Below are 56439 nucleotides of genomic sequence, written 5' to 3' on the forward strand. Positions count from 1 at the left end.
GGCGCTGGGCGCACCGCGCGCCCCGCGAGGTCGAGACGGTCGCCGTGGTGGTCGCACCGCACATCCGGACCCTGACCCGGGTCGCCGACCTGGCCGAGGGCGCGCGGGTGGGCGTGCGGTACTCGACGGCGCACCAGGCCGAGCAGGTCCGGGACTGGTTCGTCGCGGCCGGGATCGCCGACGTCGTCGTCGTGCCCCGCTACGGGGACGTCGCGCGCGACCTCGCCGTGCTCGTCGTCCCGAGCGAGGACCCCGCACTCGGGGCGGGCGCGGGGCCGGACACCACGGTGGTCGAGTTCGGCAACGTGCTCGACGAGGGCTCCATCCGGATGGTTGCCGACGTCGTCGACCAGATACGCGCTTGACCTAGGACAAGTTCGGGCTCACGCTCGACGGCGTGTCGGACTTCAGCGAGCACCTCGTCCGCTACGGCGTCCCGTTCGCGCCGGACCTGATCGTGGGGGCCGCCGGCTCGCGCGTGACCACCCGCGACGGCGGCGAGGTCCTCGACTTCACCTCGGGCCAGATGAGCTCGGTGCTGGGCCACTCGCACCCCGAGGTCGTCGAGACCGTCAGCCGCGCCGCCGCGACGCTCGACCACCTGCACAGCGGCATGCTCAGTCCGCCGCTGCTGGACGTCGCGGCCGCGCTCGCCGGCACGCTGCCCGCGCCGCTGTCCAAGGTGATGCTCGTCAGCACCGGGGCGGAGTCCAACGAGGCCGCGCTGAAGATGGCCAAGCTCGCCACCGGGCGCTGGGAGGTCGTCTCGTTCGACCGCTCCTGGCACGGGATGACGTCGGGCGCCGCCGCGGCGACGTTCTCGGCGGGGCGCCGCGGGTACGGCCCGCCGATCCCCGGCAACCTCGCGCTGCCGACGCCCGACGCCTACCGCTCCCCCTTCCGGCACGCCGACGGCCGCCACGACTGGGAGAGCGAGCTGGACGTCGGCTTCGAGATGGTCGACCGGCAGTCGGCGGGCAGCCTCGCGGCCTGCCTCGTGGAGCCGATCCTGTCGTCCGGCGGGATCATCGAGCTCCCGCCCGGCTACCTGGCGCGGCTGCGCGAGAAGTGCGACGAGCGCGGCATGCTGCTGATCCTCGACGAGGCCCAGACCGGGGTCGGACGCACCGGCACGATGTACGCGTTCGAGCGCGACGGCGTCGCCCCGGACCTGCTGACGTTGTCGAAGACGCTGGGCGCGGGCCTGCCCGTCGCCGCCGTCGTCACCTCCCCCGAGATCGAGCAGACCTGCCACGAGCGGGGGTTCCTCTTCTACACGACCCACGTGTCCGACCCGCTCGCCGCGTCCGTCGCGCACACGGTGCTGCGGGTGGTCACGCGCGACGGGCTCGCCGAGCGGGCGCGCGTGCTGGGCGAGGAGATGAGCCGGCGGCTCGGGGAGCTCCGCGACCGCCACGAGCAGGTCGGCGACGTCCGCGGCCGCGGCCTGCTCCAGGGCGTCGAGCTCGTCACCGACAAGGCCAGCCGCACGCCCGACCTCGCCCTGAACCACGAGCTCACCGCCGAGTGCCTGCGCCGCGGCCTGCACGTCAACATCGTGCAACTGCCCGGGCTGGGCGGCGTGATCCGCATGGCGCCGCCGCTGACGATCAGCGAGGACGACCTGCGCCTCGGGCTCGACGTTTTGGGCGAGGCCCTGGACGTCACCACCTCGAACTGATCGGCCGGGACCGGACCCCGAGATCGCGGACTCCGGAGCGAACGCTCCGCGACGCGGGACGATCGCACCACGAATCCTGATCACGTTCCTGCGACGACCGGGACCCGGACGTGACCACCGCGGCCCGCCAGTTGCCGCGCACGTGCGCTCGCGTGTCGAGGTCATCGAACGCGCCGAACCGACCGCGCCGTGGGTTCTGACCGAGCGCCGTGGGTTCTGACCGAAGGGCACCGTCGGTCGGATAGATCGGCGAGGGGCACCCTTCGCCGGAACGACGAGCGCGAGCCCTCAGCACCGTCGGCACGTTTCGCATGATCATCGGGCCCGTGAGCTGCGGACCGCGCCGGTCGTGGCGCCGTCGCGGGTATCGCCAGTGTCGCTTCTGTCGCCGTTATGCGGTAGGATCGAACACATGAGCGAACCGTTGGGTGGTGCGGAGCGGGAGGTGTTCGACCGTGCCCGCGCCCACGTGATCGCTCAGCGGCGCGGCTACTACCAGCGGTTGCAGACCATCGCCGCGCTCGACGAGCTCGGTGCGGTCAGTTCCACGGGGTATCGCAGCCTGCCGAACCTGGTCGCCGATCTCGACAACGTGGATCATCCCGAGGCGAAGCGGCTGGTGGACGAGGCCGGTGACCTGTGCGCGCGGACCTCGATGTCGGGCGAGGTGCTGCCCGCCCGGTTGCCGGCCACCGCGGACGCGCTGGCCGCCGGGTTGGTGGACCCGGCGCACGTGCGGATCGTCCGGGACACGGTGCGCCACCTGGCCGGGTTGATGACCCCGCCACCGCCCGACGAGATCGCCGGGGTCGAGCAGACGCTGGCGGACAAGGCGCAGCTGCTGCCGCCGAAGATGCTGCGCCGGCTCGCGAAAGCGTTCGTGGACTTCTACGACCCCGACGGCGCGGCACCTTCTGACGGGGAGGACGCCGGCGACGAGATGCACATGCTGCGCCGCAAAGACGGGTCGCTGGTGTTCAAGGGCCGGCTGGGGGATCCGCTCGAGGCCGAGAAGATGGTCGAGGTGGTCGGGGTGCTCTCGGCCCGCGCGGGCAGCGAGGACCAACGATCCCTGGCCCGACGCCAGGCCGACGCCCTCAAAGACCTCATCGACGACGCCCGCGGCCCCCACGGCATCGCCACCGACACCCGCCGCGGGCAGGACGACACCACCGACCCCGCACGCACCGACACCGACACCGACGAACCGGCCGCCCACGAACCGGGCGCCGAGCCCGCCGAGGAGCCGGCCGCTGACGCCGAGCCCGACCCGGACGACGAGCACGTCGGCGGCGGCGAGCCGGGCCTCGCCGCGGACGACGAGCCGGACGACGCCTCGGATGACGCTTCGGACGACGCCGAGGGCCAGGCGCCGTGGGCGTTGATCCCCGAACCACGCCGCCCCGAGCCCGACGCGCCCTCACCGGCAGGCCGGGGCTGGACCGAACGGCCCGGGCGGGTCCTGCTCACCGTCACCATCGACCACCGCTGGCTCTGCGACGCCCTCCAAGACAAGGGCGGCAAGGCCGGCAAGGGCGGCTACGGGACGCTGGACTCCGGGCACCACGTCGACGCCGCCACCATCCGCCGCTGGGCCTGCGACGCCGAGATCATCCCCATGATCCTCGGCTCCAAGTCCGAACCCCTCGACGTCGGACGACGGCAACGCACCGCCCCCGACGCCATCCGCCGCGCCCTCAACCACCGCGACGGGGGCTGCGCCTTCCCCCGGCTGCGACCGCCGACCCCGCCGCTGCCAGGCCCACCACGTGCGCCACTGGTACCCCGACGGCGACACGGCCCTGGACAACATGTGCCTGCTCTGCCGCTACCACCACCAGCTCGTCCACCACGGGCACTGGACCATCGAAATGATCAACGGCCGGGCGTGGTTCACCCCGCCCTGGTACATCGACACCGACCGACAACCCCGGCTCGGAGGACGAGCCCGCATCGACGCCTGATCCGCACCCCACGAGGGGACGCGCGGACGGGCACACGCGTCCGCTCAGAGCCGCGCGTCGGGGATGGTCGGCTCGAAGAGCTCGACGGGGTTGCCCGACGGGTCCTCGACCAGGATCTGGCGACCGCCCACCCCGGTGACGATGTCGTTGCGGAACCGGGCGCCCGCGCCTCGCAGCTCGGTGACGAGGCGCTCGAGGTCGTCGACCTCCAGGGCGAAGCGATTCCATCCCCCCGGTCGCGGGCTGGTGCCGTCGGGCATCGCCTGACCACCCCCGCCCGGACCGCCCGGCGCCGAGAGCACGAGCCGGAGCTCACCGCGCGAGAGCATCGCGAACGTCGGGGCCGGGTGCATGTCCTCGTGGAACCCCAGCCGTCCGCAGTAGAACGAGATCGCGGCATCGACGTCGTCGACGATGTACCGCACGCTCACACCGGCCAGGATGGTCCTCCGGGGCCCGGGGTCGATCCAGGGGACGAACGCCCCAGGGACCCCGATCTCGCCACCGCTGGATCGTCCTTCTCCGGACGAGTACCTCCCCTGCCGACGTCGTCGTTACCACGTCGTTACTCCCGCGGGGGCAACCCGCTGGGGAACCGGTGCGAGCGTCCGAGGCTGCCGGCCGACCTGGGGCGAACGCTCCCGCGGCCCATCCGGTCGTGGGGACTGATCCGGGAGGTCTCCGCACATGAGCAGCCACAGCACCCCGAGCAAGCCCTGGATTCGGGGCCGCGGGCCCTGGATCGTCGCGACCGTCCTCCTGTTCTTCGCCGCCCTCGGGTCGTGCGGCTCGAACGCGACCCCGAACGTCGCGGCCGTCGCCCCGCCGCCGCCTGCGCCGACCACGATCATCAGCACCGTCTACCTCCCGCGGCCCGGGCCCTCGGCCACCACGAGCTCGAGGAGCAGTGGGACCGGCGCGGGGGTCGGTGCCGGGGCCGGCGTCGGCAGCGACGACGACGACAGCTCCTCCCGCCGCACGGGCTCCTCGAGCAGCGACGGCGGGAGCAGCAGCAGCGGCGGCAGGTACGCGTGCGGGCCGGGGGACCGTGACGGCGACGGCGACGGCCGGTGCAACGAGTAGCACGCCGAACAGCTGACCCCATCGGCGCACCGGCCGAAGCATCGAGGTTCAGCGCGCGTAGTCGATGATCGCCGGGAAGTCGAGGCCGCGCAGGGTGCCGTAGCCCGGCCCCCAGCCCGTGCCCAGGCGCGAACCGATGAACGCCTCCGCGACGACGGTCGGCGCCTCCTGTACCAGCAACGCCGCCTGCGTCGCGAGGGCGAGCTTGGTGACGAGGTAGCGCGCGGTGTCCTCCGGGGCCGTGACGAGCTCCTCGATCTCGGCGAGCGCGTCGGCGAGCAGCGGGTGCTCGGCCGCGGCGGGACGGAGCTCGTCGAGCACGGGCTCGATCGCCTTCGGCTCGCGGGTCAGGACGCGGCCGACGTCCATGACCATCATGTTCGAGGTGCCCTCCCAGATCGCGTTGAGCGGCGCCTCGCGGTAGTAGCGCGGGAGGTCGTGCTCCTCGATGTAGGCGTTGCCGCCGATCGACTGGATGACCTCCTCGGTCACGCCCGCGACGCGCCGACAGTTCCAGAACTTCGCGACGGGCGTGAGCAGGCGGCTCACGAGGCGCTCGGCGACGTCACCGTGCCCGTCCTCCGCCCGCGCCACCCGGAAGCCGAGGTGCGCGGCCCCGGCCCACTCGAGCACGAGGTCCGCCAGCACCGGCGCCTGGATCGGCAGCTGCGCGAGCGGCGCGCCGAACGCGGGGCGGTGGTCGTTGTGGTGCAGCGCCTGGGACAGCGCCGCGCGCATCAGGCCGGCCGAGCCGACCGCGAAGTCCAGTCGCGTGTACTCCGCCGACGACAGGATCGTGCGGACGCCCTGGCCCTCCTCGCCGACGAGGAAGGCCTCGGCGTCGTGGTACTCGATCTCCGAGGACGCGTTGGCCCGGTTGCCCAGCTTGTCCTTGAGCCGCTTGACCCGGAGCCCGTTCAGGCTCCCGTCTGGCCGGCGACGGGGGACGAAGAGGCAGGACACGCCGCCCTCGGTCTGCGCGACGGTGAGGTAGGCGTCGGACATCGGGACCGAGGCGAACCACTTGTGCCCGTTGACCAGGTAGGTCTCCCCCGGTCCGCGACGACCGACGGGGCGGGCGACGGTGACGTTGGCGCGCAGATCGGAGCCGCCGTGCTTCTCGGTCATGAAGTAGCCGATCGTCCCCGCCGACTTCTCGGTGATCGGTACGTCGGCGGGGTCGTAGCCCTCGGCCGCGATCGCCCGGGCCCACGGCGCGAGCTCGGGCTGACTGCGCAGGACCGGGATGCAGGCGTAGGCCATCCCGAGCGGGCAGGCGGTGGAGCCGTCGATCTGGTTCCACAGGTACGACAGCACCGCGCGCGCCGTGTGCGCGCCCGGTTCCCCGGCCGTCCACGCCAGCGAGTGCACGCCCGAGCCGAACCCGAGCGCCATGAGCTCGTGGTAGGCGGGGTGGAAGTCGACGTCCGACACCTCGCGGCCGAGCCGGTCGAGCGTGCGCAGCTCCGGGGTGTGGCGCTGCGCGTCGCGGGCGGCCTGCAGCACCCGCGGGTCCCAGACCTGCGCGCCCAACGCCGTCGCCCGCTCCTGCGCCCAGGGTGCCCACCGCGCGACGACCCCGGACGCCACCGCGTCGCCGGTGAACGCGTTCACGCCGGTGAGGTCCTCGACGAGGTTGTCGGGGACGGGGCGCGGCACGGCGAAGTCCTCGGCGGGAGTCATGGGCTCACCTTCCACGATCGGGCAGGCTGATCTCCATGGGTTCAACCACCACGAGCTCACCCGAGCCGCAGGCCGTCCTCACCCCGCTCACCGAGGCGTCCATCTTCCTGACGCTCGTCATCGAACCGGGCGGGGAGGACGCCGTCCGCGACGTGCTCTCCGACGTCTCCGGGCTCACGCGCTCCGTCGGCTTCCGGCTCCCCGAGGGCGAGCTGACCTGCGTGATCGGCATCGGCTCGCAGGCCTGGGACCGCCTCTTCCACGGCCCCCGCCCGCGCGGCCTGCACCCGTTCCGCGAGCTGCACGGCGCCCACCACGCGCCGTCGACGCCCGGCGACCTGCTGGTGCACCTGCGCGCTCACCGCCTCGACATGTGCTTCGAGCTGGCGCACCTGCTCTCGACGCGGCTGCGCCCGCACGCGCGGGTGGTGGACGAGGTGCACGGCTTCCGGTTCTTCGACGAGCGCGACCTGCTCGGGTTCGTCGACGGCACCGAGAACCCCGCGGGCAACGCGGCACGCACCGCCGTGCTCATCGGCGACGAGGACCCCGAGTTCGAGAACGGCAGCTACGTCGTCACCCAGAAGTACCTCCATGACATGGACGGCTGGAACGCGCTGTCCACCGAGGAGCAGGAGAACGCGATCGGGCGCACCAAGCTCCAGGACGTCGAGATGCCCGACGACCGCAAGCCGCCGAACTCGCACATCGCGCTCAACGTGATCGAGGACGAGAACGGCGAGGAGCAGGAGATCCTGCGCTTCAACATGCCGTTCGGGCACGTCGGCACCGACGAGTTCGGCACCTACTTCGTCGGCTACACCCGCGACCCCGCGGTGCTCGAGCAGATGCTGCACAACATGTTCGTGGGCAGCGCCGAGGGCCACCACGACCGGATCCTCGACTTCTCCACGGCGATCACCGGCAACCTCTGGTTCGTGCCGACCACCGACTTCCTGGACGACCCGCCCGGCGCCTGATCTCCGTCCACGGCCGCAGACCCGATCTCCGGGCGCGCCGCTCCTAGGGTGGCCGCGTGGCCACGTCCTCCTGGCGAGCGTTCGCCCGGGACCTCGTCCGGCTGCGCGAGGGCCGGTTCGACTGGTGGGACGCGGTCCGCGCCGGTGCCTGTGCGGGCGGGGTGGTGCTCGTCGGGTGGTCGCTCGGTGCCGTCTCCGCCGGCCTGACCGCGAGCATCGGCGCCTTCACCGCGCTCTACGGCAACGGCCGCCCCTACCGGTACCGCGCGCCGGAGCTCGCGGTCATCGCGCTCGCCTTCGCGGCGGCGGTGACGATCGGCGCGCTCGCGGAGTCGTCGGTGTGGGTCTCGATCGTCGTCGTCGCGGTCCTCGCCGTGGTCGCCACGGCCCTGTGCCAGGCGTTCGACACCGGTCCGCCCGGGGCGTACATGTTCGTGCTGGCCGGGGCGACGGGGACAGCGATCCCGGGTGCCGCCGCGGAGCCGTGGCGGCTCGGTCTGCTCGTCCTCGCCGGCGGCGCGTTCGCGTGGGCCGCGCACATGCTCGGCGCCCTCGCCGGCCCGCGGGGCCCGGAGAAGGCGACGGTCGCGGCCGCCGCCGCGGCGGTGGGGGCGCTGCTCGACGCCGTCGGCACCGACCGCTACCCGGAGGCGCGCGACCGGGCCGCGCGGGCGATGCACGCGTGCTGGGTCGTGCTCGTGAACCAGCAGTCACCGCACGCGCGCACCGACGGCACCCTCGAGCGCCTGCGCGGCCTCGCCCTCGACCTCCACGGCCTGCTGGCCGAGGGCATCCACGCGCACGAGGAGGGCCGCCCGGTCGACGCCGGCACCACCGCGCGGCTCCGGGCGCTCACCGACACCGTCGCCCACCCGCCGCCCGCGCCGCGACCGGTCGCGGCCGGCGAGGTCCCCCTCGGCGGGCCCGGTGTCGCGCAGGTCCTGCGCGACATGCTCGCCCCCGGCTCGCCATGGCGCGCGGTCCTCGCGCGGGTCGGGATCGCGGCGCTGGTCGCCGGCGCCGTCGGCTCCCTCGCCGGCCTCGACCACGCGTACTGGGCGGTGGCCGCCGCGGTGCTCGTCCTGTGCCAGGGCCTGGGCTGGTCCGGGACGCTGGAGCGCGCGGCACTGCGGCTCCTCGGGACCTGGCTCGGGCTGCTCCTCGCCGCCGCCGTGCTGAGCCTGACACCGTCGGGGCTCGGGCTGGTGCTGACGATCGCGGTGCTCCAGTCCGCCATCCAGCTGGCGATGCCGCGCAACTACGGGCTCGGGGTCGTGGTCGTCACCCCGATCGCGCTGACGATCGGCAGCGCCGGCCACCCGCCCTCCCTCGGCGAGCTGCTGCTCGCGCGGGGGCTCGACACCGTCGTCGGCGTCGTCGTCGGCGTCGTCGTGTTCCTGCTGGTCGCGCCCGGGGCCGCGCGCCCCGACCCCGCGGCGCTCGTCGCGGCGACGCTGCGCGACGTCGCCCGCGTGGTCCCCCACCTCGCCGACGCGACCACCGCGAGCCCGGCCGCCCGCGAGGCGCGCCGCGATCTGAACCAGCGGCTGCTCGCCCTCGCCGACGCCCACCACGACGGCGACGCCGCACCCATCGGGCGCTCCGTCGACACGACGGTCTGGTGGCCCGCGCTCGACGCCGCGCGGGCCGTGGCGCACCGGACGCTCGCGGCCTGCTGGGCGGTCGACGCCACCCGCTCGCCCGGGCACCCCGCGACGCCGTGGATCACCGCTGCGCGGGCGGACGCGATCCTCCGGCAGCTGGACGACCTGGACGACGGGGACGGCGACGGCTTCCTCGCCCCCGAACTGGCCGCCCTGCGCCGCGCGCTGCCTCAGGTCGCGACGTAGAGCGCGATCAGTCCCAGCGGGGCGATCACGTCGAACCAGAAGATGAACCCGGTGTTGCCCGGCGAGGTGTTGTGCGCGCGGACCCTCTGCACCACGTGCCCGACGGCCGCGCCGAGGTAGAAGATCGAGAACGCGATGACGGCGGCGAGCTGGAACTCGCGGTCGAACACCGGCGCCATCACCCCGAGCACGCCGATGAGCAGCCCCGCGAGCCCGACCTCCCACTGGAACGGGCTGCCGCGCGGCCAGCCGATGGAGTCGGCGACCGGGTCGGGCATGACGAGGTGCCCGGAGCCGACGATGATCGCGTTGACGCCGACGATCCAGGCCAGCGCGTTGAGGAACGACGCCGCGAGCAGACCGTCGGTGCCGTACTGCGCGACCTGGACGATCTCGGCGACGACGAACCCGGCGATGCCGACGTAGGTCGTCAGGCTCAGCACCCGCAGGACCCAGGGCGGCGGGCCCCCGGTGGCGGTGACCGGCGGCTCCTTGGTCGTCATCGGCTCATGGTCAGGCGCTCTCCGCGCCGAGTCCATCCTTCTGTCCGGTAGTGGCCCAGCGCGCGGTGGGCACGACGGCCCCGAACGGGAAGAAGTGCACCGCCGAGATCAGGCTCTCGGGGTCCGCGGCGACGGCGCGGGCGAGGCCGCGCAGGGTCTCGGTGGGCCGGTACGTGCTGGTCGCGAGCTTGAGCACGCTGCCGGTCTGCTTGCGCAGCACCGCGAGCGACGGCCCGACGCCGCACGACAGGCCGAACTTGACGAGCCGGGCCGGCGACGTGAGACCGGGGAGCCCCACGCGCACGGGCAGGCGGATCCCCGCCTCGCGCATGCGCCGCTCCCAGCCGAGGACGGGGTCGGCGGCGAAGCCGAACTGGGTGACGACCTCCAGCGGCAGCCCGTCCTCCCGCGCGATCTTGTCCTTGCGCGCGAGGGCGTGGTCGACCGCGCTCTCGTCGACGCCCGGGTTGCCCTCCGGGTGGCCGGCGACGCCGATGCTCGCGAAGCCGCGCCGCGCGAGCGCCTCGGACTCGAGCACCTGCAGCGTGTTCTCGATCTCGCCCGCGGGCGACCGCGAGCCGGCGATCAGCAGGACGTCCTCGACGCCGGTGTCGACCAGGCGCCCGAGCGTGCGGTCCAGCGCCGCGAGGTCCGGGATCGCGCGGACGGCGAGGTGCACCACGGGCCGCAGCTCGTGCTCCCGGATGCGCGCCGCGGCGTCGAGGCCGCGCTGGAGGTCGACGCCCGCGAGGTCGGTGACGTAGACCCGCGTCCCCGCCGGGAGCACGGCGGCGGCCTCGTCGAGCGTCGCCGTCTCGCGCGGGGTCACCTCGATGCTGAAGTCGGTGAGCAACCGGCGCACGGCGTCGTCGTCCATGGGACCTCCGGGGTCGCCCGTGTGAAGGGGTCGTCCGCGAGTCTCGTCGGCGGGGGCGTCCGGACGCTTCGTGTGCGACCACAAGGCTGCGCGGCCGTTTCCTGTCGTCGGCGACGATGACGCCCGTCACCTCCCGGCAGCAGGCTCGAGGACGACGCTCGGAGCCAGAGGAGACGCGGATGCTCGTGGACTTCCGCCCGCACGCGCGGCTGTGCAGCCGCACGAGCCCAGTGACGATCGACGAATCGCTCGGCCCGGTGGTGGGCGCGCTCGCCGAGGGCGGGACCGACCTGTCGCGGGTCCGCGTCGTCTGCGACTGGGTGCAGTACAAGCAGAACTTCCGGGACGTGGTGGAGGTGCGGCCGATCCTCCGGGAGACGAAGCAAGAAGGGGAGCACGCCGATAGGGGAGCTCGACCCGTCGAGGCAGAGGAACCCGACGCCCCCGTGCCCGAGGGCGTGCGCGACGACGACCTCGAGGTCGCCGTCGACGTCCGGCGCGCGTCGGGCGTGGATCTGCGGGAGCGGACGAAGGACGTCCTCGAGGCACGGACCAGCCAGGACGTCCTCCTCGAGGACTGGGGACCGACGCGGCAGAGCTGCATCTGGGGCTTCAACGCCCTGTACTGGACGGCGCTCGAGCAGTGGGAGAAGGCGACCGGGCAGACGTACGAGCAGGCCCTGCCCGGTGGGGAGACCGACGCCCGCAACCGCGGCGCCGCCCGCGACATCATCGCCGAGCTGTTCGCGGTGTGGGACGGGCTCGCCGATCGCGGCGCGCTCCCGCCCGAGCTCTACGTCGTCGAGATCGGCGTCGGCAACGGCGCGCAGGCGCGGGTGTTCCTCGACGAGCTCCAAGAGATGGACGCCGCCCACGGGCGCGGGTACTACCGGCGCCTGCACTACCTCATGTGCGACTACTCGCAGCACGTCCTCGACCTGGCCCGCGAGACGGTCGCCGACCACGCCGAGCACGTCAGCGCCTTCGTCGTGGACGCCACGAAGCCGCGCTCGGTGCTGGCGTTCCTGCAGTTCCGGGTGTTCCTGATCTACATCTCGAACGTCTACGACAACCTGCCGACCGACGAGGTCGCGCAGCTGGGCGGGCGCACCTACCTCGTCGAGTCGCGGGCGTACCTGCCCGCCGACGACGCCGCCGAGATCGCCGCCTCGGTGAACGCGCGGCCCGACCAGCTGCCCGGTCTGGTGCAGACGCTGCTGCGCCTCGGCCCGACCCTGCTCGCCGAGGCGCGCCCGGACCACGTCGCGAGCCCGGACGCGGCAGTGGCGTTCTGGCGCCGCGTCTGGTCGGCGGTGCGGCTCGCCGAGCGCTACGCGGGCCTCGCCGGCCTCGACACCTACGAGCTCTCCCCCACCGTCAACGGCGAGGCGCTGCGCCCGCTGCTGGAGTCCGGCGCCGACGTGCGCATGCACGTCAGCAACGGCGCGGTCGCGAGCTTCACCGAGACCATCGGGCTGCTGCACCCCTTCGGCAAGCTCGTCTGCCACGACCTGTTCGCCCGTGACGTCGGCGCCTACCGCAGCGGTTTCCGCGGGCCCGGCAAGTACGACGGCTCGGTCGTGAACTGGGTGAACGGCCCGCTGCTCGCGCACATCGGGCGGCGGCGCGGGTTCGACGTCACCTACGCCCCGTTCGCGCACCGGACCGGCACGAACGTCGTCACCATGACCGCGCAGGTGAGGGACTAGCCATGGAAACGAACGCAGCCGAGCTCCTACCGACCGCCGTCGTCGGCTCCTGGCCCGTCCCCGAGTGGCTCGAGCGCCTCAAGACCGACTGGTTCCGCAGCCGCATGAGCCGCACCCAGCTCGACGAGATCCACGACTGCGCGGTGACCGCCGCGATCAAGGAGCAGGAGCTCGCCGGCATCGACATCGTCTCCGACGGCGAGCTGCGCCGGGACAACGACGTCGACTACCTGCTCGCGCGCATCCCCGGCATCGACATCCCGCAGACCGGCAAGGACTTCTACTACGACTACTACGACGCCCGCGTGCGCACGACGCCGCGCCCGCCCGCGAGCGCGCCGGGCCTGGGTCTCGACGCCGACTTCGCGTTCACGCGCGCCCGCACCGACCGTCCGGTGAAGTTCTCCTTCACGGGCCCGTTCTCGCTGGCCCGGCGCGTCACCGACACCGTGCACGCCGACCACGGCGACCTCGTCCGGGCCATCGCCCACGTGCTCGCCGACGCGGCCGGCGCCCTGCGCGACGCGGGCGCGACGCTGCTGCAGATCGACGAGCCGTTCCTCGCGGGCTACCCCGAGCAGATCGGCCTCGCCGTCGAGGCGATCAACATCGTGACCCGCGACCTCGACGTCAGCTGGGCGCTGCACGTCTGCTACGGCAACCGCTACGCCCGGCCGCTGTGGGAGGGGCACTACGACTTCCTCTTCCCCGCGGTCCTCGACGCCCGCGTCGACCAGCTCGTGCTCGAGTTCGCGCGCAAGGGCGACGAGGACCTCCCGGTGATCGAGCGCTCCGGGTGGGACCGCGCGATCGGGCTCGGGGTCGTCGACGTGAAGTCGCGGACGGTCGAGACGCCCGAGGTCGTCGAGGCGCGCATCCGGCGGGCGCTGGAGTTCGTGCCGGCCGAGCGGCTCGTCGTCAACCCGGACTGCGGGCTGCGCAACCTCCCGACCGCCGTCGCGACGGCCAAGCTGCGCGCGATGGTCGACGGGGCGGCGAAGGTGCGGGCGACCCTGACCTGACGTCAGCGGCCCTGCCCGTAGCCCCCGAACGCGGTCTTCGCCGCCTCGAGCTGGTCGGCGTCGAGCAGGCGCGGCTCGCCGAGCGTGCGGGCCTGCGCGTAGAGCCGGCAGAGCCACTCGAGGTAGACGCTGCGGGTGTAGGCCTGCTCGATGTGCTCGCCGTAGGTGGTGGCGCCGTGGTTGGCGAGGATCACCGCGGTGCGGCCGGCCAGTCCCTCGACACCGAGGCGGGCGAGCTCCTCCGTGCCGTACGGCGCGTAGGGCACGACGCGCACCGGCCCCCCGAGCAGCGCGATGAGGTAGTGCACCCCCGGGAGCTCGTCGATCAGCGTGGAGAGCGCGGTCGCGTGCAGCGGGTGGGTGTGGACGACGGCGCCGGCGTCGGTCGCCCGGTACACCGCGGTGTGCATCGGGACCTCCGACGACGGCCGCAGCCGCGAGTCCACGGGGGCGCCGTCGAGGTCGACGAGGCAGACGTCGGCGGCGGTGAGGTCGTCGTAGGCGACGCCGGTGGGCGTGATCGCGATGAGGTCGCCCGTGCGGACCGAGACGTTGCCCGAGGTGCCGACCGCGAGCCCGTCGCCCGCCATCCGCCGGGAGTACGCGATGACGGCCTCGCGCTCCTCGCGGAGCCTCACCCCCACATCATCACCGCAGCACCGTCGCGTACTCCCAGGCACCGGCGCGGAACGTCGCCTGCTCGGTGACGACGGCGGCGAGCAGGCCGGCCGGCGTCACGTCGAAGGCGGGGTTGTAGACGGGCGTGCCGGCGGGGGCGGTCGGCACGCCCGCGAACGCGCGCACCTCGTCGCCGTCGCGCTCCTCGATGACGATGTCGTCGCCGGACGCGGTGTCGTGGTCGACCGTCGACTCGGGCGCCACCACGACCATCGGCAGCCCGTGGCGCGCCGCGGCGCAGGCCAGCGCGTAGGTGCCGATCTTGTTGGCGGTGTCGCCGTTGGCCGCGATCCGGTCGGCGCCGACGACCACGCCGTCGACGAGCCCGCGGGCCATCGCCGAGGCGGCGGCCGAGTCGACGAGCAGGCGGTGGGCGACGCCCATCTCGCGCAGCTCCCAGGCGGTGAGGCGCGCGCCCTGGAGCAGCGGGCGGGTCTCGCACGCGAGGACCTCGGCGATGCGGCCGCGTTCGGCGAGCTCGCGGACCGCGCCGAGCCCGGTGCCCCAGGCGACCGTGGCGAGGGCGCCCGAGTTGCAGTGCGTGAGCAGGCGCAGCGGGCGGTCCGGCCCGAGGGCCATGAGGACGTCGGCCGCGCGGGTGGAGAGCAGGCGGTTGGTGGCCTCGTCCTCGTCGAGCACGGCGCACGCCTCGGCGACCACGGCGTCGGCACCCTCGTCGAGCCGCGTCAGCGCCCGCTCGACGCCGCGGCGCAGGTTCACCGCGGTGGGCCGGACCGCCGCGACCCGCTCGGCCTCGGCGCGCACGCGGTCGCGGTCGCCGGGGTGGCGGCGCGCGGCCAGCGCGACGCCGAGCGCTCCCGCGGCGCCCAGCGCGGGAGCACCCCGGATCGTCAGGTCCGCGATCGCGGCGACCAGCGAGTCGACCGACGCGAGGCGCTGGACCCGGTACTCGGCGGGCAGCGCGCGCTGGTCGATCGCCGTCACCGCACCGCCGTCGCCGTCGTCCCAGTCCACCGTCCGCGCCATGGGACCCAGTCTGCCGCGCTCAGGCTGCTCCGCGGGTCGCGACGAGGTCGAGCGCGATGTCGGTGAGCATGTCCTCCTGCCCGCCGACGAGCCCGCGCCGCCCGGCCTCCATGAGCAGGGTGCGCGTGTCGACCCCGTAGTGGGCGGCGGCGTTCTCGGCGTGGCGCAGGAAGCTGCCGTAGACCCCGGCGTAGCCGAGGGTGAGCGTCTCGCGGTCGACGCGCACGGGGCGGTCCTGCAGCGGGCGCACGAGGTCGTCGGCGGCGTCCTGCAGGGCGAAGAGGTCGCAGCGGTGGTCCCAGCCCTGGATGTCCGCGACGGCCACGAAGGCCTCGATCGGGCAGTTGCCCGCGCCGGCGCCCTGGCCCGCGAGCGAGGCGTCGACGCGGGTGACGCCGTTCTCGACCGCGACGACGGAGTTGGCCACCGACAGCGAGAGGTTCTCGTGGGCGTGGATGCCGATCTGGGTGCCGTCGTCGAGCACGTCGCGGTAGGCGCGGATGCGGTCGCGGACGTCGTCCATGGTGAGGCGCCCGCCGGAGTCGGTGACGTACACGCAGTGCGCGCCGTAGGACTCCATGAGCCTGGCCTGCCGCGCGAGCTCCTCGGGCGGGGCCATGTGACTCATCATGAGGAAGCCGGAGACGTCCATGCCCAGCTCGCGGGCCCCGGCGACGTGCTGGGCGGCGATGTCGGCCTCGGTGCAGTGGGTGGCGATGCGCACCGAGCGGACGCCGAGCTCGTGGGCGCGGCGCAGCTCGTGCATGGTCCCGATGCCGGGCAGCAGCAGGGTGGTCAGCACCGGGCTGTTCTCCGACGCCGCGATCGCGTCGGCCGCCGCGGCGATCCACTCCCAGTCGGTGTTCGAGCCGGGCCCGTAGGTGAGGCTGGCGCCCGCGAGGCCGTCGCCGTGGGACACCTCGACGGCGTCGACGCCGGCGTCGGCCAGCGCGCGGGTGATCGTGCCGACCGCCTCCGGCGCGAGGCGGTGGCGGATGGCGTGCATGCCGTCCCGGAGGGTGACGTCCTGGACGTAGAGGCTGGTCATCGGGTGCTCCGCTTCGCCAGTTCCTCGCCGACGCGCAGGGCCGCCGAGGTCATGATGTCGAGGTTGCCGGCGTAGGCCGGGAGGTAGTGCGCGGCGCCCTCGACCTCGAGGAACACCGACACCTGGTGGGTGGGGCGGGGTGCGTCGCCGATGAGCGTGTCCAGCGGCTGGTCGTCGGGGACCGGGCGCACCTGGACGGCCTGCTTGAGGCGGTAGCCCGGCACGTACTCGGCGACGGTCTTGACCATGGCCTCGACCGCGCTGGTGATCTCCGCGGCGAGGAGCTCCGGGTCCTGCGGGGCGGTGGCGTCCCCGACGAGGCAGAGCACCGTGTCGCGCATGATCAGCGGCGGGTCGGCCGGGTTCAGGACGATGATCGCCTTGCCGCGGGCGGCCCCGCCGACCTGCTCGATCGCGGCGGCCGTCGTCTCGGTGAACTCGTCGATGTTCGCCCGCGTCCCCGGCCCCGCCGACTTCGACGCGATCGAGGCGACGATCTCGGCCCACGGCACGGGGGCGACCGAGGAGATCGCCGCGACGATCGGGATCGTGGCCTGGCCGCCGCAGGTGACCGTGTTGACGTTCCCGACGTCTCCGGCGTCGGCGAGACCCTCGAGGTTCACCGGCGGCACCACGTACGGGCCGATCGCCGCGGGCGTGAGGTCGACGAGGCGCTTGCCGTGCGGGCGGAGCAGGTCGGCGTTCGCCACGTGCGCCTTCGCCGACGTCGCGTCGAACACGATGTCGATGTCGTCGAAGCCGTCGAGCTCGGTGAGCCCCTGCGCCCCGGTGTCGACCGCGGCGATGCCGAGGCGGCGGGCACGGGCCAGGCCGTCGGAGTCGGGGTCGATGCCGACCATCGCGGCGACCTCGAGCGTGCTCGAGAGCCGGACGATCTTGAGCATGAGGTCGGAGCCGATGTTGCCGGACCCGATGATGGCGACTCGCGTCTTCTGTGGGGTGGTCATGGGGTCTCCTTCGCGAACGTGACGGCGACGTCGCCGAGGCCGGTGACGTGGGCGGAGTACGCGTCGCCGGGCGCCACCGGGACCATCGGCCCGAGCGCGCCGGAGAGGACCACCTCGCCCGCGCGCAGCGGGTTGCCGAGGTCGCGCGCGGTGCGGGCGAGCCAGGCCAGGGCGGCGAGCGGGTCGCCGAGACAGGCCGCCCCGGTGCCCGCGGAGACCTGCTCGTCGCCGCGGCGCAGGGTCATCGTGACGTCGACGGGGCGCACCTGATCGAGCCCGACCCGCTGCGGGCCGAGGACGTAGAGACCGCTGGAGCCGTTGTCGGCGACGGTGTCGCCGAACGTGATGTCCCAGCCCGCGACGCGGCTGTCGACGATCTCGAGCGCGGCGCCCTGGTGGTCGACGGCGGCGCGCACGTGCTCGTCGGTGACGTCACCGTCGAGGTCGGCACCGAGCACGAAGGCCACCTCGGCCTCGATCCGCGGCTGCAGGAGCCGCCCGGCGGGCACGGTCGCCCCGTCCGCGACCGCCATGTCGTCGAACAGCACCCCGAAGTCGGGGGTGTCGACGCCGAGCTGGGCCTGCACCGCCGGGTTCGTCAGGCCGATCTTGCGGCCGGCGACCCGCGCGCCGGCCTCGGTGCGCCGCGCGGCGAGGCGGCGCTGGACGGCGTAGGCGGCGTCGACGTCGTCGGGGCCGATGAGGTCGCGGACCGGGGCGCAGGGCCGGCCGGTCGCGGCGGCCTCGGCGAGCCGGTCGGCGGCCTGCTCCACGGCCGTCTCGGAGAGCTGAGTGGGCACGGGACGACGATGCTGGCCCGTCCCCCGCGGTGGCCAGCGCGGAGTTCCGCTGAGCTGAACTCGGCGCACGATCCCGGAGATCACGAGCGTCTTGTGCACCCCGCCCGGTCCGGCGAGGTGGACAGCGCGCTCCTGATCACCACGCGGTGGGCGGGCGCGCGGCGCACCCGGAGATCACGAGCGCCTGATGCACCCCGCGGCGCCCGGCGAGGTGGACAGCGCGCTCCTGATCACCACGCGGTGGGCGGGCGAGCGCCTGCGCGGCGAGGCGAGCGAACGGGGACTTCGCGCGCCTAGAAGCCGCGAACACCACGTTCGCTGCGGAAGGCGGGCGAGCTCAGGACTCGCGCAGCGCCGCGCGGCGGGCGAGCATCGCCGCGATCCCCGAGGCCGCGGCGCGGACGGCGTCGGCGTGGCGGTCGGGGTGGAAGCGGTGCACGGGACCCGTGACGCTGACCGCCGTGCGGAGGTCCTGGCCGGGTTCGGGGACGCCGGCGGCGACGCAGGTGATGCCCGGCGCGGACTCCTCGTGCTCGAAGGCGACGCCGCGCTCGAGGATCTCCGCGAGCTGGGCCCGGAGCAGCGGGGCGTGGGTGATCGTGCGGGGCGCGCGCCGGGCCAAGGGGGCCGCGAGCAGCGCGTCGACGTCGCCGGGCGGCGCGTGCGCGAGCAGCACCTTGCCGATGGCGGTGGCGTGCAGCGGCATCCGCCCGCCGAGCGTCGAGGGGGCCCGGACCTGCTGGTGCCCGCCCATCTTGGCCACGTAGACGACCTCGGCGCCCTCGCGCACGCCGAGGTGCACGGTCTCGTGCGTGCGCTCGTAGAGGTCCTCGAGGAACGGTGTCGCGACCTCGAGCAGCCCGCGCCCCACCGACGCGCGCATGCCCAGCTCGAAGACCAGCCCCGAGAGGCGGTAGCGCCCGTCGACCCGCTCGAGCAGCCCGTGCTCCACGAGCTCGCCCAGGGTGCGGTGCACCGTGCTCTTCGCCAGCCCGGTGCGTCGCTGCAGCTCGGCGAAGCCCAGCGCCGTGTCCTCGGCGGTGAAGGCCCGCAGCACGGCGAGGGTCTTGCCCAGCACCGTCACCGGCACGCCCATGGGCCCATACTCCCCGCTGACGGCACCCGGCTCGATACAGTGAACGGTACGGCGTTCGTCCGGTTCGCCCGCCGCAGGAGGAGGATGTCGTGCCGCCACGTCGGCGTCGAGGCACCGGCTCCGCGCCGGCCGTGGCGCTCACCGCCGACCGGATCGTCGACGCGGCGCTCGCGATCGCCGACCAGGAGGCGGACCTCGACAAGCTCACCGTGCGGCGCCTCGCCGCCGACCTCGACGTCGGCGTCATGACGCTCTACGGCTACTTCCGCAACAAGGACGAGATCCTCGACGCGATGGGCGACCGCATCCTCGGGTCGATGACGCTGCCCGAGCAGGTCGAGACCGACCCGGCGGCGGCGCTGCGCAGCCTCGGCCACGCGTTCCTTGCCATGATGCGCGAGCACCCGAGCGTGGTCCGGCTGCTGTCGACGCGGGTCACCGACAGCCCGGGCGCGCTGGTCAACGCCATGGAGGGCGTGCTCGACCGCCTCGCGCAGGCCGGGATCACCGGCGGCCACGCCGTGCACTGCTACGGCTTCCTCATCACCTACGCGCTGGGCTTCTCCGCGTACGAGAGCCCACGCGCGTGGGGACGCGCGGGCGACGGCGTCGAGGCGCGCCGTCAGCGCTCGCACTTCTACGCCGGGCTCTCGCGGGAGCGCTTCCCCCACACCGTCGGGCTCGCCGACGACCTGCCGTCCCTGCCCACCGACGAGCAGTTCGCCGACGGCCTCGAGGCGTGGATCGCGGGGACCGTCACCCGACTCCCGACAGCAGGACGCGCGGCCCGGACCTGAGGTCCGGACCGCGCGTCGTCCGCACGAGAACCTAGCTGCCGGCGGCCGGCACCGCCCGGGTCCCGGACGGCGCAGCCGCCGCGACGTCGGCGTCGTCCTCCTTCGGCAGGCGCAGCGCCAGCCCGGCGAGCAGGGAGATCACGGCCCCGCCGGCCATGTAGAGCGCGATGCCCCACCAGCCGCCGGTGGACTCGAGCAGCGACGCGGCCACGGCCGGGGCGAACGCGTTGCCGAGGATCGTGCCGATCGTGAAGCCGATACCCATGCCCGAGAAGCGCAGCGCGGCCGGGAACACCTGCGAGAAGTACACCGGGAAGACCGCGTAGTTGGCGGAGTAGGCCAGGAACACGATCACGAAGCCCAGCAGCATGAGGCCGTAGTTGCGGGTGTCGAGCAGGGCGAACCACGCGAACGGCGTGACGATCAGCGCCGCGGCCCCGACCAGGAACACCGCCCGGACCCCGAGGCGGTCGGCGAGGTTGCCGGCGACCGGGATGGCGATCAGCAGCACGACGGCCGCGGGCAGCAGCACCGCGAGCATCGTCGAGCTCGGCAGCCCCAGCGCGGTGCGGCCGTAGGAGATCGAGAAGACGGTCGTCAGCGTGAAGACCATGCCGGCCGAGATCGTCGCCAGCGCCACCAGCACGACGGCACGCCCGCTGCCGCGCATCACCTCGACCAGGGGCAGACGACGCACCGCGCCGGCCTGCTTGACCTCGACGAAGTCGGGGCTCTCCTCCAGCGTCCAGCGCACGACGAAGCCGATGACCACCAGCACGCCGCTGGCCAGGAACGGGATGCGCCAGCCCCACGAGAGCAGCGACTCCTCGGGCAGCGTCAGCACCGCGAGGAAGACGAGGTTCGAGAGGATCATGCCGGTCGAGGTGCCGGTGTTGACGAGCGCGCCGCGCACGCCCCGGCGTGAGCGCTCGGAGTGCTCGACGGTCATGAGCACCGCGCCGCTGTACTCGCCGCCGACCGAGATGCCCTGCAGGATCCGCAGGCCGACCAGCAGGATCGGCGCGGCGATCCCGATGCTCGCGTAGGTCGGGAGCAGGCCGATGAGGAACGTCGAGCCGCCCATCAGCAGCAGGGTGATCACGAGGATCGTGCGGCGCCCGACGCGGTCGCCGAAGTGGCCGAACACCAGCGCGCCGAGCGGCCGCGCGACGTAGCCGACACCGAAGGTCGACAGCGCGATGAGCGTGCCGGCCAGCGGGTCGAAGGTCGGGAAGAACAACCGCGCGAACACGATCGACGACGCGAGGCCGTAGATCGCGAAGTCGTAGTACTCGATCGTCGTGCCGATCCAGCTCGCGATCACGGCCTTCGCCGGACTGCGGCGAGGTCCGGTGGTGACGGACATGGGGACTCCCGGGTCAGGGGCGGGGGAAGTCGCGCGGCGGGGGCCGGGGCTTCAGGAATACCCGAGGTCGTCGCGCGGTGTGCTGCCACGTTGGTGTGCACGGCGTCCGACCAGGTGCTCGTACTTTGTACGGTGCAGTGCCCGGCCGTCAAGAAGTGAATCGGCGATGGCCCGGGGTTGTCACACAACGGAAATACGGGCGGCCGTGACTTCCATCCGGAGGTGTGTCATCGTCCGTACCGTACTTAGTACGAGAGGGGCGAACGTGGACGACACCGTCATGGACCTCGAGGTCGTGGGGCTGCGCCGGGAGGCCGACGGCGTGCTCTCGGTCGAGCTGCGCGACCACGCCGACCGGGTCCTGCCCGCGTGGGAGCCGGGGGCGCACGTCGACCTCGCGGTGGGCGAGCACGTCCGCCAGTACTCGCTGTGCGGCGACCCCGCGCAGCGCCGGCGCTACCGCGTCGCCGTCCTGCACGAGCCCGCCTCGCGCGGCGGCTCCCGCCACGTGCACGAGCGCCTGCGCCCCGGCGACGAGGTCGAGGTCGGCGGCCCCCGCAACCACTTCCCGCTGGCCGAGGCGGCGCGCCACGTGCTCGTCGCCGGCGGCATCGGCATCACGCCGGTGATGACCATGGCCGCCGAGCTCGAGACCCGGGGCGCCGACTGGCAGCTCGTCTACCTGGGCCGCTCGCGGCGCTCGATGGCGTTCCTCGACGACCTCACGGCCCTCGATCCCGAGCGCCTGACGGTCCACGCCGACGACGTCGACGGCGCGCCCGACCTCGCCCGCCTGCTCAAGGACGCCGACGAGGACACCGCGGTCGCCGTCTGCGGCCCCGGCGGGCTCATCGCCGCCGTCGAGGCCCACTGCGCCGGGCGCGGCCTGCCCGCACCCCGTGCCGAGCGCTTCGCCGCGGCCGCCCGCGACCACGACGAGGTGCTCGAGCCCTTCGACGTCGTCGTCGCCAGCACCGGGGCGCGCTTCGGGGTGCCCGCCGACCGCTCCGCACTCGAGGTGCTCGACGCCGCCGGCATCGGGCTGCCCAACGCGTGCCGCGACGGCGTCTGCGGCAGCTGCCTCGTCGGCGTCGTGGCCGGCGAGCCGTGGCACCGCGACGCCCTCACCGAGGCCGGCCGCACCGACGTGATGGCGCCCTGCGTCTCGCGCGCCCGCAGCACCGAGCTCGTCCTCGACCTCTGATCCCCCCTCCACCACGCCCGCGCAGGAGATCGCCGTGACCACCGAAGCCACCGAGACCGTCCCCCGGCGCCCGCGCCGCCCCCGCGAGGCGCCCGCCCCCGTGCCCGGCCCCCCGGTGCAGGCCGGGTCCGACTGGACGACCTGGAGCACCTACGACGCCGCCGAACTGGGGTTCCGCAACCACTGGTACCCGGCCGTCTGGGCGCACGAGGTCGGACGCAAGCCGGTACCGGTGACGATCTGCGGCGAGAAGGTCGTCCTCGTCCGCGACGACCGCACGGGGAGGATCCAGGGGCTGCACGACCGCTGCCCGCACCGCGGCGTGCCGCTCTCGCTGGGCCGGCGCCAGTTCCCCGGCACGATCTCGTGCCCGTACCACGGCTGGACCTACGACCTCGAGGACGGCCGCCTCTGCGCCGTCATCACCGACGGCCCCGACTCGCCGATCAGCGGCAAGGTCTCGGTCGCCACCTACCCGGTCGAGGAGCGCCTCGGGCTGGTGTTCGTCTACATCGGCGAGCTCGGCGAGGACGGCACGGCGCCGCCCGTCGAGAAGGACATCCCCGCCGAGCTCACCGAGAACACGCTGGTCCTGGGCGGGCGCAACGAGATCCGCGACGGCAACTGGCGCTTCGCCGCCGAGAACGGGTTCGACGAGGGCCACGCGAAGTACCTGCACAACACCGCGCTCTGGCGGCTGTTCAAGGTCATGCCGACGTGGAACAGGACCCGCATCGTCGAGCGCGACGGATGGCTCATCCGCGTCCAGGACGAGGTGCACTGGGAGGCCGACTTCCCGGGCGTCGGGAGCTTCAGCAACAAGCGCTGGTGGAAGCGCATGCCGCTGCCCGACCGCCCGGGCAAGAACGGGAACGCCAACCCCGTCATCGCCGCCCTGGACCTGCCGGGTTTCGTCAGCATCCGGCTGCCCGGCATCCTGCGCGTCGCCTACCCGCAGTTCATCCACTACGAGTGGTACGTCCCCGTCGACGCCGACCACGTGCGCTACGTGCAGCTCATGGTCCGCTTCGAGACCGGGCTCAGGGCCGCCGCGTTCAAGGCCAAGTACCTGGCCGCGATCCGCTGGCTCTTCCACGGCCAGTTCACCGCCCAGGACGCCTGGATGGTCGACGTCATGGACTCGCCCCCGGAGCGGCTCTACCGCCCGGACCTGTCGCTGACGGCGTGGCGCAAGCACATCGAGGACAGCGACGTCGTCGTGCAGGCGGTGGCCGGTCGTGGGCACTAGCCAGGCGCTGCTCTCCCACGGCCGGCGCGGTGCCGTGGGCGGGCCCGTCACCGTCGTCCTGCACGGGGGCGGGCCCGGCTGCCACGCCGCGAGCGACTTCGGCGCCGTCATGGACGCCCGCCCGGAGCGGTCGTGGCTCTGGGCCGACCTCCCGGGGTACGGGGCCTCCCCCGCCACCGGCGGCCCGCGCCTGGCCACGGCCGCCCGGGCGCTGACCGGCCTGCTCGACGCCCTCGGTCTCGACCGCGTCGACGTGCTCGCGCAGTCCTACGGCGGGTCGGTCGCGCTGCTCGCCGCGAGCGAGACCCCGGGGCGGTTCGGGCGCCTGGTGCTGATCGGCAGCACGCCGACGCCGGCGCCCGGCGGGGTGCGCGACCTCCCGGTCGACGCCGGCCTCGGCCCCCGCCTGCGCCAGGTCTACGCCGGCGACGGTCATCCCGACGCCGTGCGGATGCGCGCGCTGATGGCCGGCGTCGAGTGGCACGACGGCACGCGGGTGCCGGACGCCCTGGTCGAGGCCCGGTTCCGCGCGGACCGGCGTGCGGAGGGCGCGACCGGCGCGCCGGAGGACCTCGCGGCCCACCTCGACGCCGTGGACGCGCCCGTCCACCTCGTGTGGGGCCGCCACGACCCGTTCGCCGGGCCCGCCTACGCCGCCGCGCTCGCCGACGCGCTCCCCCGCGCCGACCTCACCGTCCTGCACGGCACCGCCCACCATCCCCAGTCCGAGCGCCCCGACGCCGTCGCCGCGCTCGTCGACACCCACCTCGGGAGCCGATCGTGATCCGCACCGCCGCCGTCGTCGTCACGGTCGCCACCGCCGCGACCGCCGCGACCGCCGTGGCCGCCCGCACCGGGCTGCTCGCCAAGCTCGGTCGCCGGACGACCGTGCGCACGGTCCGGCCGGTCCGATGACCACCACGCTGTCCACAGCACTCACCGACCAGCAGCGCCGCTGGGTCGACGACGCCTGGTCCCGCCTCGACGTCGGCCGGCTCACCGAGCTGGTCGTGGGCATGGTCGACATCCCCAGCCCGACCGGCGAGGAGGGCCCGCTCGCGGAGTGGCTCGCCGGCCGGCTCGACGCCGCCGGCCTCGCGGGCCGCGTCCAGCCGCTCGACGACCGGCAGGCCAACGCCCACGGCCGCCTCGCCGGCGACGGCACCGGCGAGAGCCTGCTGCTCTACGCCCCCATCGACACCTTCACCGTCGGCGACGCCGCCGAGGACGTCCCGTGGATCGGGCCGGAGCTCCGCGCCGACATGGCGCCGCGCGCGCAGGTGCACGGCGACCACGTCCTCGGCCTCGGGGCGAGCAACCCCAAGGGCCACGGCGCCGCGGTGATCGCCGCGGCCGAGGCGGTCGCGGCCGCCGGGATCCCGCTGCGCGGCGACCTGCTGGTCGGGCTGGGGGCCGGCGGCATGCCCACCAACGGGCGCACCACGCGGGGTCTCGTCCGGCGCAACACCGGCCAGGGCGTCGGCGCCTCCTTCCTGCTCGAGCAGGGCGTGTGGGCCGACCACGCCGTGATCGCCAAGCCCGGCTGGGCGGTCGCGTGGGAGGAGGTCGGCCTCTGCTGGTTCGAGGTCCGGGTGCGCGGCGCGTTCTCCTACGTCGGGTCGCGACACCGGATGCCCTACCGCAACCCGATCGCGCACGCCGCCACGGTGATCGACGCGCTGGAGCGCTGGTTCCCGGAGTACGCCGCCCGGCACACCGACGGCCTCGTCGCGCCGCAGGGCATCGTCGCGTCGGTCGAGGGCGGCTGGCCGCGGCTGGCGTCGGCCACCCCGGCGCTGTGCCGGTTCACCGTCGACTTGCGCACCAGCCCGCGCTCCACCCCCGCCGACGTGCGCCGGGAGTTCGGCGCGGCGATCGCCGCGATCACCGCCGAGCACCCCGAGCTCGACGTCGACTGGGAGATGGTGCTCGCGATCCCCGGCACCCACACCCCGCCGGACGCGCCGGTGGTCGCGGCCGCGGTCGCCGCCTGGGAGGACCTCGCGGGCCGGGAGCACGCGCCGATCGTCGCCAACAGCGGCGCCACCGACGCCAACATCCTGCGCAACCGCGGGCTGCCGACCGCCCGCATCGGCATGGACCGCATCGGCCCCGACGCGCCGATCCCGCTGGACTTCCCGGCCGGGATGAACGTCGTCGACATCCGGGAGGCCCTGCGGCTGGCCCGGCACCTCGTGCACACCGCGGTGTCGCTGTGCACGCGAGAGAGGACAACGTCGTGAGCGAGATCGTGCTCGGCCTCGGGGCCTCGCACAGCACGCTGATGAACACCCACTGGGACGAGGTCGACCACCTCGACGAGGCCCACCGCTTCCGCGACGGCCTCGCCACCGCCCGCGAGGCGCTCGCCGCCGCGCGCCCCGACGCCGTCGTCGTGGTGGGCTCCAACCACTTCCGCGGCATGTTCCTCGACCTCATGCCCGCGATCACCGTCGGCGTCGGCGAGGTCCTCGGCGCCGGCGAGGCGGGCACGCCGGGCGGCCCGCTGCCGGTCGACACCGACCTCGCGCGGGCCCTGGTCGACGGCATGGTCGCCGACGGCTTCGACCCGGCGTTCTCGCTGCGCCTGACCGTCGACCACGGCATCACGCACTCGCTGCAGCACCTGGTCCCGGCCCTCGACGTGCCGGTCGTGCCCGTCGTGCTCAACATGTTCGCCCCGCCGCTGCCGCCGCTCCAGCGCTGCGCGCGGCTCGGCGCGACGATCGGGCGGGTCCTGCGCGCCGACGGCGTCGACCGCCGCGTCGCGCTCATCGCGTCGGGCGGGCTCTCCCACCGGCTGCCGTGGCCGAAGTGGTTCGCGACACTGTCGGACGACGACCGCTTCCTCGTCGAGGCCTGGCTCAACGGCCGCGACTCCTGGGCCGAGTACGAGGTGCGGCGCCGGCAGATCATCCGCGCGGCGCAGCCCGACATCAACGCCGACTTCGACGCCCGCTTCCTCGCCGCGCTGGAGGCCGGCGACCTCTCCGAGGTCCTCGCGCTGTCCGACGACGAGCTCGAGGACGTGGCCGGCAACGGCGCGCACGAGATCCGCTCCTGGATCGCCGTGCAGGCCGCGCTGACCGGGCCCGACGGCCCGCCCCGCGCCGCCACCGCCGCCTACGCCGCCGTCGGCCCCTGGCTGACCGGCATGGGCGTCAGCGTCATGACCCCCGCGCACCTCCCGCTGTCCCCCACCACGAGCACCCTGGAGACCGCACGATGACCCTCTGGACCGACCTCGCCGAGGTCTCCTACGCGATCAGCCACGAGCCCGTCGGCGGCGCGAGCACCCGGGTGCTGCGCGCCGGCCGGGGACCCGAGCACGTGGTCATGCTGCACGGCACCAGCGGGCACCTCGAGGCGTTCGTGCGCAACATCCCGGCGTTCGCGCAGCGCTTCACCGTGCACGCGCTCGACATGCTCGGGCACGGCTACACCGAGAACCCCGGCGGCGACCTGCGCATCCCCCGCTACGTCGACCACGTGCTCGCCTACCTCGACGCGCAGGGCATCGAGCGGGCGCACTTCGTCGGCGAGTCGCTCGGCGGCTGGGTTGCGGGCCGGCTCGCCGCCGACCACCCCGAGCGTGTCGGGCGCCTGGTGCTCGTCGCGCCGGGCGGCACCGTCGCCAACCCCGAGGTGATGGAGCGGATCCGCACCAGCACCCGCCGCGCCGTCGAGACCGACGACCGGGCGCTGACCCGCAGCCGCCTCGAGCTGCTCATGCACGACCCGGCGAACGTCACCGACGAGCTCGTCGAGGTGCGGCACCGCATCTACCACCGCCCGGCGTTCGTGGCGGGGATCGACCACCTGCTGTGCCTGCAGCAGATGGAGAACCGGACCCAGGATCTGCTCACGCCGGAGCAGATGGCGCGCATCGAGGCGCCGACGCTCATCGTGTGGGGCGCGCAGAACCCGTTCGGCGACGTCCCCGAGGCCCACCGCATGCAGGAGTCGATCCCCGGGGCCAAGCTGGAGATCTTCGGCGAGTGCGGGCACTGGCCCCAGCACGAGCACAGCGGCCGGTTCGACGACCTCGCGCTGACCTTCCTCTCGTGAGCGGCCCGGGACTGAGGATCGGCCTGCGCATCCCGCCGTGCGCCCCGATCCCCGACCTCGTCGCGTTCGCCCGCGAGGCCGAGGCGGCGGGCGTCGACCAGCTGTGGTTCCCCGACTCGCAGCTGCTCTGGCGCGACGTCTTCGCGGTCACCGCGGCCGTGGCCGCCGGGACCGGGCGGGTCGGCGTCGGCACGGCGGTCACCAACGTCGCCACCCGCCACCCCGCCGTCGTCGCGTCGGCCGCGCGGACCGTCGCCGAGATCGCACCCGGGCGCTTCGTGCTCGGGCTCGGCGTCGGCAACAGCTCGGTGGGGCCGGTCGGGATGGCGCCGTCGACGGGCCGCGCGCTGCGCGAGGGGATGGCGACGATCCGGTCGCTGCTCGCCGGGGACGAGGTGGACTTCGGGGGCGTGCACTCGCGGTTGCGCGACCCGGTGACCGTCCCCCTGCACCTCGCCGCGAGCGGGCCCCGCAACCTGCGTCTCGCCGGGGAGGTCGCCGACGGCGCGATCCTGCTCTCCGGCGTCGCGCCCGGCCCGCTCGCCTTCGCGACGGCTCGCGTGGCCGAGGGCGCGCAGGCCGCGCACCGGCAGCCGGTGCCGATCACCGTCTCCGCGTTCTGCCGGGTCACCGACGACGTCGAGCGCGACGCCCGCGAGCTCAAGCCGATCTGCCTGGAGATCGCGCGCAACGGCGGCGGCGCGGCGATGGCCGCGGCGGGCATCGAGGTCACCACCCCGGCGACCGTCGAGGGCGTCTACCCCGACCTCGTGCACGCCGAGGACTGGGACGCCGCGGTGCGGTTCAGCGACGCGCACGTGTCCGACGACGCGGTCGCCCGCTTCGCCCGGGAGTTCTGCCTGTTCGGGAGCGCGAAGGAGATCGACGCGCGCCTGGCGGAGCTGGCCGCGGCGGGGGTGGACGGCGTGTTCCTGCAGCACGTCGGCTCCTACGACCTGCCGCACCGCCTGCTCGCCGACGTCGCGCGCGACGTGCTGCCGCGCCGGTGAGCACGCTCGCGGAGATCGCGGCGCGGGCGCACGCGGCGGCCCGGGACGCCGACGCCGGGACGCGGCACCAGGCCGCGCGCCAGGTGCTCGACGTCCTGGGGTGCGTGGCGTCCGGGGCGACCCACCCGGTGGCGACGTCGTGGCTGCCGCTGGTGCCGGGCGACCCGGCGGGCGTGGCCGTCCCCGGCCTGCCCGGCACCTACCGGCTCGACGACGCCGTCGAGGTGGGCGCGACGCTCGCCCACCTCGACGAGCTCGACCCGCTCCACGGGCGCGGCGCGTTCGCGGCCGGGGCGGTCGTGGTGCCGACGGCGGTGGCGCTCGGGGAACCCGGCGAGCTGCTGGCGCGCGCCGTCGTCGCCGGGCACGAGGCCGGGATCGAGGCGAGCATCCGGTTCGGCGGGCCCGCGCTGTACGCCCGCGGGCTCTGGCCGACGGCGGTGTTCGGGCCGCTCGCGGCCGCCGCCACGGCGTCGGTACTGCTCGGCCTCGACGAGGACGCCACGACCACCGCTCTCGCGCTCGCCGCGACCGCGCTCGGCGGGTTCCTCTCCGCCGACGTCCTCGGCCACGGGCACTACCTGCTCGCCGGCACCGCCGCGCGCGCCGGGCTGCGGGCGGCGCTCGGGGCGCGGGCCGGGCTGGCGGTGTCGACGACGCTGCTCGACGGCCCCGCCGCGGCGCTGCTCGGCGACGTCCCGGGCGCGCCCTCCCCGGACGGCGCGCCGCACGTCGCCGGCGTCGCGACCAAGACCTGGCCGTGCGCCCGCCCGCTGCAGGCGGCCCTCGCCGCACTGGGCGAGATCGGGACGGCGCTCCACGACGGCGACACCGTGGTCGTGGCCCTGCCCGCGGCGGCGAAGCACTTCGTCACCGCGGACCCCGCGCCCGCCGACGCGACCACGGCGGCCGCGAGCGCCGTAGTGGCCGTCCGCGGGCACGCGGCGGGCCGGGCGGCGGATCCCCGCTGGTACCGCGAGGTGGCGGCGGGCGTCGCGCAGGGCCCGGACGTCGCCGTCGAGATCACTGGTGCCGACGACCTCGACGCGGCCTTCCCCGCCCGCTGGGGCGCGCACGTGCGCGTCGTGCGGGACGGCGTGGACGTCGCCGCGGCGACCTGCCTCGTCCCGCCCGGTGACCCGGAGCGTCCCCTCGACGACGCTGCGCTGCTCGCCCGGACCGCCCGCCTGACCGGCCGGCCCGAGGCCGAGCTGGGGCGCTGGCTCCACCCCTGAGCGCCCCGGCCGTCGTAACAGGAACGTCGCTTGACGGGCGACAGCACTGCTCGTTCACTGTCCCGTACACAGTACGAGACCCCGCCGTCCACCACCCTCGCGGAGGACCTCATGAGCACTCCCCGCTCGGCCGACTACGTCGTCGTCGGCGCCGGCACCGCCGGATGCGTCGTCGCCCGCCGCCTGCTGGAGAGGACCGGGGCCACCGTCGTGGTCGTCGAGGCGGGCGGCTCGCCCGACGGGATCGCCTCGTCGACCGATCCCGCGCGCTGGGTGGAGAACATCGGGGCGCCCCACGACTGGGCGTACTCCTACGGGCCGGAGGAGCACCTCGACGGCCGCACGCTGTTCCTGTCGCGGGGCAAGGTGCTCGGCGGGTCGGGCAGCACGAACGCGCTGGTCTGGGTGCGGGGCCACCGCGCCGACTACGACGGCTGGGCGGCGGGCGGCGCCACCGGCTGGAGCTACGACGAGGTGCTGCCGTACTTCGAGCGGGCCGAGACCGTCGACGTCGAGCAGACCACCGACCTGCACCCCGTCGCCCGGGCCCTGATCGAGGCCGGCGTCAGCTACGGCATGCCCTACCTCGACGACATCAACGTCGCGGAGCCCCTCGGCGCCGGGCCGATCACCATGGACGTCGCGGGCGGGCAGCGCACCAGCACGTGGACCGGGCACCTGCGGCCCGTGCGCGACGACGAGCGCCTCACGCTGCTGACCGGCGTCGAGGTGACCGGGCTGTGCCTGCGCGGCGAGCGGTGCACCGGGGTCCGCGTGCAGACCGCCGAGGGCGACGTCGAGATCCGCGCCGACCGGGAGGTCGTGCTCTGCGCCGGGTCGATCAACACCCCGCGCCTGCTGCTCTCCTCGGGAATCGGCCCGGCCGCGCAGCTCCGGGAGGTCGGCGTCGACCCGGTGCTCGACCTGCCCGGCGTCGGCGAGAACCTCCAGGAGCACCCGATCATCGCCGGCCTGTGCTTCGAGGCCGCGGAGCCGCTCCCCGCTCCCACGCACAACCTCGAGGGCTCCATGGCGTTCTGGCACAGCGCCCCCGAGGTGGCGGTCCCCGACCTGACCTACGTCTCGGTGCAGATCCCCTACGTCTCCGCCGAGGTCGCCGCCACCCACCCGGTGCCGGCCAACGCCTTCGTGCTCGCGCCCGGTCTCATGTCGGTGCGCAGCCGCGGGCGCCTGCGCCTCACCGGGAACGGCGGGCTCGACATCGTCGCGAACATGCTCGCCGACCCCGCCGACCTGGAGGCCGCCGTCGCCGGCGTCGAGATCGGCCTGGAGCTCGCCGACCAGCCGGCGTTCCGCAAGCTCGTCACCCGCCGGGCCGCGCCGGGCGCGGCCACCGACCGCGCGTCGCTCACCGCGTTCGTCCGCCAGGCGGCGATGCCGTACTTCCACCCCGTCGGCACGTGCGCGATGGGCACCGGCGACGCCGCGGTCGTCGACCCGCAGCTGCGGGTCCGCGGCCTCGAGGGCCTGCGTGTCGCGGACGCCTCGGTGATGCCGGCCATCACCTCGGCCAACACCAACGCCCCGACCGCGATGATCGCGGAGAAGGCCGCCGACCTCATCGCCTGAGCACGGCCCAGCAGCACCGGGAGACCCACCACCATGTCCCAGCCCCACACGCTCGTCGTCAACGGCGAGACCGTCGAGGTCGACGCGATCACGATGGCGGGGATGCCCTCGCTCGCCACGGTCCTGCGCGAGCGGCTCGGCCTGACCGCCGCCAAGGTCGCCTGCGGGCGCGGGGAGTGCGGGGCGTGCACCGTGCTCGTCGGCGGGCGCCCGGTGATGGGCTGCATCACCCCGGCGCTGCTGGTGCGCGAGCCGGTGGAGACCAGCGAGGGCCTCGCCGCCGAGAGCGCGGACGTGCGCGCGTGCTTCGCCGACACGGGCGCGTTCCAGTGCGGCTTCTGCACGCCGGGCCAGGTGGTGCACGCGACCGCCCTGCTGCGGGCCGGGCTGCCGCCGGGCGAGGAGGAGCGGCACGCGCACGTGCGGCACGCGCTGTCGGGCAACATCTGCCGCTGCACCGGCTACCAGGCGATCGTCGAGTCGGTCTGCACGGTCGCGGACGCCCGAGAGGCGGTGTCGGCGTCGTGAGCGGCTGGATCGGGGCCCGCGTCCGCCCCATCGACTGGGACGACCGCAGCGCGGGCCGGACGCGGTTCACCGCCGACCTGCCCGGTGAGCACCTCGTCGGCGCGATCCTGCGCTCGCCGCACGCCTACGCGGAGATCCGCGCGATCGACACCGCGGCGGCGCGGGCGCTCCCCGGGGTGCACGCGGTGATCACGGCCGCGGACTTCGCGCCCGGCGCGCGGTACGTGCACCGCGGCGGCCCGCTCTCGGACCGCCCGCCGCTGGCCGACGGCGTGGTGCGCCACGTCGGGCAGGAGGTCGCCGCCGTCGCCGCGGAGACCCCGGAGCAGGCGCTCGCCGCGCTGCGCGCGATCCGCGTGCGCTACCGGCCGCACCGGGCGCCGCTCACCACCGACGAGGCCCGCGCGCCCGGGGCACGGCGCCTGCACGAGCGCACCACCGACGAGGCGAACGTCAGCATGCGCCTCGACACCGTCTGGGGTGACCCCGACGCCGGCCGGGCCGCGGCGAGCGTCGCCGTCAGCGGCAGCTTCTCCTACCCCAGCGTCTCCCACGCCGTCATGGAGCCCAACACCACGCTCGCCGCCTGGGACGCCGCGCGCGGCCGCGTGGAGCTGTGGACCTCGACGCAGGCGCCCTGGTTCATCGCCAAGGAGGTCTCGCAGCTGCTCGGGATCGCGCACGACGACGTCGTGATCCGCGAGGTCGCGGCGGGCGGCGGCTTCGGCAGCAAGTCGAAGGCCTCGGAGCACGAGGTGCTCGCCGCGGCGCTGTCCCGCGCGGCCGGGCGCCCGGTGCTCGTCGCGCTCACGCGCGAGGAGGAGCTGGGCGCGAACAAGCCGCGCCACCGCTTCGCGACGTCGCTGCGCACCGAGGCCGACGCCCACGGGGTGCTGCGGGCGCTCGACGCCGACGTCGCCGTCGACAACGGCTCGTACAACCACATGGGCACCTCGGTGATGCGCGTCGGCGTCATCACCCTCGGCTCGATGTACCGGCCCGACGGGGTGCGCTTCACCGCGCGCCTGGTCGACACGGCCACGCAGCCGGGCGGGCAGTTCCGCGGCTACGGGACGCCGCAGGTGTCGCTGGCGATGGAGTCGCAGGTCGACGAGATCGCCGAGCGGCTCGGCATCGACCCGATCGACATCCGCCTGCGCAACCTCGCCCCCGAGCACGCCGAGACGCTGTGCGGCTACCGGGTCGGCACCAACCGGCTCGGCGACTGCCTCGTCGCGGTACGGGACGGCCTCGACTGGGACGCGGCGCGCGCCGCACCCCGGTCACCGGGTCCGGTGTCGCGCGGCTGGGGCGTGGCCGCCGGCTCGCACGGCAGCGGCGCCTACGCCTACGCCCACGCCGACCGCAGCGACGCCGCCCTCGACCTGTTCGACGACGGCCGGGTGCGCGTGCGCCACGGCGGCTCGGACGCCGGCACGGGCCAGAACACGATCCTCGCCCAGATCGCCGCCGAGGAGCTCGGCGTGGACCTCGACGCCGTCGAGGTGCTCTCCACCGACACCGAGCGCACCCCCTTCGAGCTCGGCGCCTGGTCCTCGCGCGGCACGCACATGACGGGCTCGTCGGTCGGGCAGGCCGGCCGCGAGCTCGCCGCCCGCCTGCGCGCGCTCGCCGCCGAGAAGCTCGGCGTCGACCCCGACGACGTCACGCTGGCGGGCGGCCGCGCCCACGCACAGGACCGGGACGTCGAGCTGGGCGACCTCGTCGGCCTCGCCGCCGAGGCCCGCGACGGCGTGCTCAGCCACGAGACCAGCTACCGGCTCGAGGGCACCGAGATGCTCACCCCGGACCGGGACCGGGCCAACCTGTCGCCCAGCTACGCCTTCGCCGCGCACGGCGCGGTGGTGGACGTCGACCGGCGCACCGGCGCGGTGCACGTCGTCGACTACCTCGCCGCGCACGACGTCGGGCGCGCGATCAACCCGACCGCGGTCGAGGGCCAGATCGTCGGCGGGGCCGCGATGGGACTGGGCGCGGCGCTCGGCGAGGACCTCGTGCGCGAGGGCGGCCGCGTCGTCAACAGCACCTACCTGCACTACGCGATGCCGCGCAACGCCGACCTGCCCCGGGTGCGCGCGCACATCGTCGACAACCACGAGGCCGCCGGGCCCTACGGGGCGAAGTCGGTGGGCGAGATGTCGATCGTGCCGCCCGGCGCGGCGGTCGCGAACGCCGTCGCGGACGCGCTCGGGGCGCGGATCCGCGAGCTGCCCATCACGCCGGACAAGGTGCTGACCGCCGTCGCCGAGCAGGAGGGTCGCCGGCGCCGGCACGGGATCTGGCGGCGGCCGTCGCGGTGGTGGGTCGCGGCGATCCGCGCGGCGTACCCGCTGGGCCTGCACCACGTCCTCGACCGCTGGGGCACCCGGCTCGGCCCCGCCCGGCGCGCCCGCTCGCGGCCGCCGGCCGCGGCGCCCGACGTGCACGTGGCCACCGACCTCGGCGACGCGCTGGCGGCGCTGTCCCGGCCCGGGGCCGAGGCCCTGGGCGGCGGCACCGACCTGCTCCCCGACCGCGCGCGGCAGGCCCGGCCCGCCCCGGTGCTGGTCGCGACCTCGGCGGTCACCGAGCTGCGGCGGCTGCAGGTCGACGAGGGTGTGCTGCACGTCGGCGGCGCGGTGACGCTCGCCGAGCTCGCCGCCCACCCCGACGCGCCCGACGCCCTGTCCGGCGCGATCCGGTCGATCGCCTCGCCGCAGATCCGCAACACGGCCACCGTCGCGGGCAACCTCGTGCAGGCCAAGCGCTGCTGGTTCTTCCGCAACGGCTTCGACTGCTACAAGCGCAACGGCGCCACCAGCCCCTGCTACGCGATCCTCGGCGACCACCGCTTCCAGCACGCCGCCGTCGACGCCCACCGCTGCCAGGCGGTCACGCCGTCCGACGTCGGCACCGTCCTGCCCGCGCTCGACGCGACGCTCGTGCTCGTCGGCTCCGACGGGGGCCGCCGCACCGTGGACGCGGCCGACTTCTACACGGGGCCGGGCGAGACGGTGCTCCGCGACGGCGAGCTCGTCGCCGAGGTGCGCATCCCGCTGGTCGCGGGCCGGCGCGCCGCGTTCACCAAGCTCGGGCTCTACACCGGCGACTTCGCGTCGGCGTCGGCCGCGCTCGCCGTGGTCACCGACGAGGAGGGCCGGTGGCAGGACGTGCGGCTCGTCCTCGGCGCGATCGCCCCGACGCCCTGGCGGCTCCGCGCCGTGGAGGCGGCGCTGCGGGGCACGCGACCGGGCGTCGAGGACGTGCGCCGGCTCGTGGACGCCGAGCTCGACCGCCACGCCCACCCGCTGCCGCGCAACGGGTGGAAGCTCGACGCGGCCGCGGGGCTCGTCGAGCAGGCCGTCGAACAGCTCTAGATCGTCGCGAGGAAGCGGGCCACGGCGTCCGCGAACTGCTCGGGACGGTGGTCGACCGAGGGCACGCCCGTGTCCGGGAGCACCTCGGCGACCGCGCCCGGCACCGCGGCGAGGAGCGGGTCGACGTCGGGCAGCGAGAAGGTGTCGTGCTCGCCGCACAGCACGAGCATCGGCGCCCGGACCGCGCCGATGCGGTCCTCCATGCGGTAGTGGTTGACGGCGACGTGGCCCTCCTCGACCCGGTCGATCACCGCGACCGCGTCCCGCACGAGGCGCTCCAGGAGGTCCGGGCGGTCGGCCGGGTAGTAGGGCGCACGGTTGTCCCAGAGCGCGCGCAGGTGCGTGCCGTCGGTGCGGCGCTCGACGTGGTCGATCGGCGGGCGGCCCGTGGCGACCCGCTCGCGGCGCGCGGCGTCGACGTAGGGCATGCCGGAGACGACGAGGGCCCGCACCCGCTCCGGTGCGGCCGCGGCGATCTCGGTGGCGACGACCCCGCCGGTGTGGTGGCCGACGAGCGCGACGCGCTCGAGTCCGAGGGCGTCGCAGAGGTCGAGCAGGCCGGCCGCGAACAGCTCGATGGTCCACGGCCCGGCGGGGCCGTCGGAGAGGCCGAAGCCCGGCGTGTCCGGCGCGATCGCGCGGAACCGCCGCCCGAGCAGCGGGACGACGTCGCGGTACTCGTCGGACGAGCGCGGCGTCTGGTGCAGGAGCAGCACCGGCTCCCCGACGCCCTCCTCCACGTAGTGCACCTGGCCGAAGCGGGTGTCGGCGAATCCGTGGCGCACTGGTGCCTCCCGTGTCCGTACAACGTACGGTCCACGGTACCGGCGTCAGGGTCTGCGAGCGCCCGTGACCTGGCTCTCGGCGAGCATCTCCGGCGTCACGACGTCCAGCGGCGCGGTCGGCTGATGCGTCGCGTAGCGGCGCGGCCTGCCGTCCCGCGGCGGCGGGGTCGTCGCCGGGACGCCGCGGGTGTCGACGGTCGCGAGGATCTCCACCCCGAACGGCCAGCCGGAGCGGCGCGCGGCGCGGGCGGTGTCGGCGAGCTCGTCCAGGCCCCGCCCGGAGACGCCGCCGGCGCTGCGTGGCGCGGGAGCCGTCGGCGCGACCACCTCGACGGGCTCGGGAACCCGGGCCTCGGGAGACGCGGGAGGTTCGGGAGCCTCGGGCCGGCGCCGGCTCGGCTGGCCCTTCCGGTGGTGCCCCATCGCCGACCACTCCCGCCGTGAGTCCGCCCGCCGCCGTCACCGGGGAGAACGAGCGACGTCGTGCGGGGCAACGCCTCGCCGGGCGATCCCTGCCGGATCAGCCGAGGTCGTTGGTGCGGAAGGTGTCGCAGCGCCGCGGGTCGCCGGTGGTGTAGCCGGTGGTCAGCCACTTCTTGCGTTGCGCCGACGTGCCGTGGGTGAACGAGTCGGGGTTGACGGTCCCGCCGCCGAGGCGGCCCTGGATGTAGTCGTCGCCGATGCGCTGGGCGGCGTCGATCGCGGCGTCGAGGTCGGCCTGGGTGACCTCGGTGATGAACGCGGGCCGCCCGTTCGACGGCGTGGCCGCGTGGTTCATCCACACGCCCGCGTAGCAGTCGGCCTGCAGCTCGAGGCGCACCGCGTCCGACGTCGCCCCCTGCCGCGAGCGGACGGCCGCCTCGGTCCCGAGCTGGTCCTGCACGTGGTGCCCGTACTCGTGGGCGAGCACGTAGGCGTTGGTCAGCCCGCCGCCCTGCGCGCCGAACTGCGACTTCAGCTGGTCGTAGAACGTCAGGTCGATGTACACGAGGTCGTCGGCGGGGCAGTAGAACGGCCCGGCGCTGGAGTCGGCGCGCCCGCAGCGGGTGTTCACCGCGCCGGAGAAGAAGACAGTGTCGGCACGCTGGTAGGTCGGCTGCGCGCCGCGGGTGACCGACGCGACCTGCGCGTACCCGCCGCCCGCCCAGTACGCCTGGATCGAGTTGATGTCCGCGACGATCGCGCAGTCGGGGTTGGTGTTGGCGTCCGCGCCGGTGCGGCACTCGCTCGCGAGCTCCGACGTCCCGGCCACCGGCGGGCCGCCCGGCTCGCCGAAGCCGCCCGCCACCGACGACGACGTCCCCGAGGAGCCGGTGAGGTAGGGCAGCGCGATGAACCCGACCACCACGACCAGGATGACGACCCAGCTGACCTTGCCGCTGCGCCCGCGGAACAGCAGGCCGATCAGCAGCGGCAGCAGGCTGCCCATCCCCCCGCCGCCGCCCCCGCCCAGTCCGCCGAAGCCCGCCCCGCCGCCGCCCTGGCCCCGCTGGTCGGTGACCTCCGACGCGTCGAGCTGGGCGTCGTCCTCGTAGCGCATGCGCCGATCCTGGCGCAGGAGCGCCCTCCGCGTCGCGTCCCGCCTGCGAGGCTGGGGGTGTGACGGCGGATGTGTGGATCGTCGGCGGGGCCCCGGGCGCCGGGAAGAGCACGGTCGCCGACCGGCTGATCGCCCTGCTCTCCCCCGCCCCGGCGCTGCTCGACAAGGACACGATGTACGGCGACTTCGTCGCGGCGGCCCTCGACGCCGCCGACCGGGATCCCGGCGAGCGCGAGGGCCCCTGGTACGACGAGCACGTCAAGGCCCACGAGTACGCGGGGATGACCGCCGTTGCGCGCGAGATCCGGTCGCGCGGGTGCCCGGTGGTGCTCAGCGCCCCGTTCACCGGGCAGATCCGCGACCCGGCGCGCTGGGCGGCGTGGGTCGCCGAGCTCGGCGGCAACCCCGTGCGCCTCGTGTGGGTCTCCTGCGACCCGGCGACGCTGCGGCACCGGATCGAGGCCCGGGGACGCCCGCAGGACGCGGGCAAGCTCGCCGCGTTCGACGCCTTCGTCGCCCGGATGCTCCCCGACACCCCGCCGCCCGTGCCGCACCTCGCGATCTCCACCGCCGCGGACGTGTCGATCGACGATCAGCTGCGCCAGAATCTCGCTCCATGGGTGACGAGCTCGACGTCGTCGTGATCGGCGCCGGCGTCACCGGGCTGGCCGCGCTGCACCTGCTGCGCTCGGGTGGCCTGCGGGTGCGGGCGTTCGACGCCGCGGACGACGTCGGCGGCGCCTGGTGGTGGCACGGCTACCCCGGCTCGCGGCTCGACACCGAGGGCCCGGCCTACCAGTACTTCTTCTCCGCCGGCCTCGTCCGCGACTGGGGCTGGAGCGAGCGCTACCCCGCTGGCTACGAGGTGCTGCGCTGGCTGCGGTTCGTCGCCGACCGCCTCGACCTGCGCCGCGACATCACGCTCTCGACGCGCGTCGTCGCCGCGGCGTTCGACGAGCAGCGCGGCCTCTGGAGCGTGCGCACGGAGCACGGCGCGACGGTCGACGCGCGGTTCGTCGTCGCGTGCACGGGGCTGCTCCCCGGGCCCGCCGAGGCACTGCCCGGTGTCGACGGCTTCGCCGGCACCGTGGTGCGCACGTCGCACTGGCCGGAGAAGGGCCACGACCTGTCGGGACGGCGGGTCGGCCTCGTCGGCGTCGGGACCGCGGGCGTGCAGCTGGTGCCGCGGATCGCTGCCGAGACCGCGCACCTGACAGTGTTCGCGCGCGACCCCGTCGCCGTCGTCCCGCGGTCGAACCCGGTGTACGGCTGGGTCGAGCGCGACGCCTACCGGGCCCGGTTCGACGAGCTGCGCGCGACGCTCCCGCGCACCCGCACGGGCGGCGAGGACGAGCGCGGAGCGGGCGACCCCGCGACGCTCTACGCCGACGGCTCCCGGCGGCTGTGGTTCGGCGCACCGCCCGACCCCGAGGTCGCGGCGTACGTCCGCGCGGCGATGACGTCGCGGCTCGGTGACCCCGCTCTGGCCGCGGTGCTCGTGCCGACCGACGACGACGCGCCGACGACGCTCGACGCGGGGTTCCTCGAGGCGTTCGCGCGCGACGACGTCGACCTCGTCGACCTGCGCGTCGACCCGGTCGTCGCCGTCCGCGCCGAGGGCCTCGAGCTCGCGTCCGGCGCCGTGCACGAGCTCGACGTCCTCGTGCTCGCCGAGGAGTACGACGCGGGTCCGCCGGCGCTCCACGGGATCGACGTGCACGGGCGCGACGGCCGGTCGCTCGCCGACGCGCCGGGCGCCGTGCTGGGGCTGGGCGTGCCGGGGTTCCCGAACCTGTTCACCACCGCGGAGCCGCCGGCCCCGACCTCGCGCTGGGCGGTGATGACGACGGTGCGCCAGCACCAGGCGGAGTGGATCGCCCGGGCGATCCGGGACCTCGACGCCGCGGGGGGCACGACGATCGAGGCGGTGTCGGCCGGCGAGGCGGGGGTCGACGGTGTCGGCGACTACGTGGCGCGGTGCGAGCAGGAGGCGTCGGCGGGCTACCCGTCGTTTCGGCGGGCCTGACGAGGAGGCGCTCTCTTCGAGGAGAACGCTTCGGAAATCGGAGCGTTCTCGCGGCGGCGCGCCCCGGGGTTCTGACCGAAGGGCCCCTTCGCTCGCATAGATGAGCGAGGGTCACCCTCCGCCAACGCAGATGATCACCGCCGCCCGAGGTGCGCGCCGACCGGATTCTGAGCGAAGGGGCCCTTCGCTCGCATAGATGAGCGAGGGGAACCCTCCGCCGGAAAGCCGCGCCGGGTCGTCGCCGGCGAGGGGCACGTTGGGCATGATCGGCTCGAGGTCCGCGCTGCGGACGGTGCCCCTCGCCGGCCCCCGACCGCGATGCTTCGGAAATCGAAGCGTTCTCGCGAAAGAGCTCGGCTCCTACGAGGCGGGCGACCAGACGCAGTCGCCGTGGAACTCGATCTGCCCGTCGCCCGCCCGCACCGTGGTGTACGCCGGGCCCTCGTTCGTGCTCTACGGGCTGCCGATCGTGGAGTAGCTCGTGCCGGAGTTCGCCTCGCTGACGGCGCCGGCCCACCCGATCGCCCACAGCATGCAGATCAGGAGCCCCAGCGCGCCGAGGACGAGGCCGGCGATCGCGAGCCCGCGACCCGCGCCGCCCTTGCGCGACGCGGCCGTCAGCCCGACGAACGAGAGCACGACACCGACGGGGCAGATCACCCACGACACGATCCCGAGGAACGGGACAAGCGACATGACCATGCTGATGAGCGCCACGACGAAACCGCCGGTGGCGATCCCGTTGGACGGCGGCACCTGCGGGTACGGCGGGTACGGCGGGTACGGCGGGTACGGCGGGTAGTGCTGGTACGGCTGCGGCGGCTGGAAGGGCGGCGGGTACTGCTGCGTCACGGGAACCCCGACTGATCACGTCCTCGACGCCGGTGTCTCGTTCGTCACCGGACGGCCGTTACGTCAGGCCTCGAGGAGCACCCCGTCGAGGAAGGCGGCGAGCTCGTCGCGGGCGTCGAGCGGCAGGACGTGGGCGACGTACTGGTCCGGGCGCACGACCACCACGCACCCGGCGGCGCGGTCGATCCCGCGCAGGTCGAAGACGTCGGCGCGGGCCGGGTCGGGGCAGAACACCTTCTCCTGGTCGACCAGCCCGAACGGGCCCTTGCGCGGCCGGAGCACCGGCGGCAGCTCGCCCACCTCGACGTCCCGGTACCCCCGCGGCAGCACGGCACGGACGTCGATCACCGCGTCCGGGTCGGCGCCGGCGGGGGTGAAGCGCGCGATCACCGACGGCAGGAACGCACACAGGGCGTCGAACCGCTCGCCGCCCCCGAAGACGTACAGCCGCCACGCCCCGTCCGCGCGCGCCGCGTGCCCCAGGTGCATCGGCTTCGCGTCGGCCACCCGCACCACCGGCGCCGAGTGGAACCGCATCCCCACCGGCAGGCCCTGCGCCAGGTGCTGGTGCGCCGCCCCCGACGTGATCATCGAGGGCGCGTACCGGACCGCGACGCCCGCGGTGAACCGGCCCTGGTCGCGGAAGTACCGCTGGAACTTCTCCGGGTCCGCCGAGCGGCCCTCGGGGTGCGCGCTGAACATCGCCGCGAACTCGCGGTCGAAGTCGATGAGCTCCTGCGCGACGGCCTGGCGCTCCGCGGAGTACGTCGCCAGCAGCTCCGGGCGCGCCCGGCCCCGCAGGACGGCGGCGAGCTTCCAGCCGAGGTTCCACGTGTCGGCCATCGACACGTTCATGCCCTGACCGGCCTTCGCGCTGTGGGTGTGGCAGGCGTCGCCGGCGATGAACACGCGGGGATCGGCCGGGTCGTCGTCGAACCGGTCGCACAGCCGCTGGCCCACCTCGTACACCGACCACCAGCCGACGTCGCGCACGTCGATCGCGTACGGGTGCAGGATGCGGTTGGCGACGGCCGTGAGCGTCTCGGGGGTGACGTCGGCCCGGTCGCGGAGGTCGTCGAGCTCGATGTAGAGCCGCACGAGGTAGCCGCCCTCGCGCGGGATGATCAGCAGGCTGCCCGCGCTCGAGGTGATCGCGCTCTTGAGCCGGATGTCGGGGAAGTCGGTGACCGCCAGGACGTCCATGACGCCCCAGGACTGGTTCATCGGGTCGCCCTCGAGGCGCCGCCCGATCGCCTCGCGCACCGCGCTGCGGGAGCCGTCGCACCCGACGACGTAGCGCGCGCGGATCGTCGACCCGCCCAGCTCCACGCGCACCGGGTACTCGCCGTCGCCGACCTCGAGCCCCGTCACCGGGAGCCCGTAGCGCGGCGCGAGCCAGCTCGCCGAGCGCGCCATGTGCTCGCGCAGGAAGGCCAGCATCCGCGCCTGGTTGACGATGAGGTGCGGCATCTCCGAGAGGTCGTCCTCGACGTCGGGGATGCGCCCGGTGCGCACGATGGCCGCGGGGTCCTCCGGGTCCGGGCGCCAGAAGGCGACCTCGTTGACCTGGTAGCCCTCCTCCACGATGCGGCGGGACAGCCCGAACGCCTCGAACATCTCCACCGTGCGGCACGCGACGCCGTCGGCCTGCCCGACCTGCAGCGGGCCGTCGCGGCGGTCGACCACCACGGTCGCGACGTCCGGGAACGCCGCCAGCTGCGCCGCGAGCACGAGGCCCGCCGGACCGCAGCCGACGATCAGCACGTCCGCGGTCGCGGGCAGCCCCTCGGGGCGCTCCGCCACCGCGGGGTGCGGGTCCTCGACGAACGGGTCGCCGGTGCGGTAGCCGCCGAGGTAGAACTGCGCCATCGCTCCGACGCTAGGTGCGTTCTGCTCGGCGACCCCTACTCTTCTGGCGTGCAGAACAAGCCGACCTACGGGATCCAGTCGGTGGACCACGCGCTGCGGCTCGCGGCGGTGCTGCAGCAGGAGGGCCCGCTGCGGGTCAGCGACGCCGCCGAGCGCCTGGGGGTCGCCCGGTCGACGGCGCACCGGCTGCTGGCGATGCTCGTGTACCGCGACTTCGCCGAGCAGGACGAGGACCGCCGCTACGTCGCCGGCCCGGTGCTGCGCCGGCCGGGCGCGCCCGAACCCGTCGCCGACCTGCGCCGGGCCGCGCTGCCGCACCTCCAGGAGCTGACCGAGCGCACCGACGAGACGACGAACCTCCTGGTGGTCGTCGGCGACGAGGCCCGCTTCGTCGCGTCGGTCGAGTGCGACCAGGTGCTGCGCGTCGGCGACCGCGGCGGCCGCGTGCTGCCCGCCCACCTCGCGTCGGGCGGGCGCGCCGTGCTCGCCACGAGGGACGAGGCCGAGGTGCGCGCGCTCTACCCCGACCACGGCCCCGTCGACGTCGACGCCCTGCTGCGCGACCTGCGGCGCACCCGCCGCCAGGGGTTCGCGCTCAACGACCAGCGCACCGAGACCGGGGTGACCGCCATCGGCGCGGCGGTCCCTAGCCCCGGGACAGGAACCGCGGTGTCCGGGGCCATCTCGATCTCCATGCCGACCGCGCGCTACCGGCGCGCGCGCCTCCCCGAGTGGGCGGGCCTGCTCGGCGACACCGCCCGCCGCATCGCGCAGGACCTCTGACGCGCTGCGCCCGCGCCGCGACGCCCGGTGACGCGACAGCAGAACACGGTTCTTCTCAGCAGAATCTCGGCCGGAAACGCCGGGCGGCCGACTACATCTCTCCCCAGAGGAACGTGACCCACATCGCTCCCGGGAGGGCGCATGAACGAGATCGCGGAGCTGGTGGCCACCGCCTCACGCGTGCTCGCCGCGAACGGCCACGACGACCTCATTTGGGGCCACGCCTCGGTGCGCGACCCCGACGGCGGCGGCGCCTGGCTCAAGACCGCGGAGTGGAGCCTCGGCGAGGTGACCGCCGACCGGGTGCACCTGGTCGACGGCGCCGGGACGGTGCGGGACGGGTCGGCGAGCCCTCGCCACAGCGAGTTCCCCATCCACACCGAGATCCTGGCCGCGCGCCCGGACGTCGGCGCCGTCGTGCACACCCACCCACCGCACGCCGTGGCCCTCGCCGCGTCGGGGCAGCCGCTGCAGCCGGTGAGCCACACCGCGACGATGTTCGTGCCGCCCGAGGTCCCGCGCTTCACCGACACCGCCGACCTCATCCTCACCGCGGAGCTCGGCAAGCGCGTCGCGGAGGAGCTCGGCGACCGGAACGCCCTCTTCCTGGTCAACCACGGCATCGTCGCCGTCGGCCCCGACCTGCCGACCGCCGTGGTCACCGCGGTGATCCTCGAGCGCGCGTGCGCCCAGCAGATCCTCACGCGCACCGCGGGCGGCTGGCCGACGTGGTCGCCGCCCGAGGAGGCGCTCGCCAAGCGCGAGCACATCTACAACCCGACCGCGATCGCCGCCGTCTGGGACCACCTCGTGCGGGAGCTGGACCGGTGAACGACACGAGCATGCTCATCGGCGGCAAGCTCCGCCCGGCGTCCGACGGCAGCGTCCTCGACGCCCTGAACCCCGCGACCGGCAACCGTCTCGGGACCATCCCCGACGCCACCGCCGCCGACGTCGACGACGCCGTCGCGGCCGCCTCCTCGGCGTTCGCGACCTGGCGGCGCAGCACGCCCGGCGAACGGTCCGCGCTGCTCACCACGCTCGCCGACGTCGTCGCACAGCACGCCGACGAGCTCGCGCGCCTCGACGCCGACGACAACGGCTCGCTGTACCGCGAGATGCGCCGCGACGTCGACATGGCGGTCTTCTACCTGCGCTACTACGCGGGCCTGACCCTCCAGCTGCACGGCGACACCGTCCCGAGCGAGCCCGGGACGCTGACGTACTCGGTGCGCCGGCCCTACGGCGTCGTGGGGCGGCTGATCCCCTTCAACCACCCGCTGATGTTCGCGGCGTCGAAGATCGCGGCCCCGCTCGCCGCCGGCAACACCGTGGTGATCAAGCCGAGCGAGCACACGAGCCTGTCGGCCCTGCGCCTCGGCGAGCTCGCCGCCGACGTCGTCCCGCCGGGCGTGCTCAACGTGGTCACGGGCACGGGCGCGCGCTCCGGCGACGCGCTCGTCGCCCACCCCGACGTGCGCCGCCTCGCCTTCACCGGCTCCGCGGCCACCGGGCGCGCGATCCAGCGCCGCGCCGCCGAGGTGTCGATCAAGACGGTGACCCTGGAGCTCGGCGGCAAGAACCCGCTCGTCGTCTTCCCGGACGCCGACCTCGACGTCGCCGTCGCGGCCGCGGTGCGCGGCATGAACTTCACCTGGCAGGGCCAGTCGTGCGGCTCGCTCTCGCGCGTGGTCGTGCACCGCGACGTCCACGACGCGTTCGTCGAGCGCCTCGCCGCGAGGGTCGGCGCCCTGCGGCCGGGCCTGCCCGACGACCCCGACGCCGACACCGGCGCGATCGTCAACGCAGGCCAGCTCGAGAAGGTGCTGTCCTACGTGCGCCTGGGACAGGACGAGGGCGCCCGGCTCTGCACCGGCGGCGACCGGGTCACCGACGGCGGGCTCGCGGACGGGCTGTTCGTGCGGCCCGCGGTGTTCGCCGACGTCGACCCGGGCTCCCGCCTGGCCCAGGAGGAGATCTTCGGCCCGGTGCTGGCGGTCATGCGGCCCTTCGCCGACGCCGAGGAGGCCCTGCGCATCGCCAACGCGACGAGCCTGGGCCTGACCGCCAGCGTCTTCACCCGCGACCTCGGCACCGCGCACCGCTTCGCCGAGGACCTCGAGGCCGGCTACGTCTGGGTCAACGAGGTCGGGCGCCATGTCCCCGGCACGCCGTTCGGCGGCGTCAAGGACAGCGGGATCGGCCGCGAGGAGGACCTCGACGAGCTCTTCTCGTACACGCAGCTCAAGAACGTGCACATCAACTACGGACACCTCTGACCCTGGCGAGGACCGCATGACCACGACCGAGACGCGCGCCGACCAACTGCGTGCGGCGAAGCACCCCGTCTACAACGACCGCAAGCTGCACCTCGGCACGTTCTCGACGAACCTGTCCGGCGGCTGCTCGATCTCCACCGTCGAGGGCGCGCTCGAGGCCACCTGGGAGAACACCTCGACGCTCGCGCAGATGAGCGACGAGATGGGGTTCGAGGCCCTCGTCCCGGTCGGCCGCTGGCGGGGTTTCGGCGGGCCGACGAACTTCAACGGCACCGGGTTCGAGTGCTTCACGTGGGCCGCGGGCATCGGCGCGACGACGAAGGACGCCGGCGTCTTCATCACCTCGCACGTCCCGACCATCCACCCGCTCATGGCCGCGAAGCAGGCCGCGACGGTCGACCACATCACGAACGGCCGCGTCGCCCTCAACATCGTCACCGGCTGGCACACGCCCGAGATCGAGATGTTCGGGGCGGCCCAGCTCGAGCACGACAAGCGCTACGACATGTCTCAGGAGTGGTTCGACGTCGTCACGAAGCTGTGGACCGCCGAGGAGACGTTCGACTACGAGGGCGAGTTCTACAAGGTCGTCGACGCCCGCATCTCGCCGCTGCCCGTGCAGTCGCCGTACCCCGTGACGATGAACGCCGGCAGCTCGCCGAAGGGCCGGCACTTCGGCGCCCGCAACTGCGACGTCGTCTTCGCGTCCTCCGACATCAAGAACCAGACCCCGGAGGGCATGAAGGACAAGGTCAACCAGTTCCGCGAGCTGGCCCGCACCGAGTACGGGCGCGAGATCCAGGTCTGGATCAACGCCTACATCGTGCAGGGCGACACCGAGGCCGACGCCCAGCGGTTCCTGCACCACTACGTCGACGAACTCGGCGACTGGGAGGCGGCGTCGAACCTCGTCACCTCGCTCGGCGTGAACTCGCAGTCCTACGACCTGTCGACGATCGAGGACATGAAGCGCCACTTCATCGCCGGCTGGGCGGGCTATCCGATCGTCGGCACCGGCGAGCAGATCGTCGGCGCGCTGAGCGACCTCGTCGCGACCGGCCTCGACGGCATCATCCTGTCGTTCCCGCGGTACGTGCAGGACATGCAGCGCTTCCAGCAGGAGGTCTACCCGATGATCGTCGAGGCGGGCCTGCGGTGAGCGGTGGTCCGCTGGACCGCGTGCGCGTCGACAGCGTCGGCAGCCTGCTGCGCCCGCCGGTGCTGGAGGAGGCGTTCGCGCGCCGGCGCCGCGGCGAGATCGACGCCGGGGGGCTGCACGCGGCGCAGGACGAGGCGGTCCGCGACGTCGTCGGCACCCAGGAGAAGGTGGGACTGCCGGTGGTCGTCGACGGCGAGTACCGCCGCTCGACGTTCATGGACAGCTTCGCCGACGTCGCCGGGTACGCCGACCTCGCCGCGAACCTGTGGGCCGCGCACGCCCGCCGGACCCTCGACGCCGCCGACGGCGACCGCGCCGAGGCCCCCTCGGCGTCCAGCGCGACCGTCGCCACCGAGCCCCTGCGGCTGGTGCACAACGCTCCGCGCGCGGAGTTCGCGTTCGCGCAGGCCTGCACCGAGGTCCCGGTGAAGTCCACGATCCTCGGGCCCGACCGCGTGTTCCAGACCCTCGACGTCGAGGGCTCGCGGGCGGTCTATCCCGACCCGTGGGCGTTCCTCGACGACGTCGTCGCCGTCGAGCGCGACATCGTCGCGGGCCTCGTCGACGCGGGCTGCCGGTACGTCCACGTCGACGCGCCGGGCTTCACCGCCTACGTCGACCCGCCCTCGCTGGACCGTCTGCGGGCCCGCGGTCTCGACCCGGCCGACGTGCTCACCCGCACGCTCGCCGCCGAGAACGCCGTGGTGCGCGACTTCCCCGGCACCACCTTCGGGCTGCACGTGTGCCGCGGCAACGAGCAGGGCCACTGGCACCGCGAGGGGCACTACGACCCGATCGCCGAGCAGGTGTTCTCCGAGCTCGCGCACGACCGGCTCCTGCTCGAGTACGACACCGAGCGCGCCGGCTCCTTCGCGCCGCTGCGCTTCGTGCGGCCCGGGACGACGGTGGTGCTGGGCGTGGTCAGCACGAAGTCGGCGCGGGTCGAGACGGTCGACGAGGTGGTCGCCCGCGTCGAGGAGGCGGCGCGGTACGTGCCGCTCGACCGGCTCGCGATCAGCCCGCAGTGCGGGTTCGCGTCGACGATCGAGGGCAACGACCTGACGTCGGACCAGCAGTGGCGCAAGTTCGAGGTGCTGCTGGAGGCCGCTCAGCGGCTCTGGGCCTGAGCGATCCGCCGGCGCGCCTGGTCGATCAGGCTCCGCGCCGAGGCGTGCATGCGCGCGCCGACGTCCTGCGGGGCCTTGCCGGCGCACGCGCGGGCGTGGGTGCCCTCGAGCAGGACGCCGAGCTTGAAGCACGCCAGCACCGCGTACCAGGGCACCACCGCGGGGTCGGTACCGGTGAGCTGCGCGTAGCGCGCGACCAGCTCGTCCTCGCCGGCCAGGCCGTCGACGGGCGCCCAGCCCAGGTTCGTGCCGCTCACGGGCCAGGTGGCGAGCAGCCAGCCGAGGTCGAGCAGCGGGTCGGCGACCGTCGCCATCTCCCAGTCGACGATCGCCGTCACGGTCGCGCCGTCGGGGTCGAACAGCACGTTCGCGAGGTGGTAGTCGCCGTGCGCGAGCGCGGGCGGGCCGGACTCGGGACGGTGGCGCTCGAGCCAGTCGGCGACGTCGGCGGTGTCGTCGCCGAAGCCCGGGTAGCCGTCGACCTCGCGGTAGCGGGCGAGCTCGTCGCGCCAGCGCGGCACCTGGCGCGCGAGGAAGCCCTGCGGGTTGCCGACGTCGCCCAGCCCGACCGCCTCGACGTCGACGGCGTGCAGGGCCGCGAGCGCGTCGACCATCGCCGGGCCGAACCCGTGCCGCAGACCGGCGTCGGCCTCCTGCGCCGGCGAGACGCCGGTCGCGACGTTGACGCCCGGCACCTCGGCCATCGCGTAGACCACGCGCCCGGGCAGCACCCCGTCGGCGGGGGCGGTGGCGAGCAACCGGGGGTGCGGGACGTCGGTCGTCGCGAGCGCGCCGAGCACGCGGATCTCGCGTTCGATCGCCGCGTTGCTGCCTCTCCGCAGGTGCCGGGGCCCGCTGCGCACGACGACGCGCCGGTCCGGCGCCATCGCGCGCACCATGAGGTTCTGCGTGCCGCCGGCGAGCGGCTCGACGGTCCACGGTGCGTCGCCGAGCCCGGCGGACGACAGCCACGCGACGACGGCGTCGGTCTCCTCGCGTGCCAGCATGCGTCCCATCATCACCACGGGGGACGGGCCACGCATGGGCAGGTTCGGGAACAGGGTCGTCGTCGTCACCGGGGGCAGCCGGGGCATGGGCCGGGCGATGGTGCGGGCGTTCGCCGCCGAGGGCGCGTCCGTGGTGATCGCGAGCCGTAAGCTCGACGCGTGCCGGCAGCTGGCCGTCGAGGTCGAGCAGCAGTACGGCGTTGGGGCGCTGCCGGTCGCCTGCAACGTCTCGCGCTGGGACGACTGCGACGCGCTGGTCGACGCCGTGGACGAGGCGTTCGGCCGGGTCGACGTGCTGGTCAACAACGCCGGGCTCTCGCCGCTCTACCCGGCGCTGGACGAGGTGTCCGAGGGGCTGTTCGACAAGGTCCTCGGCGTCAACCTCAAGGGCCCGTTCCGCCTGTCGGCCGCGCTCGGGACGCGGATGGTGGCGGCCGGCGGCGGCGCGATCGTCAACATCAGCTCGGTCGCGGCGATCCGCCCGGGGCCCTCCGAGCTGCCCTACGCGATGGCGAAGGCCGGACTCAACACGCTCACCGAGGGGCTGGCGCAGGCGTTCGGCCCGGCCGTGCGGGTCAACGCCGTGCAGGCCGGCCCGTTCCGCACCGACATCTCGACGGCGTGGACCCCCGAGGTCGTCGGGGCCTTCGAGCGCAGCACCGCCCTGGGACGGATCGGCGAGCCCGAGGAGGTCGTGCCCGCCGTGCTGTACCTCGCCTCGGACGATGCGTCGTTCACCACCGGCGCGGTGCTGCGCGTGGACGGCGGGATGCCCTGAGGGGGACGGGCTCGCTAGCGTTGCGGCCCGTGCCGCCCTCCCGCGCCCGCCTGGCCGCCGTCGCGCTCGACGCCCGCGAACCGGAGGCGCTGGCGTGGTTCTGGTGCGCCGCGCTGGGCTCCTCGGTGGTGCGCCGGTGGGACGACGCGCACGGCACGTCCTACGTCGAGGTCGGGCTCGTCGGCGAGGTCGTGCTGCTCCTCCAGCACGTCGCCGACCGGAAGGCCGGCAAGAACCGCCTGCACCTCGACGTCGCCGCGCCCGGCGACCAGCAGGCGGAGGTCGAGCGGCTCGTCGGCCTCGGCGCGCGGGTGATCGACGAGGCGCCCGACCACCCGTGGGTGGTGCTCGCCGACCCCGAGGGCAACGAGTTCTGCGTGCTGCCGCCCCGCTGACCGGCTACGCGTCGACCGCGTCGTCGGCCTTCGCCGCGCCGCGCTCGCCCATGGGCTGCGGCTCGCCGCGGGTGGTGTCGCGCTCGGTCTGGTACTCGGCCTCGGAGTTGATCTCGGCGCCGAGCAGCACGATGTAGCTGGTCAGGTAGAGCCACAGCAGGAACACGACGATGCCGGCGAGCGTGCCGTAGGTCTTGTTGTAACTGCCGAAGTTGTCGACGTAGAAGCTGAACGCGATGCTGCCGACGACCCACAGCACGGTCGCGATCACCGACCCGGGCGTCACCCAGCGGAAGCGCGGCGCGTCACGGTCGGGCGCGACGCGGTACGCCACCGCCAGACCCACGACGACGAGCCCGACGAGCAGCACCCAGCGCACGACCTGGCCGAGGACCTGGCCCGCCGTGCCGAGGCCGTCGAGCAGGACCGGCGCCACGGCGACCAGGGCGACCGCGACGACGACGAACACGACGGCGCCCAGCGTGAGGGCGAGCGCGATGGCGCGAAGCTTCACCGCGCCGCGGCCCTCGGTCTCGTCGTAGGCGATGTTGATCGCCGCCATGAGGTTCTGCGTGCCGCTCGAGGCGCTGAACAGCGCGGCGAGGATCGAGATGATCAGCCCGAGCGTCAGGCCGCCGTTGCTCGCGCCCACGACCGATCCGATCTGGTCGGCCACGAGGCTCTGCGCGCTCGCCGGCAGTGCCCCGCTCAGCCCCTCGATCGTCGAGGCCACCTCCGCCGGGTCGGCCACGAGCCCGTAGAGCGACACGAGCGCGATGAGCGCCGGGATGAGGGCGAGGAAGCCGAAGAACGCCACCCCGCCGGCGAGCATGCTGACGTTGTCGGCGCTGCTCTCCCGGAACGCGCGGCGCACGATCTGCCACCACCCGCGCGCGGGCACCTGCTGCGGGGACGCGGCGTGGGCTCCCGGTACGGCGTCGGTCGTCTGGGCCACGAGGCCTCCTGGGGTCCTGCGGTGCGGCACGCGTCACTGACGCCGCCGCTGGTACCCGCTGCGTGGCCTCCTCCATCACCGATCCGTGTCGCGAATCCCGCCCGACCGGGCGGTAGCGGCCGAACGGGTGACGACGCGGTTTCCGGCGAGACCGATCGGGCACCACGGCACTCCACGACGGAATGAGGAGCCCGGAATGCCTCCAGCATCATCCGGCGGGGGGTTCGACATTCTGCAGAGCCTGCAGAACGCCTTCACCACCCTGCTGGACTACGTGCCGAACATCATCGGCGCGCTGCTCGTCCTGATCATCGGCTACATCATCGCCCGGCTGATCCGCGCCGGGATCACCAAGCTGCTGCGCCGGGTGCGGCTCGACGACCGCCTCACCCACGGCCGCGGCGGCGAGTACGTCGCCCGGTTCTCGCCCGACGGCAGCCCGTCCAAGCTCGTCGGCCTGGTCGTGCAGTGGGTCCTGCTCGTCTTCGTCATCGTCTCCGCGGTCGGCACGCTGAACATCCCGGCCGTGACCGGGTTCGTGAACCTCGTGCTGTCGTACCTGCCGAACGTGCTCGCGGCGGTGCTGATCTTCCTCGTGGCCGCGGCGATCGCCGCCGCCGTGGGCGGTCTCGTGCACCGGACCATGGGCGACACCCCCACCGGGCGGGTCGCCCGCACGGCCGCACCGACGCTGGTCATGGCGATCGCGGTCTTCATGATCCTCAACCAGCTCGGGATCGCCGAGACCATCGTCACCGCGACCTACATCGCCCTCATCGGCGCGGTCGCCCTCGGCTCCGCCCTGGCGTTCGGGCTCGGCGGACGTGACGCGGCCGCCGACCTCATCAACTCCGGCTACCGCCGTGCCCAGCAGCAGTCCGGGCAGGTGCAGCGTGACTTCGCCGTCGGGCGCGAACGCGCCGAGGCCGACGCCCGGGCGTACGCCCCGAACGTCGCCGGCAACGGCGGGGCGCACGACGCCACGGCGCAGTACGCCGCGCCGCCGAGCGCGCCGACACCGCCGCAGGGCACGCCGGTGCCGCCCGGGGGCGACCCGAACGCCCAGCCCGGGACCACGCCGCCCCCGCCACCGGGGAACGCGGGCCCGGCGACCCGGCCCGGCGACCCCTACGGTCCCGGCGCGACCGAGCCCGTCGCGCCCGGCACCCCGCCCGGCGGCACCCCCCGCCGCTGAGCTCCACCCGACCGCCCCGGCACGACACCGTGCCGGGCGGTCGTGCGTCTATCCCCAGCGCGAGGCGACGATCGCGGCCTGGGTGCGCGAGCGGAGCCCGAGCTTCGCGAGCACCCGCGAGACGTGGGTCTTGACCGTGGCTTCGGAGAGGAACAGGCGCCGCCCGATCTCCTGGTTGGAGAGGCCCTCGCCGAGCTCGGCGAACACCTCCCGCTCGCGGTCGGTCAGCGTGTCCAGGCCGGGCGGCGCCTCCCCGGACGGTTCCGCGGACACCGCCGCCGCGATCACCCGCGGCGTGACGCCGGGCTCGAGCACCCCCTCCCCCGCCGCCACACGCCGCACGCCGTCGACGAGGCGCGCCGCGTCGACCGACTTGAGCAGGAAGCCCGCCGCGCCCGCCCGCAGCGCGGCGAACACGTACTCGTCGTGGTCGAAGGTCGTCAGCACGAGCACCGCGCACACGCCGTCGGCGACGAGCTCGCGGGTCGCGGTGATGCCGTCGGTGGTGGGCATGCGCACGTCCATGAGCACGACGTCGGGGCGCAGGTCGCGGGCCCGGCGCACGGCGGCGTCACCGTCGCCCGCCTCGCCGACCACCTCCACGTCCTCGGCGGCCGAGAGGATCATGACGAGCCCGGTGCGGACGGCCTCGTGGTCGTCGGCGACGAGCACGCGCACGGTCACCGCGGCGCTCCCGCGGGCACCCCGACGGGCAGCCGCGCGGTCACCCGCCAGGCCCGGCCGTCGGCGCCGTCCGGGCCCGCGCTCGCCGTCCCCCCGACCGCTTCGGCCCGCACGTGCATTCCCTCCACGCCGCTGCCGGTCCCCGGGTCCGCCGGCGTCCCGGCGGGCAGCGTGTTCGTCACCTCGAGGACCAGCGCGGCGTCGTCGCGGGCGAGCCGGAGCGTCACGTCCGCGCCCGGCGCGTGCCGCCCGACGTTGGTCAGCGCCTCCTGCGCGATCCGGTAGACGGTCAGTCCCACGGGCGCGGGGACGCCGTCGAGGTCGCCGATCTCCGCCGTGACCGACAGCCCGCCGACCCGCGCCGACTCGACCAGCCGGGGCAGGTCCGCGAGCCGCGCCGGGGCTTCGCGGGGGTCGTCGTCGGGGTCGTCGTCACGGCGCAGCACCTCGATCAGCGAGCGCATCTCCTCCAGCGCGCGCACGCTGTTCTCGCGCACCGAGGAGAGGACCCGGGCGCGCAGCTCGCCGCCCGCCGATGTCGCCGCGTCCGCACCGAGCGCCGCCTGGGACTGCAGGGCGATGGCCGAGAGGTGCCCGGCGACGGAGTCGTGCAGGTCGCGCGCGACCCGGGCGCGCTCGGCGGTCACCGCGCGGCGCCGGTCGAGCTCCGCGATCCGGGCGGCCTGCGCGGCCTCGCGGCGCGCGGCGGCGGCCTCCTCGGTGGGGCGGCGGACCTCGCGCCCCCAGGACACCGGCAGCAGGAGCACCGCGCTCGCGGTGAGCGCCGTCGTGACGACCGCGCGGGCGTCCCCGGTGGCGAGGAGGACGGCCACGACCAGCGCCGCGAAGACCGCGAACGCCGCGGAGCGCACCCGCGCGCTCGCGGTCGCCGAGCCGTGCAGGGCGACGCAGTAGAGCAGGTCGGCGAGGATCAGCGCGATCGCGAGCGAGGGCCCGAACGCGACGTCGACCGCCACGCACGGCACGGCCAGGGCGAGCGCGAGCACCGGGCGGCGCGTGCGCAGGACGACCGTCGCCGCGGCCGCCAGCCCCACGCCGAGGCGCAGGCCCGGGGGCGCCGGCGCGAGGGACACGAAGCCGAGCGGCCACACCACGACCGTGAGCACCACGAGCGCGGCGTAGACGCCCGCGATCCCGGTGTCCCACCACCAGGGGCGAGGCGTCTCGGTGCGGATCCTCGTCAGCACCGGCCCATCCCATCACGGTCGGGGACGTCGCCGGGTCCGTCGAGCGTCGCGCTCCGGGTGCCACGGCGTGCGACGAAAGGAGGACCCCGGCCGCGGCGCCGGACCGACGCGGCGGCGCTGCGGGGCCGCGCAGGCTCGACGCCATGACTCCGGCCGTGTTCACCTCGCCCGCCGTCGTCGCGCTGGTCGTCGGCGAGGTCCTGTTCTGGGTGCTGATCGCGAGCGGCCTCGCCGCCCGCTACCTGCTGCGCCGCCGCCGTCTCGGCGCGGTGCTGCTCGCGTCGACCGTGCTCGTCGACCTCGGCATCCTCGCCACGGCGGTGATCGACATCCGCGCCGGCGGGGCGGCGACCTTCGCGCACGGGCTCGCCGCGATCTACATCGGGTTCTCCGTCGCCTTCGGGCCGGTGATCGTGCGCTGGGCCGACGTGCGCGCCGCGCACCGCTGGGCGGGCGGGCCCGCACCGGTGCCGGTGCCGCGCAGCGGCCCCGAACGCGCCCGCCACGAGTGGGACCGCTTCGCGCGCTGGGTGGTGGCCGCGCTGATCTGCGCGGCGGTGCTCGGCCTGGTGCACCTGCTCGCCGGCCCGGGCGCCGACCTCGCCGCCCTCTCCCCGTGGTTCGGGCGGCTCGGCCTCGTCACGGTGATCTGGTTCCTCACCGGCCCGGCCCGCTTCCTCGCGACCACCCCGGCCCGCATGTGAGTGATGTTCCCGGCTGTGGCCGGGAACATCGCTCACATAGGGGGTGCCAGGTCGTGGCGGTCGGCGAGCCAGGCGGCGATCTGCTCGGCGGCGAGCTCGTTGCCCGTGGGCTCGCCCGGGGCGATCGCGCCGCCGAAGTGGGTGCCACGCACGGCGACGTGGGTGCGGTCCGCGGCACCGAGGGCGTCGACCATCGCCCGGGTGTCGGACGGGAACGCCGCCTGGTCGCCGGTGAGCTCGACGAACAGGGTCGGCACGGTGACGCCCGGGGCGCAGCGCGCGAAGTCGGCGCGCGTCGAGAGCCCCGACCACGTCGAGAGCCACGCCTCGGGCGTGGTCAGCCGGCCGAACCCGACCTGGCCGTAGTTGATCAGGTCGGGCCGCGCCCCGAACAGCGAGCCGTAGGGGCGCTCGCTCGGGTCGAGCGACAGGTCGACGGTGCGCGGGTCGGCGTCGGTGCGGAACACGGTGATGACGTGCGGGGCGAGCGCCCGGCGCCGGTCGGCGGGGTCGCCGGAGCGCTTGTGGGCCGCGCGCGCCTCGGCGGCGCGGGCGACGTGCTCGCGGGCGACGGCGTCGATGCGCGCGACGCGGTCGCGCTGAGCGGCGCGGTAGCGCTCGAGGAACGCCGGCGTGTACGACGAGCTCGCCGGCGGCTCGGCGAACCCGTTCTCCGCGCGGAACGGGTCCAGCTCCGGCACCACGGACAGCGGGTCGCCCTCGTCGGCCACCGAGGGGTCGATGCAGCCCAGCAGCAGGCGGCCCTGGCCCGGGTGCGGGGCGAGGAACACGACGCCGTCGGTGACGGGCATGGCCGCGTCGGCGAGCTTCGTCGGGCGCCCCGCCGGCGTCGTGGCGAGCCGGTCGGCGGGCGCGAGCCCGGCCTGCTCGAGGTAGAAGGCGAACAGCGTGCCGCCGCCGGAGTGCCCGAGCGGGACGATCGCGCCGAACCCCTGCTCGCGCAGGAACACCATGCCCGCGGCGACGTCGAGCAGCGCCTGCTCGTGCACGAGCGTGAGGTCGTTGTTGACCGAGCGCGTGTGCTGGGTCCACACCGCGGCACCGGCGCGCAGCAGGTGCGGCACGAGCGCGTGGTGCGTGACGTCCTGGCGCGGGTGCATCAGGCACACGACGGTGGTCGCACCCGGCACGGTGGCGAGCACCCCGCGCACGGTGGCGCCGTCGGCCGTCGTCAGCTCGTGGACGCTGGTGACCGTGGCGGCGGGGCGCTCGTCGACCGCGACGTACCGCCCGGCCCCCAAGCGGGTCGGCGCGCTCATGCCGGCTCGACCCGCAGCGCGTTCTTGTCGTGCTGGGTGATGCTGCCCCCGGCGACGCCCGCGACGCACGAGTACCAGACCGCGTGGCGGCAGCCGGTCGCGCGCCGGTCGACGACGATGGGGCCGTCCGCGCTGATCTCGAAGTACGGGCCGATCTTGTTGACCGTGACGGTCTCGTCCTCGCCCGCCACCTTCGCCACCGAGGTGTTCTCCGGGACGTCGAGGACGTAGAGCGCGGTCACCGGCTCTGCTCCAGTTCCCAGTCGGCCGCCCGCTCCACGATCAGCTCCGCCTTGCGGGCCAGCAGCTTGCCGAACGTCGGCTCCGGCTCGGCCACGACGTCGAGCAGCGCGTCGATCGTGAGGTTGGCGTCGAGGTCCTCCTGCGGCGTCACCGGACGCATCGCGCGGGTGAACTCGACCATGTAGCCGTTGGGGTCGTGCGTGTAGATCGACTCGAT

54 protein-coding genes and 1 pseudogene (2 of these 55 cut by a window edge) are annotated in these 56439 nt (G+C 74.6%); 32 read left to right on the forward strand and 23 right to left on the reverse strand.

Annotated features, from left to right (window positions below; all coding sequences use genetic code 11):
• The 3 genes and pseudogenes from WCD58_RS22810 to WCD58_RS22820 form a co-directional block, all read left to right on the forward strand.
• Positions 1-365, forward strand: the 3' end of a protein-coding gene (locus WCD58_RS22810) for a GntR family transcriptional regulator (RefSeq protein WP_337705373.1). Its footprint begins 547 nt before the window's first position; the window shows 365 of its 912 coding nt (coding positions 548-912); the start codon falls outside the window, past its left edge; it ends in the stop codon at positions 363-365.
• Between the two features lie 32 nt (positions 366-397).
• On the forward strand, positions 398-1681 hold the full coding sequence (locus tag WCD58_RS22815; protein ID WP_337705374.1) for an aspartate aminotransferase family protein: 1284 nt from the start codon (positions 398-400) through the stop codon (positions 1679-1681).
• Between the two features lie 412 nt (positions 1682-2093).
• Positions 2094-2780 (forward strand): annotated as a pseudogene (locus WCD58_RS22820) (DUF222 domain-containing protein); the annotation flags it as partial.
• 909 nt (positions 2781-3689) lie between these two features.
• Here the strand turns inward: WCD58_RS22820 and WCD58_RS22825 are convergent.
• Together WCD58_RS22825 and WCD58_RS22830 are read right to left on the reverse strand one after the other, a co-directional pair.
• Positions 3690-4076 (reverse strand): VOC family protein, encoded by a 387-nt coding sequence (locus WCD58_RS22825; RefSeq protein WP_337705491.1) that lies wholly within the window; start codon positions 4074-4076, stop codon positions 3690-3692.
• A gap of 700 nt (positions 4077-4776) precedes the next feature.
• Positions 4777-6411 carry an acyl-CoA dehydrogenase family protein gene (locus tag WCD58_RS22830; protein WP_337705375.1) on the reverse strand — a complete coding sequence of 545 codons (1635 nt, stop codon included), beginning with the start codon at positions 6409-6411 and terminating at the stop codon, positions 4777-4779.
• A gap of 35 nt (positions 6412-6446) precedes the next feature.
• Here WCD58_RS22830 and WCD58_RS22835 point away from each other — a divergent pair, with 35 nt between their 5' ends.
• Together WCD58_RS22835 and WCD58_RS22840 are read left to right on the forward strand one after the other, a co-directional pair.
• Positions 6447-7391, forward strand: coding sequence for a Dyp-type peroxidase (locus WCD58_RS22835; protein WP_337705376.1), 945 nt, complete (start codon positions 6447-6449; stop codon positions 7389-7391).
• A gap of 56 nt (positions 7392-7447) precedes the next feature.
• Positions 7448-9241 (forward strand): FUSC family protein, encoded by a 1794-nt coding sequence (locus WCD58_RS22840; protein WP_337705377.1) that lies wholly within the window; start codon positions 7448-7450, stop codon positions 9239-9241.
• Here the strand turns inward: WCD58_RS22840 and WCD58_RS22845 are convergent.
• A complete protein-coding gene (locus WCD58_RS22845; RefSeq protein WP_337705378.1) occupies positions 9226-9744 on the reverse strand; it encodes a DUF6790 family protein in 519 nt (172 codons plus the stop codon). The genes WCD58_RS22840 and WCD58_RS22845 overlap by 16 nt on opposite strands.
• Before the next feature lie 10 nt (positions 9745-9754).
• On the reverse strand, positions 9755-10621 hold the full coding sequence (locus WCD58_RS22850; protein ID WP_337705379.1) for a methylenetetrahydrofolate reductase: 867 nt from the start codon (positions 10619-10621) through the stop codon (positions 9755-9757).
• A 179-nt stretch (positions 10622-10800) separates the two neighbouring features.
• Between WCD58_RS22850 and WCD58_RS22855 the strand changes: the two genes are divergently transcribed.
• Positions 10801-12330, forward strand: a complete 1530-nt coding sequence (locus WCD58_RS22855; RefSeq protein WP_337705380.1) for a hypothetical protein — start codon at positions 10801-10803, stop codon at positions 12328-12330.
• A gap of 2 nt (positions 12331-12332) precedes the next feature.
• Complete coding sequence (locus tag WCD58_RS22860; RefSeq protein WP_337705381.1) at positions 12333-13352, forward strand: uroporphyrinogen decarboxylase/cobalamine-independent methonine synthase family protein; 1020 nt, start codon at positions 12333-12335, stop codon at positions 13350-13352.
• A 2-nt stretch (positions 13353-13354) separates the two neighbouring features.
• Here the strand turns inward: WCD58_RS22860 and WCD58_RS22865 are convergent, their stop codons facing one another.
• The 6 genes from WCD58_RS22865 to WCD58_RS22890 form a co-directional block, all read right to left on the reverse strand.
• A complete protein-coding gene (locus WCD58_RS22865; RefSeq protein ID WP_337705382.1) occupies positions 13355-13990 on the reverse strand; it encodes a class II aldolase/adducin family protein in 636 nt (211 codons plus the stop codon).
• 10 nt (positions 13991-14000) lie between these two features.
• Entirely contained in the window at positions 14001-15017 is a 1017-nt protein-coding gene (gene mtnA, locus WCD58_RS22870; protein WP_337705383.1) for an S-methyl-5-thioribose-1-phosphate isomerase, read from the reverse strand.
• A 19-nt stretch (positions 15018-15036) separates the two neighbouring features.
• Positions 15037-16065 carry a 4-hydroxy-2-oxovalerate aldolase gene (gene dmpG / locus WCD58_RS22875; RefSeq protein WP_337705384.1) on the reverse strand — a complete coding sequence of 343 codons (1029 nt, stop codon included), beginning with the start codon at positions 16063-16065 and terminating at the stop codon, positions 15037-15039.
• A complete protein-coding gene (locus WCD58_RS22880; protein WP_337705385.1) occupies positions 16062-17033 on the reverse strand; it encodes an acetaldehyde dehydrogenase (acetylating) in 972 nt (323 codons plus the stop codon). The genes dmpG and WCD58_RS22880 overlap by 4 nt, the downstream gene beginning before the upstream one ends.
• Entirely contained in the window at positions 17030-17833 is an 804-nt protein-coding gene (locus WCD58_RS22885; RefSeq protein ID WP_337705386.1) for a 2-keto-4-pentenoate hydratase, read from the reverse strand. Before WCD58_RS22885 ends, WCD58_RS22880 begins: the two co-directional genes overlap by 4 nt.
• Before the next feature lie 337 nt (positions 17834-18170).
• On the reverse strand, positions 18171-18929 hold the full coding sequence (locus tag WCD58_RS22890; protein ID WP_337705387.1) for an IclR family transcriptional regulator: 759 nt from the start codon (positions 18927-18929) through the stop codon (positions 18171-18173).
• Between the two features lie 89 nt (positions 18930-19018).
• On the opposite strand from WCD58_RS22890, the gene WCD58_RS22895 reads away from it, so the two are divergent.
• Positions 19019-19726 (forward strand): TetR/AcrR family transcriptional regulator, encoded by a 708-nt coding sequence (locus WCD58_RS22895; protein ID WP_337705388.1) that lies wholly within the window; start codon positions 19019-19021, stop codon positions 19724-19726.
• A 31-nt stretch (positions 19727-19757) separates the two neighbouring features.
• On the opposite strand, the gene WCD58_RS22900 is transcribed toward WCD58_RS22895, so the two are convergent.
• Complete coding sequence (locus tag WCD58_RS22900; protein ID WP_337705389.1) at positions 19758-21092, reverse strand: MFS transporter; 1335 nt, start codon at positions 21090-21092, stop codon at positions 19758-19760.
• Positions 21093-21357: 265 nt separating this feature from the next.
• Here WCD58_RS22900 and WCD58_RS22905 point away from each other — a divergent pair, with 265 nt between their 5' ends.
• The 12 genes from WCD58_RS22905 (at position 21358) to WCD58_RS22960 (ending at position 35353) form a co-directional block, all read left to right on the forward strand.
• On the forward strand, positions 21358-22296 hold the full coding sequence (locus WCD58_RS22905) for a PDR/VanB family oxidoreductase (RefSeq protein WP_337705390.1): 939 nt from the start codon (positions 21358-21360) through the stop codon (positions 22294-22296).
• A gap of 34 nt (positions 22297-22330) precedes the next feature.
• Positions 22331-23545, forward strand: a complete 1215-nt coding sequence (locus WCD58_RS22910) for a Rieske 2Fe-2S domain-containing protein (RefSeq protein WP_337705391.1) — start codon at positions 22331-22333, stop codon at positions 23543-23545.
• Positions 23535-24329, forward strand: a complete 795-nt coding sequence (locus WCD58_RS22915) for an alpha/beta fold hydrolase (RefSeq protein ID WP_337705392.1) — start codon at positions 23535-23537, stop codon at positions 24327-24329. Before WCD58_RS22910 ends, WCD58_RS22915 begins: the two co-directional genes overlap by 11 nt.
• Positions 24326-24460, forward strand: coding sequence for a hypothetical protein (locus WCD58_RS22920; protein ID WP_337705393.1), 135 nt, complete (start codon positions 24326-24328; stop codon positions 24458-24460). The genes WCD58_RS22915 and WCD58_RS22920 overlap by 4 nt, the downstream gene beginning before the upstream one ends.
• Positions 24457-25788, forward strand: a complete 1332-nt coding sequence (locus WCD58_RS22925; RefSeq protein WP_337705394.1) for a hypothetical protein — start codon at positions 24457-24459, stop codon at positions 25786-25788. The genes WCD58_RS22920 and WCD58_RS22925 overlap by 4 nt, the downstream gene beginning before the upstream one ends.
• Positions 25785-26774, forward strand: a complete 990-nt coding sequence (locus WCD58_RS22930; RefSeq protein WP_337705395.1) for a DODA-type extradiol aromatic ring-opening family dioxygenase — start codon at positions 25785-25787, stop codon at positions 26772-26774. The genes WCD58_RS22925 and WCD58_RS22930 overlap by 4 nt, the downstream gene beginning before the upstream one ends.
• Entirely contained in the window at positions 26771-27613 is an 843-nt protein-coding gene (locus WCD58_RS22935) for an alpha/beta fold hydrolase (protein WP_337705396.1), read from the forward strand. Before WCD58_RS22930 ends, WCD58_RS22935 begins: the two co-directional genes overlap by 4 nt.
• Positions 27610-28623, forward strand: a complete 1014-nt coding sequence (locus WCD58_RS22940; RefSeq protein WP_337705397.1) for an LLM class flavin-dependent oxidoreductase — start codon at positions 27610-27612, stop codon at positions 28621-28623. The genes WCD58_RS22935 and WCD58_RS22940 overlap by 4 nt, the downstream gene beginning before the upstream one ends.
• The gene (locus WCD58_RS22945; RefSeq protein WP_337705398.1) at positions 28620-29858 is read left to right on the forward strand and encodes an MmgE/PrpD family protein; all 1239 of its coding nucleotides are present in this window, start codon (positions 28620-28622) and stop codon (positions 29856-29858) included. The genes WCD58_RS22940 and WCD58_RS22945 overlap by 4 nt, the downstream gene beginning before the upstream one ends.
• Before the next feature lie 111 nt (positions 29859-29969).
• Complete coding sequence (locus WCD58_RS22950) at positions 29970-31448, forward strand: GMC family oxidoreductase (protein ID WP_337705399.1); 1479 nt, start codon at positions 29970-29972, stop codon at positions 31446-31448.
• A gap of 33 nt (positions 31449-31481) precedes the next feature.
• Complete coding sequence (locus WCD58_RS22955) at positions 31482-31976, forward strand: (2Fe-2S)-binding protein (RefSeq protein ID WP_337705400.1); 495 nt, start codon at positions 31482-31484, stop codon at positions 31974-31976.
• On the forward strand, positions 31973-35353 hold the full coding sequence (locus WCD58_RS22960; RefSeq protein ID WP_337705401.1) for a molybdopterin cofactor-binding domain-containing protein: 3381 nt from the start codon (positions 31973-31975) through the stop codon (positions 35351-35353). The genes WCD58_RS22955 and WCD58_RS22960 overlap by 4 nt, the downstream gene beginning before the upstream one ends.
• On the opposite strand, the gene WCD58_RS22965 is transcribed toward WCD58_RS22960, so the two are convergent.
• From WCD58_RS22965 to ypfJ, 3 genes are all read right to left on the reverse strand, one after another.
• Positions 35350-36138, reverse strand: a complete 789-nt coding sequence (locus WCD58_RS22965) for an alpha/beta fold hydrolase (protein ID WP_337705402.1) — start codon at positions 36136-36138, stop codon at positions 35350-35352. The two genes, WCD58_RS22960 and WCD58_RS22965, sit on opposite strands and share 4 nt — an antisense overlap.
• A gap of 45 nt (positions 36139-36183) precedes the next feature.
• Positions 36184-36561 (reverse strand): hypothetical protein, encoded by a 378-nt coding sequence (locus tag WCD58_RS22970; protein ID WP_337705403.1) that lies wholly within the window; start codon positions 36559-36561, stop codon positions 36184-36186.
• A gap of 97 nt (positions 36562-36658) precedes the next feature.
• Positions 36659-37678, reverse strand: a complete 1020-nt coding sequence (ypfJ, locus tag WCD58_RS22975) for a KPN_02809 family neutral zinc metallopeptidase (protein ID WP_337705404.1) — start codon at positions 37676-37678, stop codon at positions 36659-36661.
• A gap of 59 nt (positions 37679-37737) precedes the next feature.
• Here ypfJ and WCD58_RS22980 point away from each other — a divergent pair, with 59 nt between their 5' ends.
• The 3 genes from WCD58_RS22980 (at position 37738) to WCD58_RS22990 (ending at position 40182) form a co-directional block, all read left to right on the forward strand.
• Positions 37738-38322: a P-loop nucleotide/nucleoside kinase family protein gene (locus WCD58_RS22980; protein WP_337705405.1), complete on the forward strand. Its 585-nt coding sequence runs from the start codon at positions 37738-37740 to the stop codon at positions 38320-38322.
• Positions 38295-39704, forward strand: a complete 1410-nt coding sequence (locus tag WCD58_RS22985) for a flavin-containing monooxygenase (RefSeq protein WP_337705406.1) — start codon at positions 38295-38297, stop codon at positions 39702-39704. Before WCD58_RS22980 ends, WCD58_RS22985 begins: the two co-directional genes overlap by 28 nt.
• Positions 39705-39966: 262 nt before the next feature.
• A complete protein-coding gene (locus tag WCD58_RS22990; protein WP_337705407.1) occupies positions 39967-40182 on the forward strand; it encodes a hypothetical protein in 216 nt (71 codons plus the stop codon).
• On the opposite strand, the gene WCD58_RS22995 is transcribed toward WCD58_RS22990, so the two are convergent.
• Together WCD58_RS22995 and WCD58_RS23000 are read right to left on the reverse strand one after the other, a co-directional pair.
• A complete protein-coding gene (locus WCD58_RS22995; protein WP_337705408.1) occupies positions 40158-40556 on the reverse strand; it encodes a DUF4190 domain-containing protein in 399 nt (132 codons plus the stop codon). The genes WCD58_RS22990 and WCD58_RS22995 overlap by 25 nt on opposite strands.
• A 63-nt stretch (positions 40557-40619) precedes the next feature.
• Positions 40620-42425, reverse strand: coding sequence for an FAD-dependent monooxygenase (locus tag WCD58_RS23000; RefSeq protein WP_337705409.1), 1806 nt, complete (start codon positions 42423-42425; stop codon positions 40620-40622).
• A gap of 48 nt (positions 42426-42473) precedes the next feature.
• Between WCD58_RS23000 and WCD58_RS23005 the strand changes: the two genes are divergently transcribed.
• The 5 genes from WCD58_RS23005 (at position 42474) to WCD58_RS23025 (ending at position 47773) form a co-directional block, all read left to right on the forward strand.
• Complete coding sequence (locus WCD58_RS23005; RefSeq protein ID WP_337705410.1) at positions 42474-43208, forward strand: IclR family transcriptional regulator; 735 nt, start codon at positions 42474-42476, stop codon at positions 43206-43208.
• Between the two features lie 141 nt (positions 43209-43349).
• Entirely contained in the window at positions 43350-44039 is a 690-nt protein-coding gene (locus tag WCD58_RS23010; RefSeq protein WP_337705411.1) for a class II aldolase/adducin family protein, read from the forward strand.
• Positions 44036-45487, forward strand: a complete 1452-nt coding sequence (locus WCD58_RS23015) for an aldehyde dehydrogenase family protein (protein WP_337705412.1) — start codon at positions 44036-44038, stop codon at positions 45485-45487. The genes WCD58_RS23010 and WCD58_RS23015 overlap by 4 nt, the downstream gene beginning before the upstream one ends.
• Before the next feature lie 16 nt (positions 45488-45503).
• Positions 45504-46646, forward strand: a complete 1143-nt coding sequence (locus WCD58_RS23020; protein ID WP_337705413.1) for an LLM class flavin-dependent oxidoreductase — start codon at positions 45504-45506, stop codon at positions 46644-46646.
• Positions 46647-46666: 20 nt separating this feature from the next.
• Positions 46667-47773, forward strand: a complete 1107-nt coding sequence (locus WCD58_RS23025) for a uroporphyrinogen decarboxylase/cobalamine-independent methonine synthase family protein (protein WP_337705414.1) — start codon at positions 46667-46669, stop codon at positions 47771-47773.
• Here the strand turns inward: WCD58_RS23025 and WCD58_RS23030 are convergent.
• Positions 47755-48780: a phosphotransferase family protein gene (locus WCD58_RS23030; RefSeq protein WP_337705415.1), complete on the reverse strand. Its 1026-nt coding sequence runs from the start codon at positions 48778-48780 to the stop codon at positions 47755-47757. The genes WCD58_RS23025 and WCD58_RS23030 overlap by 19 nt on opposite strands.
• 34 nt (positions 48781-48814) lie before the next feature.
• Between WCD58_RS23030 and WCD58_RS23035 the strand changes: the two genes are divergently transcribed.
• Both WCD58_RS23035 and WCD58_RS23040 read left to right on the forward strand, forming a co-directional pair.
• On the forward strand, positions 48815-49558 hold the full coding sequence (locus WCD58_RS23035; protein WP_337705416.1) for an SDR family NAD(P)-dependent oxidoreductase: 744 nt from the start codon (positions 48815-48817) through the stop codon (positions 49556-49558).
• Positions 49559-49587: 29 nt separating this feature from the next.
• Positions 49588-49953, forward strand: a complete 366-nt coding sequence (locus WCD58_RS23040) for a VOC family protein (protein WP_337705417.1) — start codon at positions 49588-49590, stop codon at positions 49951-49953.
• A gap of 4 nt (positions 49954-49957) precedes the next feature.
• Here WCD58_RS23040 and WCD58_RS23045 read toward each other — a convergent pair whose 3' ends face one another.
• Positions 49958-50908: a YihY/virulence factor BrkB family protein gene (locus WCD58_RS23045; protein WP_337705418.1), complete on the reverse strand. Its 951-nt coding sequence runs from the start codon at positions 50906-50908 to the stop codon at positions 49958-49960.
• A gap of 196 nt (positions 50909-51104) precedes the next feature.
• On the opposite strand from WCD58_RS23045, the gene WCD58_RS23050 reads away from it, so the two are divergent.
• Complete coding sequence (locus tag WCD58_RS23050; RefSeq protein WP_337705419.1) at positions 51105-52103, forward strand: mechanosensitive ion channel family protein; 999 nt, start codon at positions 51105-51107, stop codon at positions 52101-52103.
• Positions 52104-52151: 48 nt separating this feature from the next.
• Here WCD58_RS23050 and WCD58_RS23055 read toward each other — a convergent pair whose 3' ends face one another.
• Both WCD58_RS23055 and WCD58_RS23060 read right to left on the reverse strand, forming a co-directional pair.
• Positions 52152-52787, reverse strand: coding sequence for a response regulator (locus tag WCD58_RS23055; RefSeq protein ID WP_337705420.1), 636 nt, complete (start codon positions 52785-52787; stop codon positions 52152-52154).
• Positions 52784-53995: a sensor histidine kinase gene (locus WCD58_RS23060; protein ID WP_337705421.1), complete on the reverse strand. Its 1212-nt coding sequence runs from the start codon at positions 53993-53995 to the stop codon at positions 52784-52786. The genes WCD58_RS23055 and WCD58_RS23060 overlap by 4 nt, the downstream gene beginning before the upstream one ends.
• A gap of 143 nt (positions 53996-54138) precedes the next feature.
• Here WCD58_RS23060 and WCD58_RS23065 point away from each other — a divergent pair, with 143 nt between their 5' ends.
• A complete protein-coding gene (locus WCD58_RS23065) occupies positions 54139-54699 on the forward strand; it encodes a hypothetical protein (protein WP_337705422.1) in 561 nt (186 codons plus the stop codon).
• A 32-nt stretch (positions 54700-54731) separates the two neighbouring features.
• Here the strand turns inward: WCD58_RS23065 and WCD58_RS23070 are convergent, their stop codons facing one another.
• The 3 genes in view from WCD58_RS23070 to WCD58_RS23080 are tightly spaced (each overlapping or abutting the next) and all read right to left on the reverse strand, a layout consistent with a single transcriptional unit that may run on beyond the window.
• Positions 54732-55979 carry an alpha/beta hydrolase gene (locus tag WCD58_RS23070; protein ID WP_337705423.1) on the reverse strand — a complete coding sequence of 416 codons (1248 nt, stop codon included), beginning with the start codon at positions 55977-55979 and terminating at the stop codon, positions 54732-54734.
• Complete coding sequence (locus WCD58_RS23075; protein ID WP_337705424.1) at positions 55976-56221, reverse strand: hypothetical protein; 246 nt, start codon at positions 56219-56221, stop codon at positions 55976-55978. The genes WCD58_RS23070 and WCD58_RS23075 overlap by 4 nt, the downstream gene beginning before the upstream one ends.
• Positions 56218-56439, reverse strand: the 3' portion of a protein-coding gene (locus WCD58_RS23080) for a VOC family protein (protein WP_337705425.1). It continues 402 nt past the right edge of the window; 222 of the gene's 624 nt are visible here — the last part of the coding sequence; its start codon lies off the right edge, out of view — the gene reads right to left on this strand; it ends in the stop codon at positions 56218-56220. The genes WCD58_RS23075 and WCD58_RS23080 overlap by 4 nt, the downstream gene beginning before the upstream one ends.

This window comes from Actinomycetospora flava (assembly GCF_037400335.1).
Lineage (GTDB): Bacteria > Actinomycetota > Actinomycetes > Mycobacteriales > Pseudonocardiaceae > Actinomycetospora > Actinomycetospora flava.

What these genes read in the sequence shown, in the direction of transcription:
- WCD58_RS22880 (WP_337705385.1), bottom strand. Translation starts at nt 17,033, where the DNA reads ATGACCACCCCACAGAAGACGCGAGTCGCCATCATCGGGTCCGGCAAC.
- dmpG (WP_337705384.1), bottom strand. Translation starts at nt 16,065, where the DNA reads ATGACCAGCCTCTACGTCCAGGACGTCACCCTCCGGGACGGCATGCAC.
- WCD58_RS22850 (WP_337705379.1), bottom strand. Translation starts at nt 10,621, where the DNA reads ATGGACGACGACGCCGTGCGCCGGTTGCTCACCGACTTCAGCATCGAG.
- WCD58_RS23020 (WP_337705413.1), top strand. Translation starts at nt 45,504, where the DNA reads ATGACCACGACCGAGACGCGCGCCGACCAACTGCGTGCGGCGAAGCAC.
- WCD58_RS22855 (WP_337705380.1), top strand. Translation starts at nt 10,801, where the DNA reads ATGCTCGTGGACTTCCGCCCGCACGCGCGGCTGTGCAGCCGCACGAGC.
- WCD58_RS22955 (WP_337705400.1), top strand. Translation starts at nt 31,482, where the DNA reads ATGTCCCAGCCCCACACGCTCGTCGTCAACGGCGAGACCGTCGAGGTC.
- WCD58_RS22830 (WP_337705375.1), bottom strand. Translation starts at nt 6,411, where the DNA reads ATGACTCCCGCCGAGGACTTCGCCGTGCCGCGCCCCGTCCCCGACAAC.
- WCD58_RS23000 (WP_337705409.1), bottom strand. Translation starts at nt 42,425, where the DNA reads ATGGCGCAGTTCTACCTCGGCGGCTACCGCACCGGCGACCCGTTCGTC.
- WCD58_RS22835 (WP_337705376.1), top strand. Translation starts at nt 6,447, where the DNA reads ATGGGTTCAACCACCACGAGCTCACCCGAGCCGCAGGCCGTCCTCACC.
- WCD58_RS22985 (WP_337705406.1), top strand. Translation starts at nt 38,295, where the DNA reads ATGGGTGACGAGCTCGACGTCGTCGTGATCGGCGCCGGCGTCACCGGG.
- mtnA (WP_337705383.1), bottom strand. Translation starts at nt 15,017, where the DNA reads ATGGCGCGGACGGTGGACTGGGACGACGGCGACGGCGGTGCGGTGACG.
- WCD58_RS22890 (WP_337705387.1), bottom strand. Translation starts at nt 18,929, where the DNA reads ATGGGCGTGCCGGTGACGGTGCTGGGCAAGACCCTCGCCGTGCTGCGG.
- WCD58_RS23010 (WP_337705411.1), top strand. Translation starts at nt 43,350, where the DNA reads ATGAACGAGATCGCGGAGCTGGTGGCCACCGCCTCACGCGTGCTCGCC.
- WCD58_RS22925 (WP_337705394.1), top strand. Translation starts at nt 24,457, where the DNA reads ATGACCACCACGCTGTCCACAGCACTCACCGACCAGCAGCGCCGCTGG.
- WCD58_RS23035 (WP_337705416.1), top strand. Translation starts at nt 48,815, where the DNA reads ATGGGCAGGTTCGGGAACAGGGTCGTCGTCGTCACCGGGGGCAGCCGG.
- WCD58_RS23065 (WP_337705422.1), top strand. Translation starts at nt 54,139, where the DNA reads ATGACTCCGGCCGTGTTCACCTCGCCCGCCGTCGTCGCGCTGGTCGTC.
- WCD58_RS23050 (WP_337705419.1), top strand. Translation starts at nt 51,105, where the DNA reads ATGCCTCCAGCATCATCCGGCGGGGGGTTCGACATTCTGCAGAGCCTG.
- WCD58_RS22935 (WP_337705396.1), top strand. Translation starts at nt 26,771, where the DNA reads ATGACCCTCTGGACCGACCTCGCCGAGGTCTCCTACGCGATCAGCCAC.
- WCD58_RS22845 (WP_337705378.1), bottom strand. Translation starts at nt 9,744, where the DNA reads ATGACGACCAAGGAGCCGCCGGTCACCGCCACCGGGGGCCCGCCGCCC.
- WCD58_RS23030 (WP_337705415.1), bottom strand. Translation starts at nt 48,780, where the DNA reads ATGCTGGCACGCGAGGAGACCGACGCCGTCGTCGCGTGGCTGTCGTCC.
- WCD58_RS22950 (WP_337705399.1), top strand. Translation starts at nt 29,970, where the DNA reads ATGAGCACTCCCCGCTCGGCCGACTACGTCGTCGTCGGCGCCGGCACC.
- WCD58_RS23070 (WP_337705423.1), bottom strand. Translation starts at nt 55,979, where the DNA reads ATGAGCGCGCCGACCCGCTTGGGGGCCGGGCGGTACGTCGCGGTCGAC.
- ypfJ (WP_337705404.1), bottom strand. Translation starts at nt 37,678, where the DNA reads ATGCGCTACGAGGACGACGCCCAGCTCGACGCGTCGGAGGTCACCGAC.
- WCD58_RS22970 (WP_337705403.1), bottom strand. Translation starts at nt 36,561, where the DNA reads ATGGGGCACCACCGGAAGGGCCAGCCGAGCCGGCGCCGGCCCGAGGCT.
- WCD58_RS22860 (WP_337705381.1), top strand. Translation starts at nt 12,333, where the DNA reads ATGGAAACGAACGCAGCCGAGCTCCTACCGACCGCCGTCGTCGGCTCC.
- WCD58_RS22990 (WP_337705407.1), top strand. Translation starts at nt 39,967, where the DNA reads ATGATCGGCTCGAGGTCCGCGCTGCGGACGGTGCCCCTCGCCGGCCCC.
- WCD58_RS22900 (WP_337705389.1), bottom strand. Translation starts at nt 21,092, where the DNA reads ATGTCCGTCACCACCGGACCTCGCCGCAGTCCGGCGAAGGCCGTGATC.